Source organism: Pseudomonas sp. OTU750018, from assembly GCF_011636575.1.
GTDB classification, from domain to species: Bacteria; Pseudomonadota; Gammaproteobacteria; order Pseudomonadales; family Pseudomonadaceae; genus Aquipseudomonas; species Aquipseudomonas peli.
In genome coordinates, this window is the sequence record NZ_JAAPAU010000002.1 from 798,891 (window position 1) to 856,561 (window position 57,671).

The 57,671-nt window shown below is 60.5% G+C and carries 42 protein-coding genes, 3 tRNA genes and 5 pseudogenes (2 of these 50 cut by a window edge); 18 read left to right on the forward strand and 32 right to left on the reverse strand.

Going from position 1 to position 57,671, the window contains the following annotated elements:
- Positions 1–174, reverse strand: partial view of a DUF2066 domain-containing protein gene (locus tag HCI85_RS12670; protein WP_167144978.1) — the 5' end (the start) only. The gene continues 876 nt to the left of window position 1, outside the view; the window shows 174 of its 1,050 coding nt (coding positions 1–174); it begins with the start codon at positions 172–174; its stop codon lies off the left edge, out of view.
- 311 nt (positions 175–485) lie between these two features.
- On the opposite strand from HCI85_RS12670, the gene purM reads away from it, so the two are divergent.
- From purM to HCI85_RS12685, 3 genes are read left to right on the forward strand one after another with little or no spacing between them, the layout of a single operon-like run.
- Complete coding sequence (purM, locus tag HCI85_RS12675; RefSeq protein WP_167144979.1) at positions 486–1,544, forward strand: phosphoribosylformylglycinamidine cyclo-ligase; 1,059 nt, start codon at positions 486–488, stop codon at positions 1,542–1,544.
- The gene (gene purN, locus HCI85_RS12680) at positions 1,544–2,194 is read left to right on the forward strand and encodes a phosphoribosylglycinamide formyltransferase (protein ID WP_167144980.1); all 651 of its coding nucleotides are present in this window, start codon (positions 1,544–1,546) and stop codon (positions 2,192–2,194) included. The genes purM and purN overlap by 1 nt, the downstream gene beginning before the upstream one ends.
- A 13-nt stretch (positions 2,195–2,207) precedes the next feature.
- Positions 2,208–2,924, forward strand: a complete 717-nt coding sequence (locus HCI85_RS12685) for a DUF3108 domain-containing protein (RefSeq protein ID WP_167144981.1) — start codon at positions 2,208–2,210, stop codon at positions 2,922–2,924.
- Between the two features lie 77 nt (positions 2,925–3,001).
- Here HCI85_RS12685 and HCI85_RS12690 read toward each other — a convergent pair whose 3' ends face one another.
- The 13 genes from HCI85_RS12690 to HCI85_RS12750 all read right to left on the reverse strand — a co-directional run bounded on the left by HCI85_RS12690 (position 3,002) and on the right by HCI85_RS12750 (position 18,260).
- Positions 3,002–3,541 carry a DUF2058 domain-containing protein gene (locus HCI85_RS12690; RefSeq protein ID WP_160015168.1) on the reverse strand — a complete coding sequence of 180 codons (540 nt, stop codon included), beginning with the start codon at positions 3,539–3,541 and terminating at the stop codon, positions 3,002–3,004.
- Positions 3,542–3,611: 70 nt separating this feature from the next.
- Positions 3,612–4,442, reverse strand: a complete 831-nt coding sequence (gene mazG / locus HCI85_RS12695) for a nucleoside triphosphate pyrophosphohydrolase (protein WP_167144982.1) — start codon at positions 4,440–4,442, stop codon at positions 3,612–3,614.
- 27 nt (positions 4,443–4,469) lie between these two features.
- The gene (relA, locus tag HCI85_RS12700) at positions 4,470–6,713 is read right to left on the reverse strand and encodes a GTP diphosphokinase (RefSeq protein ID WP_160087591.1); all 2,244 of its coding nucleotides are present in this window, start codon (positions 6,711–6,713) and stop codon (positions 4,470–4,472) included.
- 129 nt (positions 6,714–6,842) lie between these two features.
- The gene (rlmD, locus tag HCI85_RS12705; RefSeq protein WP_167144983.1) at positions 6,843–8,195 is read right to left on the reverse strand and encodes a 23S rRNA (uracil(1939)-C(5))-methyltransferase RlmD; all 1,353 of its coding nucleotides are present in this window, start codon (positions 8,193–8,195) and stop codon (positions 6,843–6,845) included.
- Positions 8,195–9,106 carry a cysteine synthase CysM gene (cysM, locus tag HCI85_RS12710; RefSeq protein ID WP_167144984.1) on the reverse strand — a complete coding sequence of 304 codons (912 nt, stop codon included), beginning with the start codon at positions 9,104–9,106 and terminating at the stop codon, positions 8,195–8,197. The genes rlmD and cysM overlap by 1 nt, the downstream gene beginning before the upstream one ends.
- A 94-nt stretch (positions 9,107–9,200) precedes the next feature.
- Positions 9,201–9,539, reverse strand: coding sequence for a DUF3325 domain-containing protein (locus HCI85_RS12715; protein WP_167144985.1), 339 nt, complete (start codon positions 9,537–9,539; stop codon positions 9,201–9,203).
- Position 9,540: 1 nt separating this feature from the next.
- Positions 9,541–11,070, reverse strand: coding sequence for a PepSY-associated TM helix domain-containing protein (locus tag HCI85_RS12720; protein ID WP_167144986.1), 1,530 nt, complete (start codon positions 11,068–11,070; stop codon positions 9,541–9,543).
- Positions 11,067–11,363 carry an iron transporter gene (locus HCI85_RS12725; RefSeq protein ID WP_167144987.1) on the reverse strand — a complete coding sequence of 99 codons (297 nt, stop codon included), beginning with the start codon at positions 11,361–11,363 and terminating at the stop codon, positions 11,067–11,069. Before HCI85_RS12725 ends, HCI85_RS12720 begins: the two co-directional genes overlap by 4 nt.
- Complete coding sequence (locus tag HCI85_RS12730; RefSeq protein ID WP_167144988.1) at positions 11,356–12,252, reverse strand: alpha/beta hydrolase; 897 nt, start codon at positions 12,250–12,252, stop codon at positions 11,356–11,358. Before HCI85_RS12730 ends, HCI85_RS12725 begins: the two co-directional genes overlap by 8 nt.
- A complete protein-coding gene (locus HCI85_RS12735) occupies positions 12,249–13,739 on the reverse strand; it encodes a class I SAM-dependent methyltransferase (protein WP_167144989.1) in 1,491 nt (496 codons plus the stop codon). The genes HCI85_RS12730 and HCI85_RS12735 overlap by 4 nt, the downstream gene beginning before the upstream one ends.
- Positions 13,740–13,828: 89 nt before the next feature.
- The gene (locus HCI85_RS12740) at positions 13,829–16,069 is read right to left on the reverse strand and encodes a TonB-dependent siderophore receptor (RefSeq protein WP_167144990.1); all 2,241 of its coding nucleotides are present in this window, start codon (positions 16,067–16,069) and stop codon (positions 13,829–13,831) included.
- A 136-nt stretch (positions 16,070–16,205) separates the two neighbouring features.
- Entirely contained in the window at positions 16,206–17,546 is a 1,341-nt protein-coding gene (locus HCI85_RS12745) for a sensor histidine kinase (protein WP_167144991.1), read from the reverse strand.
- 3 nt (positions 17,547–17,549) lie between these two features.
- On the reverse strand, positions 17,550–18,260 hold the full coding sequence (locus HCI85_RS12750; RefSeq protein WP_167144992.1) for a response regulator transcription factor: 711 nt from the start codon (positions 18,258–18,260) through the stop codon (positions 17,550–17,552).
- A 117-nt stretch (positions 18,261–18,377) separates the two neighbouring features.
- On the opposite strand from HCI85_RS12750, the gene HCI85_RS12755 reads away from it, so the two are divergent.
- The 3 genes from HCI85_RS12755 to HCI85_RS12765 all read left to right on the forward strand — a co-directional run bounded on the left by HCI85_RS12755 (position 18,378) and on the right by HCI85_RS12765 (position 22,033).
- Positions 18,378–21,128: an ATP-binding protein gene (locus HCI85_RS12755; RefSeq protein ID WP_167144993.1), complete on the forward strand. Its 2,751-nt coding sequence runs from the start codon at positions 18,378–18,380 to the stop codon at positions 21,126–21,128.
- Positions 21,129–21,191: 63 nt separating this feature from the next.
- Positions 21,192–21,632, forward strand: a complete 441-nt coding sequence (locus HCI85_RS12760) for a hypothetical protein (RefSeq protein WP_167144994.1) — start codon at positions 21,192–21,194, stop codon at positions 21,630–21,632.
- Positions 21,629–22,033, forward strand: a complete 405-nt coding sequence (locus HCI85_RS12765) for an META domain-containing protein (RefSeq protein ID WP_167144995.1) — start codon at positions 21,629–21,631, stop codon at positions 22,031–22,033. Before HCI85_RS12760 ends, HCI85_RS12765 begins: the two co-directional genes overlap by 4 nt.
- A gap of 186 nt (positions 22,034–22,219) precedes the next feature.
- Here HCI85_RS12765 and HCI85_RS12770 read toward each other — a convergent pair whose 3' ends face one another.
- The 4 genes from HCI85_RS12770 to HCI85_RS12785 form a co-directional block, all read right to left on the reverse strand.
- A complete protein-coding gene (locus HCI85_RS12770) occupies positions 22,220–22,981 on the reverse strand; it encodes an amino acid ABC transporter ATP-binding protein (RefSeq protein ID WP_160087619.1) in 762 nt (253 codons plus the stop codon).
- Between the two features lie 9 nt (positions 22,982–22,990).
- Positions 22,991–24,088: an amino acid ABC transporter permease gene (locus HCI85_RS12775; RefSeq protein ID WP_090252492.1), complete on the reverse strand. Its 1,098-nt coding sequence runs from the start codon at positions 24,086–24,088 to the stop codon at positions 22,991–22,993.
- A gap of 9 nt (positions 24,089–24,097) precedes the next feature.
- Complete coding sequence (locus HCI85_RS12780; RefSeq protein ID WP_160087623.1) at positions 24,098–25,282, reverse strand: amino acid ABC transporter permease; 1,185 nt, start codon at positions 25,280–25,282, stop codon at positions 24,098–24,100.
- 101 nt (positions 25,283–25,383) lie between these two features.
- Positions 25,384–26,412, reverse strand: a complete 1,029-nt coding sequence (locus HCI85_RS12785) for an amino acid ABC transporter substrate-binding protein (RefSeq protein ID WP_090252487.1) — start codon at positions 26,410–26,412, stop codon at positions 25,384–25,386.
- A gap of 478 nt (positions 26,413–26,890) precedes the next feature.
- Here HCI85_RS12785 and HCI85_RS12790 point away from each other — a divergent pair, with 478 nt between their 5' ends.
- From HCI85_RS12790 to rhlB, 5 genes are all read left to right on the forward strand, one after another.
- A complete protein-coding gene (locus HCI85_RS12790; protein WP_167144996.1) occupies positions 26,891–27,550 on the forward strand; it encodes an alpha/beta hydrolase in 660 nt (219 codons plus the stop codon).
- Positions 27,551–27,572: 22 nt separating this feature from the next.
- On the forward strand, positions 27,573–29,474 hold the full coding sequence (locus HCI85_RS12795) for an acyl-CoA synthetase (protein WP_167144997.1): 1,902 nt from the start codon (positions 27,573–27,575) through the stop codon (positions 29,472–29,474).
- A gap of 194 nt (positions 29,475–29,668) precedes the next feature.
- Positions 29,669–30,607 (forward strand): GGDEF domain-containing protein, encoded by a 939-nt coding sequence (locus HCI85_RS12800; protein WP_167144998.1) that lies wholly within the window; start codon positions 29,669–29,671, stop codon positions 30,605–30,607.
- A gap of 120 nt (positions 30,608–30,727) precedes the next feature.
- On the forward strand, positions 30,728–31,891 hold the full coding sequence (locus tag HCI85_RS12805; RefSeq protein WP_167144999.1) for a dipeptidase: 1,164 nt from the start codon (positions 30,728–30,730) through the stop codon (positions 31,889–31,891).
- Positions 31,892–31,995: 104 nt separating this feature from the next.
- The gene (gene rhlB, locus HCI85_RS12810) at positions 31,996–33,438 is read left to right on the forward strand and encodes an ATP-dependent RNA helicase RhlB (protein ID WP_206677990.1); all 1,443 of its coding nucleotides are present in this window, start codon (positions 31,996–31,998) and stop codon (positions 33,436–33,438) included.
- A gap of 72 nt (positions 33,439–33,510) precedes the next feature.
- Here the strand turns inward: rhlB and dinB are convergent, their stop codons facing one another.
- Positions 33,511–34,572 (reverse strand): DNA polymerase IV, encoded by a 1,062-nt coding sequence (gene dinB, locus HCI85_RS12815; RefSeq protein ID WP_167145001.1) that lies wholly within the window; start codon positions 34,570–34,572, stop codon positions 33,511–33,513.
- 22 nt (positions 34,573–34,594) lie between these two features.
- Positions 34,595–34,810, reverse strand: coding sequence for a zinc-ribbon domain-containing protein (locus HCI85_RS12820; protein ID WP_167145002.1), 216 nt, complete (start codon positions 34,808–34,810; stop codon positions 34,595–34,597).
- A 206-nt stretch (positions 34,811–35,016) separates the two neighbouring features.
- Here HCI85_RS12820 and HCI85_RS12825 point away from each other — a divergent pair.
- The 5 genes and pseudogenes from HCI85_RS12825 to HCI85_RS12845 all read left to right on the forward strand — a co-directional run bounded on the left by HCI85_RS12825 (position 35,017) and on the right by HCI85_RS12845 (position 37,957).
- Positions 35,017–35,093: transfer RNA gene (locus HCI85_RS12825), tRNA-Met, on the forward strand.
- A 120-nt stretch (positions 35,094–35,213) separates the two neighbouring features.
- Positions 35,214–35,290: transfer RNA gene (locus HCI85_RS12830), tRNA-Met, on the forward strand.
- Positions 35,291–35,412: 122 nt separating this feature from the next.
- Positions 35,413–35,489, forward strand: a tRNA-Met gene (locus HCI85_RS12835).
- Positions 35,490–35,624: 135 nt separating this feature from the next.
- Positions 35,625–36,176, forward strand: coding sequence for a cytochrome b (locus tag HCI85_RS12840; RefSeq protein WP_167145003.1), 552 nt, complete (start codon positions 35,625–35,627; stop codon positions 36,174–36,176).
- Between the two features lie 629 nt (positions 36,177–36,805).
- Positions 36,806–37,957 (forward strand): annotated as a pseudogene (locus HCI85_RS12845) (IS3 family transposase).
- 93 nt (positions 37,958–38,050) lie between these two features.
- Here the strand turns inward: HCI85_RS12845 and HCI85_RS21350 are convergent.
- Entirely contained in the window at positions 38,051–39,181 is a 1,131-nt protein-coding gene (locus HCI85_RS21350) for a methyl-accepting chemotaxis protein (protein ID WP_446730791.1), read from the reverse strand.
- Positions 39,170–40,057, reverse strand: a pseudogene (locus HCI85_RS21355) (cache domain-containing protein); the annotation flags it as partial. The gene HCI85_RS21350 and the pseudogene HCI85_RS21355, both read right to left, overlap by 12 nt.
- Positions 40,058–40,516: 459 nt before the next feature.
- Here HCI85_RS21355 and HCI85_RS12855 point away from each other — a divergent pair.
- A complete protein-coding gene (locus tag HCI85_RS12855) occupies positions 40,517–41,293 on the forward strand; it encodes a substrate-binding periplasmic protein (RefSeq protein ID WP_241693788.1) in 777 nt (258 codons plus the stop codon).
- Between the two features lie 357 nt (positions 41,294–41,650).
- Here the strand turns inward: HCI85_RS12855 and HCI85_RS12860 are convergent, their stop codons facing one another.
- The 7 genes and pseudogenes from HCI85_RS12860 to HCI85_RS12885 all read right to left on the reverse strand — a co-directional run bounded on the left by HCI85_RS12860 (position 41,651) and on the right by HCI85_RS12885 (position 55,778).
- Positions 41,651–43,141 (reverse strand): TolC family protein, encoded by a 1,491-nt coding sequence (locus tag HCI85_RS12860; protein WP_167145755.1) that lies wholly within the window; start codon positions 43,139–43,141, stop codon positions 41,651–41,653.
- A gap of 1,174 nt (positions 43,142–44,315) precedes the next feature.
- Positions 44,316–48,830: pseudogene (locus tag HCI85_RS21360) on the reverse strand (beta strand repeat-containing protein); the annotation flags it as partial.
- A gap of 690 nt (positions 48,831–49,520) precedes the next feature.
- A pseudogene (locus tag HCI85_RS21365) lies at positions 49,521–50,306 on the reverse strand (DUF4347 domain-containing protein); the annotation flags it as partial.
- Between the two features lie 44 nt (positions 50,307–50,350).
- A complete protein-coding gene (locus HCI85_RS12870; protein WP_167145007.1) occupies positions 50,351–51,214 on the reverse strand; it encodes a sulfotransferase in 864 nt (287 codons plus the stop codon).
- 375 nt (positions 51,215–51,589) lie between these two features.
- Positions 51,590–53,686, reverse strand: coding sequence for an efflux RND transporter periplasmic adaptor subunit (locus tag HCI85_RS12875; RefSeq protein ID WP_176600635.1), 2,097 nt, complete (start codon positions 53,684–53,686; stop codon positions 51,590–51,592).
- Complete coding sequence (locus HCI85_RS12880; RefSeq protein WP_167145011.1) at positions 53,683–55,002, reverse strand: efflux RND transporter periplasmic adaptor subunit; 1,320 nt, start codon at positions 55,000–55,002, stop codon at positions 53,683–53,685. The genes HCI85_RS12875 and HCI85_RS12880 overlap by 4 nt, the downstream gene beginning before the upstream one ends.
- Entirely contained in the window at positions 54,999–55,778 is a 780-nt protein-coding gene (locus HCI85_RS12885; protein ID WP_167145013.1) for an efflux RND transporter periplasmic adaptor subunit, read from the reverse strand. Before HCI85_RS12885 ends, HCI85_RS12880 begins: the two co-directional genes overlap by 4 nt.
- A 203-nt stretch (positions 55,779–55,981) precedes the next feature.
- On the opposite strand from HCI85_RS12885, the pseudogene cysC reads away from it, so the two are divergent.
- Positions 55,982–56,596: pseudogene (gene cysC / locus HCI85_RS12890) on the forward strand (adenylyl-sulfate kinase); the annotation flags it as partial.
- A 186-nt stretch (positions 56,597–56,782) separates the two neighbouring features.
- Here cysC and HCI85_RS12895 read toward each other — a convergent pair.
- The 3 genes in view from HCI85_RS12895 to HCI85_RS12905 are tightly spaced (at most 48 nt apart) and all read right to left on the reverse strand, a layout consistent with a single transcriptional unit that may run on beyond the window.
- The gene (locus HCI85_RS12895) at positions 56,783–57,001 is read right to left on the reverse strand and encodes a helix-turn-helix transcriptional regulator (RefSeq protein WP_167145015.1); all 219 of its coding nucleotides are present in this window, start codon (positions 56,999–57,001) and stop codon (positions 56,783–56,785) included.
- A gap of 39 nt (positions 57,002–57,040) precedes the next feature.
- A complete protein-coding gene (locus tag HCI85_RS12900; RefSeq protein WP_167145017.1) occupies positions 57,041–57,382 on the reverse strand; it encodes an FKBP-type peptidyl-prolyl cis-trans isomerase in 342 nt (113 codons plus the stop codon).
- A gap of 48 nt (positions 57,383–57,430) precedes the next feature.
- On the reverse strand, positions 57,431–57,671 hold the final stretch of the coding sequence (locus tag HCI85_RS12905; RefSeq protein WP_160088768.1) for a MarR family winged helix-turn-helix transcriptional regulator. Its footprint extends 272 nt past the window's final position; only the last 241 of its 513 coding nucleotides appear in the window; its start codon lies beyond the right edge, outside the window; it ends in the stop codon at positions 57,431–57,433.

The window sequence follows — 57,671 nt, forward strand, 5'->3', positions numbered from 1 at the left end:
GGTCAGGCGCAACACCAGGGTATCCAGCGCGCGGCTCAGGGCGGCAGCACGTTCTTCCGGTTGCTGACTGCTGACCGCTTCGCGGACTTGGTACAGATCACTTACCGGCGCGGCAAACGCCGGCAGGCCGGACAGCGACAAACAAACTAGAAGCAGGCGAGCGGTCAAACGCATGGATGAATTCTCGACAGACGGAAAGTGGCGCGCAGGCCAGGTTTAACAACAGTTGTGACCAACCCACGCCACATAAGGAAGGCCGCGGTGGCTCAAGAGTGCGAGTTTAGGTGCTGTTAAGGCGCATTCCAAAGCCCTTTTCAGCCGCAGATAGCCAACAACAGCCAGATTTCGAGCTTAAACAGCCGCCCCAACAGCCGCAACCTTAGCGGGTGGCCGCTGCCGGGTAAGCCTGATAAAATCGCGCGCCTTCGCAGACCGCCGCCATAAGCGGTGGTGCCAATCCGAATTTCCCCTAAAGGCCTGGATCTATGAGCAAGCAACCCTCCATCAGCTACAAGGACGCAGGTGTAGATATCGACGCAGGCGAAGCCCTGGTCGAACGCATCAAAGGCGTTGCCAAGCGCACCGCGCGTCCGGAAGTCATGGGTGGGCTGGGTGGCTTCGGCGCCCTGTGCGAGATCCCGGCGGGCTACAAGCAACCGGTGCTGGTTTCCGGTACTGACGGGGTCGGCACCAAGCTGCGCCTGGCGCTGAACCTGAACAAACATGACAGCATCGGCCAGGACCTGGTCGCCATGTGCGTCAACGACCTGGTGGTATGTGGCGCCGAGCCGCTGTTCTTCCTCGATTACTACGCCACCGGCAAGCTCAATGTCGATGTCGCCGCCACCGTGGTCACGGGCATTGGCGCCGGCTGCGAACTGGCGGGCTGCTCTCTGGTTGGCGGTGAAACTGCCGAAATGCCCGGCATGTACGAAGGCGAAGACTACGATCTGGCCGGCTTCTGCGTCGGTGTGGTGGAAAAAGCCGAAATCATCGACGGTTCGAAAGTCGCCACCGGTGACGCGCTGATCGCCCTGCCGTCCTCCGGCCCGCACTCCAACGGCTACTCGCTGATCCGCAAGATCATCGAAGTGTCGGGCACTGAAATCGAAACCACCCAAGTCGACGGCAAGCCGCTGACCGACCTGCTTATGGCGCCGACCCGCATCTACGTCAAACCGCTGCTCAAACTGATCAAGGACACTGGCGCAGTCAAAGCCATGGCCCACATCACCGGTGGCGGCCTGCTCGACAACATCCCGCGCGTGCTGCCAAAAGGCGCACAAGCAGTGGTCGACGTCGCCAGCTGGACTCGCCCGGCGGTATTCGACTGGCTGCAGGAAAAAGGCAACGTTGATGAGCACGAGATGCACCGCGTCCTCAACTGCGGCGTCGGCATGGTGATCTGCGTAGCTCAGGATCAAGTTGAAGTCACCCTGCAGACCCTGACTGCCGCTGGCGAGCAGCCATGGGTAATCGGCCAGATCGGTGAAGCTGCCGAAGGTGCTGCTCAGGTCGTGCTGAACAACCTGAAACAGCACTAATGTCGGCACAGTGTAATGTGGTGGTGCTGATCTCCGGCTCCGGCAGCAACCTGCAGGCGCTGATCGACAGCATCGCCCATGACGGCAATCCGGCGCGTATCGCCGCGGTGATTTCCAACCGCGCCGATGCCTACGGCCTGGAGCGCGCCAAACAGGCTGGCATCAGCACCGCCGTGCTCGACCACAAGCAGTTCGACGGCCGTGAAGCCTTCGATGCCGCGCTAGTCGAGGCCATTGATGCGTTTAATCCGCAGCTGGTGGTACTGGCAGGGTTTATGCGCATTCTCACCCCCGGTTTCGTTCGTCACTACGCCGGACGCCTGCTGAATATCCACCCGTCCTTGCTGCCGAAATACAAAGGTCTGCACACCCATCAGCGGGCGCTGGAAGCGGGTGACAGCGAACACGGCTGCAGCGTGCACTTCGTCAGCGAGGAACTCGATGGCGGACCACTGGTCGTACAGGCAGTGGTACCGGTACAGTCGGATGACTCGTCCACCAGCCTGGCGCAGCGTGTGCACGAGCAGGAACATGTGATTTACCCGCTGGCCGTGCGCTGGTTTGCCGAAGGCCGTTTGCAGCTGGCCGCGCAGGGGGCGATGTTGGACGAGCAACTGTTACCGAGCACTGGACAGCTAATTCGAACGTAATCAAGGAGACACCATGGGTCGCGCCTTACTGTTCGCACTGACACTTTTGAGCCTGCCGGCACTGGCCGTCGAGCTGAAACCCTTCTCCGCAAGCTACACCGCCGACTGGAAGCAACTGCCCGTCAGCGGCAGCGCCGAACGCAGCCTTGAAGCGCTGGACAACGGCCTGTGGCAGCTCAATTTTGAAGCCTCCATGCTGGTCGCCAGCCTGACCGAGCAAAGTACCCTGCGCGTGGATAAAGAAGTCTTCCTGCCGCAGACCTACCTGTACGAGCGCAACGGCCTGGGCAAAGGCAAGAAAATCGAGCACGACTTCGACTGGAGCGCCAAACAGGTCATCGGCAGTGATCGCGACACCCCAGTGCGCCTGCCGCTGAACCGTGGCCTGCTGGACAAGTCGACCTACCAGTTGGCCCTGCAATATGACGTGGCCGCCGGCACCAAGAGCATGAGCTACCAAGTGGTCGATGGCGACGAAGTGGAAACCTACGATTTCCGCGTGCTGGGTGAAGAAACCGTGCGTACCAAAGCTGGCCTGATCGACGCCATCAAGGTAGAACGCGTACGTGACCCAACACAAAGCAGCCGCAAGACCATCCTCTGGTTTGCCAAGGACTGGGAATTCCTGCTGGTGCGCCTGCATCAGGTCGAGAAAGACGGCAAGGAATACCAGATCATGCTCAAGGAAGGCACAGTCGACGGCAAAGCCGTTGAAGGTCGCCAGGACTGAGTTATAGCGAATAAAAAAGCCGAGCTAAATGCTCGGCTTTTTTGTGGGCGGGTGTCTGTAGCTGAGGTTCGGCGCAATCACCACATCAGATCATCCGGTACCTGATAGGCCGCATACGGATCATCGGCATCCGGCGCTTCGGTTGGGGTGTTGAGCAGCACCACACGCTGGGCGTCGCGCTCCTGAATCTTCAGCGCGGCTTCACGCGGGATCACTTCATAGCCACCACCGTGGCGGACGATGGCCAGCGAGCCGCTGCTGAGCTTGTTGCGCATCAGGCTGTTGACCGACAGGCGCTTGACCTTCTTGTCGTCGACGAAGTTGTAGTAATCCTCAGTGGTCAGCTTGGGCAAACGCGAGACTTCAATCAGTTGTTTAATCTGCGCGGCACGGGCCTTCTGCTCGATCTTTTCCTGCTGCTGGCGATTGAGTTCCTGATCACGCGCGGCCTTTTCGGCCATGGCCTGCTGGGCGGCAAGCTTTTGCGATTCGTCCTTCTCGGCCTGACCTTTATGCACCAGGCGCTGTTGTTTCTGCTGCTGCTTGCCGGCCTGCTTGGCCTGCTTTTCATTGACCAGCCCGGCTTTGAGCAGCTGATCGCGTAGTGAGAGAGCCATAACCTACCTTTCCAACCATCAATTTAAAGCGGGCGTGCCCACCATCAGCGGGCAGACTGCACCCGCACAATCAGCAATTCGGGGTCAGCTTTTCCAGTTTTTTGGCTTCGCCCCAGAGCGCGTCCAATTCATCCAGGGCGCAATCTTCCATGGTGCGCCCCGCTTCGCGCAATGCCTGCTCGATAAAACGAAAACGCCGCTCGAATTTGGCGTTGGCTGCACGCAGGGCGGTTTCCGGATCGACTTTCAGGTGCCGCGCCAAGTTGCTGACCACAAACAGCAGATCGCCGATCTCCTCGTTGATCGCCTCAGGGTCGTTCTCGCTCATGGCTTCGAGCACTTCATCCAACTCTTCGCGCACCTTGTCGACCACCGGCAAGGCCTCGGGCCAGTCGAAACCGACCTGGGCAGCGCGCTTCTGCAGCTTGATTGCCCGGCTTAACGACGGCAGCGCCGAGGGCACGTCGTCAAGCAGCGAGAGTTGCTCGGGAGCGGCGGCTTTTTCGGCGCGTTCCTCGGCCTTGATCTCTTCCCAACGCTGCTTGACCGCGGCCTCTTCCAGCTTGGCCACGTCCACAGCGCCATACAGATCGCCATCGGGGAACACATGGGGATGACGGCGAATCAGCTTGGTGGTGATGGCATCAACCACCTGGGCAAACTCGAAGCGCCCTTCTTCGCGCGCCAGCTGGCTGTAATACACCACCTGAAACAGCAGGTCGCCCAGCTCACCCGGCAGATGATCGAAGTCACCGCGTTCGATGGCATCGGCCACCTCGTAAGCCTCTTCGATCGTATGCGGCACAATCGTCGCGTAGTTCTGCTTGAGATCCCACGGGCAACCATGCTGCGGGTCACGCAGCCGGGCCATCAGGTGCAGCAGATCGTCGAGTTGGTACATGGCAAATCCAGTTAGATCGTAATCGCCTCAGGAAACCCGATGGCGACGGGCTTCGATGATATTCGGCAGCTGCGAAATACGCCCCAACAAGCGCCCAAGCGCATCCAGCCCAGGAATCTCCACGGTGATCGACATGGACGCGGTGTTGTCGTCTTTGTTCGAACGAGTGTTCACCGCCAGCACATTGAGCTTCTCGTTGAGCAGCACCTGGGTCACGTCACGCAGCAGGCCGGAACGGTCGTAGGCCTTGATGATGATTTCCACCGGGTAGGTCTGCACTGGCACCGGGCCCCAGTTAACCTGAATAATCCGCTCCGGCTCGCGACCGGCCAGTTGCAACACCGAGGCGCAGTCCTGACGGTGGATGCTCACGCCACGACCCTGAGTGATGTAACCGACAATCGGATCGCCCGGCAGCGGCTGGCAGCAACCAGCCATCTGCGTCAGCAGGTTGCCGACGCCCTGAATCTGGATATCGCCGCGCTTGCCTGGTTTGAAGCCCAACGCCTTGCGCGGGATCAGCTCCAGCTGCTCGTTGACTCGATCCGGCTCGACCAGTTGCTGCGCCAGGTTGACGAGTTGCGCCAGGCGCAGGTCGCCGGCACCGAGGGAGGCGAACAAGTCCTCGCTGGTCTTCATATTGGCCTTCTCGGCCAGTTTTTCGAAGTCCACATGCGGCAGTGCCAGACGCTGCAGCTCGCGCTCCAGCTGGACCTTACCGGCGGCCACGTTCTGGTCGCGGTCCTGCAGTTTGAACCAGTGGACGATCTTCGCCCGCGCCCGGCTGGTGGTGACGTAACCGAGGTTGGAGTTCAGCCAGTCTCGGCTTGGCGTGCCGTGCTTGCTGGTGATGATTTCCACCTGCTCGCCGGTCTGCAGGCTGTAGTTTAGCGGCACGATCCGGCCGTTGATCTTCGCACCACGGCAGTTGTGGCCGATCTCGGTGTGCACGCGGTAGGCAAAATCCAGCGGCGTCGCGCCCTTCGGGAGGTCGATGGCGTGACCGTCCGGGGTGAACACATAGACCCGGTCCGGCTCAATATCCACGCGCAGCTGTTCGGCCAGACCGCCGATATCGCCCAGCTCTTCGTGCCATTCGAGCACCTGACGCAGCCAGGAAATCTTCTCTTCGTAATGATTGGAGCTGGCTTTAACGTCGGTGCCTTTGTAACGCCAGTGCGCACAAACGCCCAGTTCGGCCTCCTCATGCATGGCCTGGGTGCGGATCTGCACTTCCAGCACCTTGCCTTCCGGGCCGAGCACGGCGGTGTGCAGCGAGCGGTAGCCGTTTTCCTTGGGGTTGGCGATGTAGTCGTCAAACTCCTTGGGAATGTGCCGCCACAGGGTGTGCACAATACCGAGGGCGGTGTAGCAATCGCGCACTTCCGGCACCAGCACGCGCACCGCGCGCACGTCGTAAATCTGGCTGAACTGCAGACCCTTGCGCTGCATTTTGCGCCAGATCGAATAGATGTGTTTGGCCCGCCCGCTGATGTCGGCTTTGACCCCGGTGGCCTCCAGCTCAACGCGCAACTGACCCATCACTTCATTGATGTAATGCTCACGGTCCAGCCGGCGCTCGTGTAGCAGTTTGGCGATCTGCTTGTACTGCTCAGGCTCCAGATAGCGGAACGACAGGTCTTCCAGTTCCCACTTGATGTGGCCGATGCCCAGGCGGTGAGCCAACGGGGCGTAGATGTCGAACACCTCGCGGGCCACGCGCTGACGTTTCTCATCATCGGCTTCTTTAACCGCGCGGATCGCGCAGGTGCGCTCAGCCAGCTTGATCAGCGCCACGCGCACGTCATCGACCATCGCCACGAGCATCTTGCGCAGGTTTTCCACCTGCGCCTGGGAGCCGAGCACCAGGGAATCACGCGGATTCAAGGATGCGCTGATTGCCGCCATGCGCAGCACGCCCTCGACCAGTTTGGCCACCACCGGGCCGAAACGCTGATGCACCAGCGCCAAGGGCACCTTGCCTTCGCGCACGCAGCGGTAGATTACGGCTGCGACCAGGGAGTCCTGATCGAGCTTGAGGTCGGCGAGAATTTCGGCGATTTCCAGACCGGAGCGAAAACTCGACGCGCCCTCAGTCCACAGATTCTTCGCGGCATTGGCCTGCTGCTCAGCCTCACGGGCGAACTCGCAGGCCTCGCGCAGGGCTTCGCGATCCAGTGCCGGATCGACGCTCAGCACATGCCCGAGCCAGGCTTCAAGGTTGATGCTGCCGTCATCGTTGATCGGCTGATGCGCTCTGACCTGAACCATCTTGCTTACCTTCCCTACGGTGCGCGGCATGCACACCGAACAGTCGCCGCCTTCTATGAGCCGGTCGGTTTAACCACTTAAGGCGCACTCCCTGCGCGCCCCTGCAGCGCCGGGATACGGCGCTTCTATCTACTGCCTGACAAACAGCGCCATCGCTTCGACGTGCGCGGTTTGCGGAAACATATCGAGGATACCGGCACGTTCCAGCCGATAGCCTTGCGCCAGTAACTCAGCGCTGTCACGGGCCAGGGTCGTCGGGTTGCACGACACATACAGCACCCGTTTGACGCCCAACGCCGTCATTTGCTTGACCGCCTGCAACGCGCCATCCCGCGGCGGGTCCAATAGCACAGCGGCGAAACCGCCCTGAGCCCAGCTCGCATCGACCAGCGGGTTGGACAGGTCGGCCTGGAAAAAGTGCGCATTGCCCAGACCATTGCTCACGGCATTCTCAGCGGCGCGCTCGACCATCGCTTGCACGCCCTCCACCGCCACCAGCTCCCGCACCCGCTGGGCCAGCGGCAAGGCGAAATTGCCCAAGCCGCAGAACAGATCCAGCACCCGCTCATCGGCCTGCGGCGCCAGCCAGTCCAGCGCCTGCGAGACCATGGCGTCATTCACCGGCTGGTTGACCTGCACAAAGTCACCGGGCCGATACGCCAGGTCGAGAGCAAACGCATCCAAGCGATAACTCAGCTGCTGCGCTGGATCAAACGGCTGCGGCTCGTCCGTACCGTGCAACCAGAGCTGCGCATTCTGCGCCATGCAGAACGCCTGCAAACGGGCCAAGTCCGCTTCGCTCAATACAGCGGTATGCCTTATCAGCACAGCACTGGAGCTGCCGCTGAACAACTCGACATGACCAATGGCCTGAGGTTTATCCAACTCACGCAGCACCTGGGGTAACGCGCGCAGGATCGGCTGCAAAGGTTGTACCAGCACCGGGCAATCGCTGATGGCGATAATGTCCTGGCTCGCCGCTGCGCGAAAACCCACATCCAGGCGTTTGGCCTTGTTGTCCCAGCGCACGGCAATCCGTGCGCGGCGGCGATAGCCCAGCTCAGGGCCGACCAATGGCGCCGCCCACTCTTGCGGCTCAAGATTGGCCAAGCGGCTGAGTTGCTCGGCGAGCATGCGCTGTTTCAGGGCAAGCTGATCGGCATGGGGCATATGCTGCAAGCTGCAGCCGCCACAGACTTTAGCATGCACGCAAGCCTCGCTACGCCGCTCAGCACTGGCGGTGAGAATGCGCTCAACCCGCGCCTCGACTACCTTGCCGTGGGCACCCTGCACCCGCGCTTCGATCTGCTCGCCGGCCAATCCACCGCTGACAAACCAGGTACGCCCTTCGCTGAAAGCGATGCCCCGGCCATCGTTGGCCAGGCGCTCGATGGAGAGCTTCTGCTTCTTGCCCACCGGCACCTGGGGCGCCCGGGAACCTCCGCTGGGTTGAAAGCGCAGACCGCCGTCTTTCTTGGCCATCAGTTGCTCTTGCCATCAGTGTTCGGGGCGTCGTAAATGCCACTGGACAGGTAACGGTCGCCACGGTCGCAGATGATCGCCACCATCACAGCGTTCTCGACTTCCTGGGACAGACGCAACATCGCCGCCACCGAACCACCGGAGGACACCCCGCAGAAGATGCCTTCTTCACGCGCCAGACGACGCATCACGTCTTCGGCTTCTTGCTGGCCCATGTCGATAATGCGATCAACCCGCTCGGCCTGATAGATCTTCGGCAGGTACTCCTGCGGCCAACGACGAATGCCGGGAATCGCCGCGCCTTCCATCGGCTGCAGACCGACGATCTGCACGTCCGGCTTCTGCTCTTTCAGGAAACGCGAAACGCCCATGATGGTCCCGGTGGTGCCCATCGAGCTGACGAAATGGGTGATCTGCCCGCCCGTCTGCTGCCAGATTTCCGGGCCGGTGCTGGTGTAGTGGGCAATCGGGTTGTCACCGTTGGCGAACTGATCGAGCACTTTGCCCTTGCCATCCGCCTGCATCTGCAGGGCCAGGTCGCGGGCTTCTTCCATACCGCCGACCAGAATCAGCTGCGCGCCGTAGGCAGTCATCGCCGCCTTGCGTTCGGCGGTGGAATTGTCCGGCATGATCAGCACCATGCGGTAACCCTTGATCGCCGCGGCCATGGCCAGGGCGATGCCGGTATTGCCGCTGGTGGCCTCGATCAACACATCACCGGGCTGGATGTCGCCGCGCTGCTCGGCGCGAGTGATCATCGACAACGCCGGACGATCTTTTACCGAACCGGCCGGATTGTTACCTTCCAGCTTCAACAGCAAGGTGTTGCTGGTGTTGCCCGGCAGGCGCTGCAGGCGCACCAGTGGGGTATTGCCGACGCAATCGGCGATGGTTGGGTAATGCGGGCTCATGGCGAACGAGAGGATCCAGAAGCAAAGAAGACAGCCATGATAACGGCAAACTGCGCTCGGCCATATCAGCGAACACCACTACACAGCAGCAAAATTACCCCGCCAGGGCGAACAGCAACAGCCAGCACGGCAGCCCCAGCAACGGTCCGTACACCGCCAGGCGCGGTGCATAGGGCAATAGCAGCGCCAGGGCAAAGCCGCTCAGCGACAACATGCCGAACCAGCCCACCGGGCCCATTGCCCAGCCCCAGGCTTGCGCGCAACCCCACAGGCTGGCCACCAGCAGCAACCAACCAGTGCCGCGCAGAACGCGGCGTTGCAGCAACGTCGACGCCCTGCCCCAGACCTGTTTGTAGTGCCGTTCAAGGCCCTGACACAGCGCCAGCATGCTGCTGTAGGCCAGCAACAGACTGCCCAAGAATGCCGTCATCATCTCAATTCACCTGCGCCTGTGCGGGCCGCACCCGCCGCTCGCTGTGTTGCACCTGCGGCTGACGCAAGCGCCAGACACTCCAAGCCAGCAGCAGCCCCAGTGCCACCACCGTTACCTCCAGCCACAGGCGCATGCTGTCGGCCCAGGCCTGGCCATCGCTGAGTGCACTGAGCAGCGGCAACCCCAGGCACAGCAGCGCCGCCAGGCTCAGCTGCTCACGCCAGGCCTGCAGGCGCGGGCGCAGCCAGGCGTGCAGCAGGCTCAGCAGCCAGATTGTGAAGAAACCGCGCACCTCCCAACCGCCACGCTGGGCCAGCTCAACCGGCAGCAGGCGGTTGAGCCACAACAGGCCGATACAGGCCACGGACAGGCCGGCAATTGTCGCCACGTTAAGGCTTTCCACCAGGCGATAGAGCTGTTGCCCCCGGGGGCTTTCACTGGCGTATTTACGCCGCCGCTTGACGGTAAACAGCACCAGCCCGGTGGCGATCATGGCACTGCTGAGCACGCCGCAAACGAAGTACAGCCAGCGCATCGGGTAGCCGCCGAACTGCGCAAAGTGCAGGCCAAACATCACCCGTTGTACCAGCACACTGGGGCGCAGTTCTGGCGGTCCGGCCAGCAGCTCACCGGTCACCCCGTCAAACACCATGTTGTGGCCTTTGGTCAGGGCAATACGGTTACCCAGCACCCGGCGCATTTCGATATGCGCATCACTGCGACCGGGGTGCTCGATCACCACACCGCTCAGCGGCCCCATGCGTGCTTCGGCCTCGGCCAATAGTGGAGCCAGCGCCGTCAGCGGCGCCGGGTGAGTCGGCGCCTGACGCGGTTCCTCCATGACGTCGATGTGTTCGCGGTAGAACGCTGCAAAATCGCCTTTGTAGAGGCTGTCCAGCGCCGCCGGCATGTAGATCAGGGCAAAGATCAACAAGCCGGTGTAGGTGATCATCAGGTGAAATGGCAACAGCAACACTGCACTGGCGTTGTGTGCATCGAGCCAGGAGCGCTGGCCCTTGTTCGGGCGGAAAGTGAAGAACTCCTTGAAGAACTTCTTGTGAATGATGATGCCGCTGATCAGCGCCACCAGCATCGCCATCGCCGCTAACCCGACAATCCAGATACCCGGGTTGCGCGGCATGCTGAGGCTGTAGTGAAAACGAAAGAAAAATGTACCGCCGGCCGTGTCGCGCACCACCAAGGGCTCACCGGTGAGTGGGTCCAAGTACGTGCTGATGCCTGAGCGTCGGTCGCCCACCGTCACCCGCAAGGCAGGCATGCGTTCGCTGGGCAGGCTGATGTTCCAGGCGCTGGCATCGGCATGCTGGCGTTGCAGATAAGCCACGGCGTGCTCGACAGCCTGAGCATTGCTGACCGACGTCTGCTTGATCTCCGGCTGCATCCAGTGATCGATCTCCTGGTCGAACACCGCCAGGCTGCCGGTAAGAAAAATGGCGAACAACAGCCAGCCGAACAGCAGGCCACCCCAGGTGTGCAGCCAGGCCATGGATTGGGTCAGGGTCTGTTTCATGCCAGACGCTCCAGCAGGTGTGGCCAGAAGCCGATCAGCGCCAGCGGCGCAGCGGCCGGCACCACCACCCAAGCGCACCAGGCGCTGCGTGCGGCAAACGCCCAGAGAATCGCCAGGGTGTAGACGATGAATGACAGCAAGCTGGCGATCAGCAGGGCATCCACCCGATCCAGCGGCAACAGCTGCGCCAGGGCGGCGGTCAATGCGTAGGTGAACACATAGCCGCCCAGCAGCCCGGCCAACACCCGTGAACAGATCGGCCATGCCTGGGTTGTTTCACTGGCCTTACTCATCACTTCCCTCCTGCGCCAAACCAGCCGCCATGCGCAGTGCCGGCCGCAGGGATGCGGCCAGCATCGGCCCATGGCCCAAACCGGCAAATTCCTGATACGTCACCTGCAGCCCCGGCCAGCGCGTCAGGCGCTCGGCCATCTGCCGCGCGGCATCAGCCGGAACCGCAGCCATGGCCTTGCGCCGCTGCTCCAGCAGTGCGGGGTCGACACCGGGTCGGGCATGACCGGGCAAACCTTCGTCACTGCCGCGCAGGATCAACAGCTGGGCAGCGGCCCCGGCAAAGCCGCGTTCGGTCTCTAGCACCAGCCCGGATTGCCACCACAGCGACGGGCTGGCGGCGATATAGCGGCTAAAGCTGGACGGCTGAGTGAGCAGGGTGTTGAGCACGAACAGCCCGCCGAACGAATGCCCCCAGAGCGCCTGTTGCGCCGGATCAATCGGTTGCTGCGCGGCCACCTGCGGCATGATGCGCTGCTCTAGCAACGCCAGAAAGGCCGCGGCACCGCCACCCTGCACGCCATTGAAGGCCTGCATCGGCTGACCATCGCGACGTGCCGGGGTGTAATCGAGGGTGCGCGCCGGCACATTGAAGGGCCGCTCACCGGCATGCCCGATAAACACCAGCAGCGGCGGCGTCCCCGCCTCCAGTTCGGCCAGCCATTGCGCCTTCAGCGCCGCCAGCGCGGCATGGCCATCAAGCAGATAAAGCACTGGGAAACCGCTAGCCGGCGCCGCACGCGCCGGTACCAGCAGCTGCACTTGATAGCTGCGCTGGGCATCTGCCGACTGCACCTGAAACGGCTCAAGCCGTTGGTAACCGGGATAATCCGCAGCGTTCACCACGCTCTGCCAGAACAGACAGGACAACCACAACCAGCAGCGCTTCATGGCACTACCCCCAGCACTTGCCAGCCGGGCAAGGTGCGCTGCTCGAACTGCTGCACGCGCTCGGCGGCCTGCTCCACCGTTACACCGTGGCGGCGTAGCAGGGCCTGAATGGTTTCGCTCAGTAAGACGCCACGTAACTGTGGGTGCTCCAGCAACACACGAGCGGCAGCCATTTCCAGCTTGTCTGCCGGCACGCTCGCGCCCAGGCTCGGTGCGGCCAGGTGTGCGTAACCGACGCCCTGCAACGCTCCCTCAGCCAGCAGACGGTTGAGCGCTTGGCAGCGGCTGACATCCACCGGCGAGTGCAGCAACGGATGGGCATAACCCGCCCACATCAGCAGCTGCAGGGCGCCACTGAGCTGGCCAACCTGCGCCGCCAGGGCGGGCCGCCGCGCCAGCTCGGCAAAACTTTGCGGCCCCTCGCCAAGGGCCTGCAGCAGCGGCTGATACAACTCGGCAGCGCCCTGCAACGGACCGATGCGCGTTGAAAATTCCACCGCCCCCGGTGCCGGCGCTGCGGGTAATAGTGCCCAGCAGCTGTCCAGCAAAGCGTGCCGATGCGCCGCTGGCGTCAGCGTCTGATCGCCGCGTTGGTACAGGTCACTGCGCTGGGCCTGGTTACGCGCCAGGTCCTTGGCGGTTTCCCGCAGCGCCGGGTCACTCAGGCCCTGAATCGCGGCCAGGCAGTTAGCGGGCAACGACAGTGCATCGATGTTTTCAAGTGGAATAGCGCTGCCGATCAGTTGACAGCCAAGGCTGGCAAACTCTGCCATGACGTCTGCCACCGGCAACGGCTGCCAGTGCTCGCACAGCAGCTCATGAGCCAGATAATCCAGCCCCTGCTCGGCACTGCGCGCCAGCAGCCGGGCCATCTCAGGCTGCTCGACAAAATAGCCGGCGCCGCCTTGTTGCAAGGCCTGCAATGCGTCCAGAGCTGCCCGCACACGCTGCGGCGGTGAACCTTTGCTGTATTGCGCGTGCTGCCAGATAAACCGCTGAGCCGCCGCCAGCGGCGCCATGCCGGGCTGGCACATATAACCCAGGCACAGTAGCCCATTGGCGTTGAGGCGCTGCTCGACAAAGCCACGGATGACCGCACGCTGCGCGGGTGCCACCCAGCTGTACACGCCATGGGCCACGATAAAGTCGTAGCCCTCGCCCGAATGCGCGAGCAGCTCGGTGAAATCGGCTTGCACAAACTCGATGTTGCTCAACTGCGCAGCGGCGGCCAGTCGACGGCCATGGGCGATATGTTGGGGGTTAAAATCCACCGCCACGAACTGCCCTTCGGGATTGCTGGCGGCCAGCAACAGGCTGTTCAGGCCTTGCCCACAACCCAGTTCGCAATAGCGAAACCCCGACAACAGGCTGCTTGCGCGTTGCCCGAGGGCCGTCTGCAGCGCCACCAGCCAGCTGGGTGCTAACTGCGGCTGCACATGATGGGGATAGGGCAACTCGGCCAGATACCCCTGATTCCACACTTGCATTAAGCGTTCTCCTACACTGAAAAGGCTCCGCCAGGACACGCCTGACGGAGCCGAAACCCGCCGTAGCAACGGGTAAGGAGCACGATGACCTAGAAGGATGCGGTGACCGAGGCGAAGTAGGCACGTCCGGCTTCGTTGTAGGTGTTGGCCCCGGCTTCGGTGGCGTTGCCTTCGCGGTAGATGCGTTTGTCGAACAGGTTGTTGATCCCCATACGCACGCTGTACTGCTCATTGAAGGCATAGCCGGCGCTGACGCCCATCAGGCCGTAAGGATCGATGTCCTTCTGTGCCTGGCTGTCGATCGCCACGTTGCGCCGAGCGTTGTAGCTCGGGGACTCCTGGGTGCCGTAGTAGGTGCCGCTGACCTGCAGCGACAGCTTCTCGGTGGCAGCCCAGTCCAGACTGGTGTTGACGGTGTACTCGGGGATGATGCTCAGCGGCTCGCCGCTATCCTTGTCCTTGGACTCGATCATGTAGGTGAAGTTGGTGTTCCACTCCAGCGTAGGGCTGAGGGTGACGAACAGGTTGCCTTCAACCCCTTCGACCACCGCCTTGCCGGAGTTTTCCCAGTTCTGCACGCGACGACCGTTCGCCAAGCGGAACTCCGCGGTGTTGCTGGACACGATCTTGTTCTTGTAGTCGTTGCGGAAGTAGGTCGCACTGGTGCGCCAGGTACCCTTATCCAGGGCCAGACCGATTTCCTTGTTGATGCTGGTTTCCGGCTTCAGGTCCGGGTTACCGATCAGGTAGCAGCCGCCAGCGTTGGCTTCTGCCGCGTTACAGCCAAAACCCATGCTATAGAGCAGGTAGTTGGGGTTGGACTGATACAGGTTGGGGGTCTTGTAGGCCCGGGCGATACCGCCTTTGAGGGTCAGCTCATCGGTCAGTTCATGGGAGGCATTGAGGCTCGGACTCCAGTTGCCGCCAAACTCTTCATGGTCGTCATAGCGCAGCCCTGGGGTAACGATGGTGCGATCACCCACCTCGATATTGTCCTCGGCAAACAGGGCAAAGCTGTGCGCGGTGGTCTTGGTCTGACTGCGGTCAAAGCCAGGAACCGCCGGCACACCGCCGACACCCGGGTCCCAGGTTTGCGCGCGCATGGAGCCTGGGTCATTCAGGCTTTCATAGAGGTATTCACCGCCCAAGGTCAGCACCTGCGGCGCACCGACTTCCAGTGGCAAATTGACTTCGGCATTGGCGCGGGTGTTGCGCAGGCGCGACATGAACACTCCGGCACCTTCCGCCGGCGCGCCCTCACCGCCCCCGGCCAGGCCTTCATTGAGGCGCTCGTTACGGGTGTAGTCATAAGCCAGCGAGGCGGTGGAGCTGCCCCAGTCGTAACTGCCGTTATGGGTCAGCGCGTAGCTGCTGCGCTGGATGATGTTGGTTTCTTTGCCATACAGCTGGTTCACGAACGCGCCACCACCGTTAAGCATGGTGTCGCCGGCGTAGATGTTGCCCTGACGGCTGTAGGTGGCTTCCAGATCCAGGCTGTGATCGGGGTTCAGCTGCCAGCTCAGCAGGCCACTGATGTCCTTGTTGCGCACGCCTTCACGACCCGCCACCAGAGTATCGGCCCCCACCTGGTGTTCACCGTTGATGTCGGCATCATCGGCATTGGTCTTATTGGCACCGCCGTAGAGACGGAAGGCCAGACTGTCGTTCAGCGCACCGCTGAGGTTGAAGTTGGCACGCTGGCCGGTCCCTTCGGCATCGTCTTCCGGCTGGATCGCGTACAGGGTGACCGAACCACGCAACTCTTCAGTCGGCCGCTTAGTGATGATATTCACCACCCCGCCCATGGCCCCAGAGCCATAGCGTGCGGCGGCCGGGCCGCGGAGGATTTCGATGCGCTCGACTTCTTCAGCCGGCACCCAGTTAGTTTCGCCACGGGTGTCACGGTCACCGGTCCAACCGTAACGTACGGCGTTACGCGAGCTGGAGGGGCGGCCATCGATAAGAATCAGGGTGTTTTCCGGGCCCATGCCGCGCAGGTCGATCTGGCGATTGTTGCCACGGCTGCCACTGGTGCTGTTACCAGTCAGATTGACCCCCGGCTCGCGGCGGATCACATCGGAGAGGTCATTGGCCGGCGGACGCTTCTTGATGTCTTCAGCGGTAATGATCGACACACCCGGCGCCTGCTTGAGCTCCTGCTTGGCGGTGACCACAGCATCCTTGAGCTTGATCGCATCGGTGGGTTCGGCGGCTGCACTCAGGGCATCGACCTCGGCATCCACCACGTCGGCGGCAAACAGCGTGCAGGGGGAAAGACTGGCCGCAACGATGGCCAATGACAGATGACTGAGCTTGAATCGCGACTGCATGAACACCCTCTCCTGTGGCGAATGGTCCGCGTCCAGGCTCAAGGGCAGGCAGTCACACGCTACGCCAGCCCGACCGGTACGCGGGAACGGCGCAGATGCTACTAATTCTTATTTGTGAGTAAAGTTCATTTACAATCTATACACTTTTCAGCCGGAAATTCAGGCGCAAACCTTCACCCGTGTTTTCGGCCCACATCGCCCCGCCCTGCATCTGCATGGCGCTGCGGGCAATCGCCAGGCCCAGGCCAAAACCATCACCGCCGGGGCGAGCCGCTGACAAACGAATAAACGGCAGGAACATCTGCTCCAGCTGCGTAGCCGCCACGCCACCACCCTGATCCTCCAGCCAGAACAGCCAATCGCCCTGCTCCAAGCGCCCATCCAGGCTGATCATTGCGCCAGGGGGGGAATGCCGAATGGCATTGCGCAAACCGTTTTCCAGCGCCTGCGCCAGGCCATTGAGGTGCCCGCGCACGCAGCAGTGCTCAGGTAACAGGCAACGCAGCTGGGCCTGCGGCCAGCCACTTTCAAAACAGGCATCATCGGCCAGCAATGCCCACAGCGAAGGCAGGCTGATCGGCTCCAACTCAGGCTGCGGACGCTCTGTACCCAGCCAGATCAACTCCAGGGTGTCATCCACCAGGCACTGCATGCCGTTGACCTCTCGCTCCAGGCGCTGACGCAGCTGTGCGGCATCCAGGCCACTCTCACAGGCCACCCGCAAACGGCTCAAGGGTGTACGTAGCTCATGGGAAAGATCGCGCAGCAGCTGACGCTGCAGGCTGAGCATGCCCTGCAGACGCTCGGCCATATGGTCGAATGCGCGGCCCAGCTCACCCAGTTCATCCTGACGGGTACTGATCTGACTAGCCGTGCGCACACTCAGTTGCTCATCACGCAGGGCGTTGGCCTGCTCACGCAGGTGCTGCAACGGGGTAATCAGCAAGCGATACAGCAAGGCACAGAGCAGCAGCGCCAGCCCGCAGGGCAGCAGGCCGTGCACCAGCAACTGGGCGTGCCAGGTAAAACCCTGTGGCAGAAAACGCTCCGGCAACTCGATCACCAGTTGGCCATCCTGTGGTTGCTGCGGAAACGGCAAGGCAATGACTGGCAGGCCACTGGCGCGCTTACTCATCGGCCAGTCGATATGCCGCATGGCCGTAAGCCGCTCGGTTTCTGCCAGGCTCAAGGTCCGCGTGCCGAGGGCGCGCAAATCGCGACCAAGCACCGCCAGCCAGACTGACTCGCGCTGCTGCATCTGCGTCTGCCAGCGCTCGACGCCTTCAGCACCGGCACTGCGCCAGACCTGCTCTGCCTCAGCGGCATAGCCAAGCAGTTGCTGCTGCGCCGCTTCACTGAGCAGATAGCCGCGAAACTCGATACGCCCGCCCCAGGACCAGCTAACCCAGATGATCAGCAGGCAGAAAGCCATGACCAGCAAAGCCAGCCGCCAGAACAACGAGTGACGTCCCGGCATAGCTCAAACGCCCTCGCGGGTAAACAGATAACCTTTGCCCCACACGGTTTCCAGGCGCCCGGCGCTGTAGCCAAGAGCCAGCAACTTGCGCCGGATATGACTGATATGCATGTCCAGGCTGCGGTCGTGCCGTGAATAGGCGCGGCGCAGCACCTGCTGGTAGAGAAAGGCCTTGGTCATCAAGCCTTCCGGATGGCGCACAAACAGCTCAAGCAGGCGAAACTCAGTCTGGGTTAGATCCGCCCATTGCCCGCGCAGGCACACATCCGTGCGGGAATCATCAAACTGCAACTGCGGATCCAACCCCGGTGTAGTGAATTCACGCCGTTCATACGCCACCCGACGCAGTACTGCCTCGATGCGCACTTTCAGTTCATCCATGCTGAAGGGCTTGGGTAGGTAGTCATCCGCGCCCTGACTGAAACCGGCAATCCGGTCCTGTTCGCCACCCAATGCAGACATCAGAATAACCGGCACGCCGCGCTGCTCACGCAGGCTCTGCAATACCTGCAAGCCGCTGATGCCAGGCAGCAGGATGTCCATCAGGACCAAATCGAAGTCACCCTCGGCTGCCAGTCGCAGCCCTTCACTGCCGTCGCGACTGAGGGTGACGCCGTAACCGCTGTCCTGCAGATGCTGCTGCAGATGGCTGGCCAGCAGCGGATCATCTTCAACCGCAAGAATCCGCGCGGTTGGAAGGTTATAAGTGAGCACGAGCAATTCACCGATTCAAATGAGAATAATTCTACCTACTAAACACGCCGCACTCACCTACAGATTCTCGCCGGCTGAATCGCTACACTGCCAAAACATCACCCAAGGAGGCAGCGCGTGTTAAAGGATTTAGGCATTAAAGGTCGTGTGCTCATGCTCACCCTGCTGCCCACCAGCCTGTTGGCGCTGGTGTTGGGCGGCTATTTCACCTGGGTGCAATTGTCCGGCCTGCAGGGACAACTGCTGCAGCGCGGGCAGATGATCATCGAGCAGCTCGCGCCATTGGCCGCACCAGCGCTGCATGCCGGCGACAGCGACGTGCTGCAGCGCATTGCCAACCAAGCACTCGATCAACCGGATGTGCGCGCTGTGAGTTTTCTCGCCGCCGAACGCAACACCCTGGCCCATGCTGGGCCGAGCATGCTTAATCCCTCACCAGCAGCTGGCGAGCCGCAACCTGCGCAGAACAGCAACCAGAACGCCACGCGCTTTCTGTTGCCGGTGTATCTGCAGCACCTGAGCATCACCGGCAAAACCACAGGGGAGCCTGACACCCGGCTACTGGGCTGGGTCGAGCTGGAGCTGTCCCACCACAGCACCCTGCTCAGCGGTTACCGCAGCTTGCTGGCCAGCCTGCTGCTGATCGCCACCGGGCTGATGGTCACCGCCCTGCTCGCCGTGCGCATGAGCCGCACGATCAACGACCCGCTGCGACAGATCAAACAGAGCGTCGCCCAGCTCAAGGACGGCCACCTGGAAACCCGTCTGCCGCCACTTGGCAGCCATGAGCTGGACGAACTGGCTTCGGGCATCAATCGCATGGCCGAGTCTCTGCAGAACGCCCAGGAAGAACTGCAACACAGCGTCGACCAGGCCACCGAAGACGTGCGGCAGAACCTGGAAACCATCGAAATCCAGAACATCGAACTCGACCTGGCGCGCAAAGAAGCCCTGGAGGCCAGCCGGATCAAATCCGAATTCCTCGCCAATATGAGCCACGAGATCCGTACTCCGCTCAACGGCATCCTCGGTTTCACCAACCTGCTGCAGAAAAGCGAACTGACGCCGCGCCAGCAGGATTACCTGGGCACCATCGAAAAATCCGCCGACAGTCTGCTGGCGATCATCAACGAGATTCTCGATTTCTCGAAGATCGAAGCCGGCAAGCTGGTGTTGGAAAATATACCGTTCAACCTGCGCGATCTGTTGCAGGACACCTTGACCATCCTCGCCCCGGCCGCCCACGCCAAGCAGCTCGAACTGCTCAGCCTGGTCTACCGCGACACGCCGCTATCGCTGATCGGCGACCCACTGCGACTGAAGCAGGTGTTGACCAACCTGGTGAGCAACGCGATCAAGTTCACCCGCGCCGGCACCATCGTGATTCGCGCCATGCTTGAAGATGAAAGCGCCGACCGCGCGCAGCTGCGCATCAGCGTGCAGGACACAGGCATTGGCCTGTCCGATGAAGACCTGCGCGAACTGTTCCAGGCCTTTAGCCAGGCCGACAATTCGCTCAGCCGCCAGGCCGGCGGCACCGGCCTGGGCCTGGTGATTTCCAAGCGTCTGATCGAACAGATGGGCGGCGAAATCGGCGTCGACAGCACGCCCGAAGAAGGCTCGGAATTCTGGATCACCCTGAGCCTGCCCAAGGCCCGTGACGATGCCGAAGACCTGCCGCGGCCACCGCTGCTCGGCCGCCGCGCGGCCGCCCTGGAACACCACGACCTGGCACGCCAGGCCCTGCAACATCAACTGGAAGACTGCGGTCTGCAGGTCAGCGGCTTCGACAACCTCGACAGCCTGCTCAGCGCCGTGGCCGAGGCGCGACATAGCGCCCAGCCAATTGAACTGGCGGTACTCGGCGTGAGTACCCAGACCTTGCCACCGGAGCGCCTCGATCAACGCATCTGGGAGCTCGAACGCCTGGCCTGCAAAACCCTGCTGCTGTGCCCCACCACCGAACAATCGCTGTATCACAGCCTGTTGCCGGATGCGTACAGCCAGTTGCAGGCCAAGCCGGCCTGTACGCGCAAGCTGCAGCGCGGCCTGGCTGAGCTGGTGAGCCCACGGCAGAACCGTACAGAAAACAAGCAGAACGCCCCGAGTCGTCCGCCGCTGATTCTCTGTGTTGACGACAACCCAGCCAACCTGCTGCTGGTGCAAACCCTGCTGGACGACATGGGCGCGCAAGTCAGCATCGCCAACAGCGGCTATGAGGCCGTGGAGAAAGCTGCCGAACAGCCATTCGACCTGATCTTTATGGATGTGCAGATGCCCGGCATGGACGGCCGCCAGGCCACCGAAGCCATTCGCCAACAGGAAAGCCAACGCGGCCGGAGTCCGGTGCCGATTGTTGCGCTGACCGCCCACGCCCTCGCCAACGAGAAACGCGCCCTGCTGCAAAGCGGCCTGGACGACTACCTGACCAAGCCGATCAGCGAGCGTCAACTGGCCCAGGTGGTACTCAAATGGACAGGCCTGGCCCTGCGCAACCAGAGCAATGAGCACACCGGCATCAGCACCACGCATAACAACCTCAGCGTGCTGGATGCCGACGAAGGTCTGCGCCTGGCTGCCGGCAAGGCGGACCTGGCCGCCGATATGCTGAGCATGCTGCTCGCCGGCCTGCCCGGCGACCGCCAGGCCATTCGTCAGGCGCGCGACAGTGGCGAGCGCAACAGCCTGATCGAACGCGTACACCGCCTGCACGGCGCTACCCGCTACTGCGGCGTACCGCAGCTACGTGCTGCCTGCCAGCGCAGCGAAACCCTGCTGAAACAAAATGATCCGGCCGCCCAGCACGCCCTGGATGAGCTGGATGCCGCAATCGACCGGCTGGCCAGCGAAGCTGAAGTAAACGCCTGAAGCAGCAGGCCAACGCAGCCAATAGCGGCTGCGTGGTAGCATTTGCGCCTATTTGGAGGCTCCATGGCTGAACACGATTTTCGCTACAACCTGCTCAACCCCGAACATACCCTGATTGAATGCCGTGCTTTGGCACCGGGCCGTTACCAGGTCACCGGTAATGGCGGCTCGATCCAGAGCGGCGACATCTTGCTGGTGACCCTCAAAGGTAGCCGCGAATTGTCGATGCGCCTGCAGGCCGACAAGGTTCGTCATCTGATCAACCCGCGTGGCCAGTGGGTCGCCGTGGCCACCGGCCCGGCCTTCAAGGAGTTGGCGATCTTCAATTGGCAGGCCAACTGCGACAGCTGCAATGCTCAGCTGGACTTCGAGTTCGCCGTCGACGCCGCCCTCGGCAAAAAAGCCCAGGCACCTGCCGCCGAAGCGCGCATCAAGGAACTGGGCTGGCAGTCGAAAAATGCCAAGCACCTGTGCCCGAAATGCATCAACAATGAGGCTATATGAAACGCGTACTGACTATAAGCCTGCTGGCTGCCGGCCTCGTGGGCTGCGCCACATCCGCACCACAGCTGGAAACCGAGCACAGCTACCAGGTGGAATGGATCGGCGAGCGTCCACTGATCGACCGCAGCCACCTGACCATCACCCTCGGTGACGACGGCCGCGCCTATGGCAACGCCGGCTGCAACCACTGGTTTGCCAGCTACACCCTGGAGGGCGATAAGCTGAGCTTCAGCGCCCCCGGCAGCACCCGCAAGATGTGCGCCCCAGCCTTGATGGAGCAGGAAGCGCGCTTTCTCGCTAGCCTGAGCACGGTAGAGCGCTGGGATTTCTCCGCCATCGAGCAGCTGCGACTGTGGCCCGCCGAAGGCAAGCCATTGCGCCTATGGCCTGAGAGCAAATAAGAGCTCGTCTCGGATCAGCTGCGCGTCGGCCTAACTGGGTTGCAACGCAGTAACAGCTACAGGCTGTTACTAACCTAGCGGCTTGTTTTGCTCTAGCTCGCGAGATCCGAGACAGACTCTACGCGTACAAACCATGCGCAACAAAAAAGGGAGCCCGAAGGCTCCCTTTTTTGTTGCGGCTGAAACTCAGTGAATGATCTGGCTGAGGAACAGTTTGGTGCGTTCGTTCTGCGGATTAGTGAAGAAGGCGTTGGGCTCGTTCTGTTCCACGATCTCGCCCTTGTCCATAAAGATCACCCGGTTCGCCACGGTGCGGGCAAAGCCCATTTCGTGGGTTACGCAGAGCATGGTCATACCGTCTTCGGCCAGGCCGATCATGGTATCCAACACTTCCTTGACCATTTCCGGATCGAGGGCCGAGGTCGGCTCGTCGAACAGCATGATCTTCGGCTTCATGCACAGCGCACGGGCAATCGCCACACGCTGTTGCTGGCCACCAGAAAGTTGCCCTGGGTACTTGTGGGCCTGCTCCGGAATGCGCACGCGCTCAAGAAAGTGCATGGCAATCTCTTCCGCCTGACGCTTGGGCATCTTGCGTACCCACATCGGCGCCAAGGTGCAGTTCTGCAGCACGGTCAGGTGCGGGAACAGGTTGAAGTGCTGGAACACCATGCCGACTTCGCGGCGCACCGCTTCGATGTGCTTGAGGTCGTGGGTCAGCTCGGTGCCATCAACCACGATGCGACCTTGCTGGTGTTCTTCCAGCCGATTGATGCAGCGGATGGTGGTCGATTTGCCCGAGCCCGAAGGCCCGCACAACACGATACGCTCGCCCGGCTGCACGCTCAGGTTGATGTCCTTGAGCACATGGAACTGGCCGTACCACTTGTTCACACCCTGCAGCAGGATCATCGGCTCGGCGCTGGGTTGCTTGTTGGCTTCACTCATAACTCACTCCTAACGCTTGTGGCCGGTGTCCAGCTTGCGCTCCAGATGCTGGGAGTAGCGGGACATACCAAAACAGAAAATCCAGAAAATCAGCGCGGCGAACACATAGCCTTCAGTGGCCATGCCCAGCCAAGCCGGATCGGTGGTGGCTTGCTTGATGCTGTTTAGCAGGTCGAACAGGCCGATGATGATCACCAGGCTGGTGTCCTTGAACAGCGCAATAAAGGTGTTGACGATGCCGGGAATAACCAGCTTCAGGGCTTGCGGCAGAATCACCAGACCCATCATCCGCCAATAGCCCAGGCCCATGGCCGCAGCGGCCTCGTACTGACCTTTGGGAATCGCCTGCAGACCACCGCGCACCACTTCGGCGATATAGGCCGACTGGAACAGGATCACCCCGATCAACGCACGCATCAGTTTGTCGAAGCTCAGGCCCTCAGGCAGGAACAGCGGCAACATGACCGAGGACATAAACAGCACGGTGATCAACGGCACACCGCGCCAGAACTCGATAAAGGTCACGCAGATCACGCGGATCGCCGGCATATCCGAACGCCGTCCCAGCGCCAGCAGAATGCCCAGCGGCAAAGCGCCGGCAATACCCACAGCGGCAATCACCAACGTGAGCATCAGACCGCCCCACTGGCTGGTGGACACAGTCGACAGACCGAAGAAACCACCGTGCAGCAACCAGAAGGCCAGCAGCGGATAAACCACCAGGAAAGCCAGGCCATACATGGCCTTGCGCGGCATTTGCGGCACGAACAGCGGTGCAGCACCGATGACCGCTAACCACAGGGTCAGGTCAACACGCCAGCGCAGCTCACTTGGGTAGAAACCGTACATAAACTGGCCGAAACGCTGCTGCACAAACACCCAGCACGCGCCGCCACTGGTGCAGTCGGCACGGGTGGTACCGGTCCAGTCCGCATCAATAAACGCCCACTGAATCAGCGGTGGCAGCATCAGCCAGACCAAATAGGCTGCAAACAATGTCAGCAGGGTGTTGAACCAGCTGGAGAACAGGTTGGCGCGCAGCCAACCCACCACACCAACGCTCAGCGCGGGTGGCGGTAGATCAGGTTTGAACGTATGCGTTTGCATGGCTGCTCCTTACCGCTCGATCAGCGCAATGCGCTTGTTGTACCAGTTCATCAGCATGGAAATGCTGATACTGATTGCCAGGTACACACTCATGGTGATGGCGATCACCTCGATCGCTTGTCCGGTCTGATTAAGTACCGTGCCGGCGAACAGCGAGACCATGTCCGGATAACCGATACCGGCCGCCAGTGAGGAGTTTTTCGCCAAATTGAGGTATTGGCTGGTCAACGGCGGAATGATCACCCGCAGCGCCTGCGGAATAATCACCAAGCGCAGCGTCTTGCCCGCTGGCAGGCCCAGAGAGCGAGCCGCTTCGGTCTGCCCGTGGTTGACCGCCATGATCCCTGAACGCACGTTCTCGGCGATAAAGGCTGCGGTGTAGATGGTCAACGCCAAGGTCAACGCCATCAGCTCAGGAATCAGCACCCAGCCGCCACGAAAGTTGAAGCCCGTCAGCTCCGGCACACTCCACTGCAACGGGTTGCCGCCCAGCAAAATCGCCAGACCCGGCAGGCCGATCAGCAGCGGTATTGCCCCCAGCGACACCGGAAACAGCTGGCCAGTGGCCTCAAAGCGCGCCTTCGACCAGCGCGCCAGCAGCACCACACCAATGATCGCCACAATCACCGCACCGGCAAACAAGCCAAAGCTGTCGGTCGGGCTTGGGGCTGGCATATACAGGCCGCGGCTGTTGAGGAAGAACGCTTCACCAACGCCCATGCTCTGCCGCGGTCCTGGCAGGGAGAGCATGACAGCGAAGTACCAGAAGAAGATTTGCAGCAACGGCGGGATATTACGGAACGTCTCGATGTATACCGTGGCCAGCTTGCTGATCAACCAGTTCGGCGACAGACGTGCCACACCCAGCAAAAAACCCAACAGCGTTGCCAGAACAATACCAATCACCGACACCAACAAGGTGTTGAGCAGGCCCACCACGAAAACACGCCCATAGGAGTTGCTTTCGTCGTAGTCGATCAGGTGCTGGGCAATACCGAAACCGGCGCTGTTATTGAGAAAGGAAAACCCGGACGTAATCCCGCGTTTTTCCAGGTTGGTCTGGGTGTTGTCAAACAGAAACCAGCCGAGCGCCACAACGGCGATAACGGCAAGAATTTGAAATAGCCAAGCACGCGCCTTGGGGTCGGTCCAAACCGATCCACCGGGGCGCGGGACATTTGCAGTGGTTTGCATAGGAGCCCTCTTGGAACCCTCATGCCCGCATTAGCGGGCATGAGGTTCACATCAATCAGAACAATGCCAGCCACTCAGGACGAGTGACTGGCAGCGGACGGTCAGCGCACCGGCGGTGCGTACTGCAGACCACCTTTGTTCCACAGGGCGTTGAGGCCACGTTCGATCTTCAGCTCGCTGCCGGTACCGACGTTGCGCTCGAAGCTTTCGCCGTAGTTGCCCACTTGCTTGACGATCTGTACAGCCCAGTCTTTCGGCAGCTTCAGATCTTTACCGAACTCACCTTCAGCGCCGAGCAGACGTGCTACGTCGGGGTTCTTGGTGGATTTGGCTTGCTCTTCAACGTTAGCCGAAGTCACACCCAGCTCTTCAGCGTTGACCATCGCGTAGAGCGACCAGCGCACGATGTCGAACCACTCTTCGTCACCCTGGCGTACGACCGGGCCCAGTGGCTCTTTCGAGATCACTTCCGGCAGTACCACGTAGGAATCCGGGTCAGCCAGCTTGATGCGCTGTGCGTACAGCTGCGACTGGTCGGAGGTCAGTACGTCACAACGGCCAGCTTCAACCGATTTGGCGCTCTCGTCGGAGGTGTCGTAAGTGATCGGGGTGTACTTCAGGCCATTGGCACGGAAGTAGTCGGAGAGGTTCAGCTCGGTGGTGGTACCTGCCTGGATGCAGACCGTTGCACCATCGAGTTCTTTAGCGCTGGAAACGCCAAGTTTCTTGTTAACCAGGAAGCCTTGACCGTCGTAGTAGTTAACGCCGGCAAAGTTCAGACCCAGGCCCGAATCACGCGAGCTGGTCCAGGTGGTGTTACGCGAGAGGATGTCGACTTCGCCGGACTGCAGCGCGGTGAAGCGCTCTTTGGCGGTAAGCGGGCTGTACTTGACCTTAGTCGCGTCACCAAATACCGCAGCAGCAACTGCGCGGCATACGTCAACGTCGAGACCCAGGTAGTTACCCTTCTCATCGGCGTAGGAGAAGCCAGGCAGACCATCGCTGATACCGCACTGTACGAAACCTTTCTTCTGGATCGCGTCCAGAGTAGCGCCTGCTTGAGCAAAACTGCTGACACCGAGAACAGCGGCGGTGGTCAGTACTGCCAATGTGGATTTCACCATCTTCATTAAAACCTCCAGTTGCTTTTGTTGTGTTTGGAGTCTCGGTTCTACCACCGTACCCTTATGGGGCTCGTTGACTGTGTCGGCAGCAACACACTCAACCGGGGATCAAACCTTAGCGCGAGTTTAGTTGCCGATTGCTCCAGCGGCCATAAACTCTCACCCGCCCATTATTTGAATGGGCTAGAGACAGATAGCAAGTGACTTGTCGCACAGCATGCAGCACCTGGCGAACCTGTGAAGCGCCATTAACGGCATTTCAGTCTGCTCCGTGCCCGGTTTGGTGGCAGTGTTACCACGGCCCGGCCACGTCATCAGTCCCTAAGGTGTATAGCAAGGCCCGTACCAGCGCCGCGCTTTGAGCACCATACGGACAGGTCAAGAGCAAAACTTGCACCCTGGCGACAACTTCTTTCTAGAATCGCCACCCCCTAAATTTTCCCGCGCACTAAATCAGCGCGCATGCACCACAGCGGAGCCTCAAATGAGTGAACCCTTGATTCTTCAGCCCACACTTGCCGCCGATGCGTGCGTCATTTGGTTGCACGGCCTCGGGGCCGACCGCTACGACTTTATGCCGGTTGCTGAGATGCTGCAGAAGCGTTTGCACAGCACCCGCTTCGTGTTGCCGCAAGCGCCGACTCAGGCGGTAACCATCAACGGCGGCTACGCCATGCCCAGCTGGTACGACATCCTGGCCATGAGCCCGGCCCGCGCGATCAACCGCGAACAGCTGGAAGCCTCAGCGCAACAGGTGATCGCACTAATCGAAGCGCAGCGTGACAGCGGCATCGACCCGGCCCGCATCGTCCTCGCTGGCTTCTCTCAGGGCGGCGCGGTGGTGCTGCACACTGCCTTCCTACGCTGGCAGTTTGCGCTCGGTGGCGTAATTGCACTGTCAACCTACGCCCCTACATTCAGCGACGAGGTCGTCCTGGCAGATACAAAAAGACAACTGCCGGTCCTGTGTTTGCATGGCACATTCGACGACATCGTACTGCCGGCCATGGGCCGTGCAGCCCATGACTACCTGATTGCATCCGGCGTCAGCGTGCAATGGCGTGATTACCCGATGGGCCACGAAGTGGTGAATGAGGAAATCCGCGACATCGCCGACTGGCTGGAGCAACGGTTTACCAGTTGACTGCCTGCGAGCGAGACCACCTATGCCTGCCATACCTGCGATCAAGACCCTGCGTGATATCCAGCTGATCGAGCAAACACCGCTGGCCGAACGCGACCTGCCGGCCAGCACGTATGAGCTGATCTGCCGCAGTGCAGCGCAGCAAGCAGATGCACCGGCGCTCTCGTTCATCCTCCAGGGCACGGCAAACGAGGCGGCTTACCGCCTCAGTTACAGGCAGCTGCTGGGCAAGATCACCCAGACCGCCAACGCCTTCCACCGCCTAGGCTTGCGTCCGGGCAAGGCGGTGTCGTTTCTGTTGCCCAACCTGCCGCACACCCACTTCACCATCTGGGGCGGCGAAGCGGCAGGGATCGTCAATGCGATCAACCCGCTGCTCGACCCGGAACATATCGCCGAGCTGATCCAGGCCTCGGACTCCGAGCTGCTGGTCACTCTGGCACCCTTCCCCGGCACCGATCTGTGGGCCAAGGTCGAAGGTCTGCGCGAGCAACTGCCTGCGCTCAAGGCAATTATCTGCGTGGACATGGCCAATCTGCTGCCGGAGCCGCAGCGCAGTGCGATCAAAGCGCAGCGCGGGCCGCTGCCAGACGGCGTACTGGACTTTGATGAGCTGATCGCGGCCTGCCCAGACGACCACCTGGAAAGCGGCCGCGTAATCGCGCCAGACGACATTGCCAGCTACTTCCACACCGGCGGCACCACTGGTACGCCGAAGCTCGCACCGCATAGCCACGGCAACGAAGTGGCCATGGCGTTCAGCATGAACTTGGTTACCCGCTTCGAGCCGGGCGATGTCACCCTTTGCGGCCTGCCGCTGTTTCACGTCAACGGGGTGATTGTTACTGGTCTGACTGCTTTCATCGGCGGCGCCGAAGTGCTGCTGGCTACGCCGCAGGGGTACCGCAACGCCAACCTGATCAGCAATTTCTGGACGATCATCGAACGCCATAACGTCAGCTTCTTTAGCGGCGTACCAACCATCTACGCCGGCCTGCTGCAGGTGCCGAGCGAAGGCCATGACCTCAGCTCGCTGAAATACGCCCTGTGCGGCGCAGCACCGATGCCCGTTGAGCTGATTCGCCAGTTCGAAAGCAAAACTGGGCTAACCCTGATCGAAGGCTATGGTCTCACCGAAGGCACCTGCGGTAGCTGCGCCAACCCACCTGCTGGCGAGCGTCGCCCCGGCTCCATCGGCCTGCCAATGCCTTACTGCGAAGTGAGCATCAAGGTGCTCGACGAACAGGGCAACTATTTAAGGGAGGCCAACCGCAATGAAATTGGCAACCTGTGCATCCGTGGCGCCACAGTATTCAAGGGTTACCTGCAAAGCAGTAAGAACGCCGGCATCTGGGTCGACGGCGACTGGTTCAACACCGGCGACCTCGGCCGAGTGGATGCTGATGGCTACATCTGGCTGACCGGACGCAGCAAGGATCTGATCATCCGTGGCGGCCACAATATCGACCCACAGATGATTGAAGAAGCGCTGCACAAACACCCCGCCGTGGCCATGGCTGCAGCGGTCGGTAAGCCTGACGAAAAGGCCGGCGAACTGCCGGTGGTCTACGTGCAACTCAAACCCGGCGCTGAGGTCAGCGAAGCCGAACTGTTGGCCCATGCAGCCGAACACATTCACGAACGCGCGGCGATCCCCAAGGATGCCTGGATCATTGACACCATACCGCTGACCGCGGTGGGTAAAACCTTCAAACCGGCGCTGCGCTTCGATGCGATTGCCCGCGTTTATCAGTCGGCACTGGCAGAAATAGATGCCCGTCTGCGCGTGGAGGTCTTGAGTGACGACAAACGCGGCCAGATTGCCCACATCTATATACCCGCCAACCAGGCCGCACTGGCCGATGCAGTGAGCCAACGACTGGCGGGCTTTGCCGTTGCGATAGAACTGCACCTCACCGAGTAAACAATCACTGGCGCAAGGAACACGCCAGAATTGTGATAAACCATTCAACTTCAATACCGCTGGTCGCCCGTGCGTCTGACAAGGATTGTCAGGCCACAGGCAGCGGAATATGTTCAGGCATGGTGTTCGCCCTTAATGCAGGGAGCGTTAGCGATGCCCACTATTCATAGCCTACAGCCACACCTGCCGCCCAAATGAAAAACGCCAAATGGCAGGCTGATCTGCAGCAAATCCGCCACTTGCGACTGTTCAATAACGTCGCCGCCAGCGGCATTAATCAGCTGCTTAAAGAATTCCGCGCCTGCGACCTGGATGCAGGGGAAGTGTTGTTATCCCCCTTCAACCGCAACCAGTACCTGTACCTGCTGCTCAAGGGCCAACTCAAGGTCTACCTTGGCTCGCTTGATAGCCAGGCCGTGAGCACCCTCAAAGCCGGCGACTGTGCAGGCGAAATCAGCTTTATCGATAACGAACACCCCTCCGCCTATGTGGTGGCGACGGAGCACTGCTGCGTGCTGCGCCTGCACCGCGAATCCTTGTACAACCTGTTCCAACAATCACCAGCACTGATGCAGAACTTGCTCGAACTGCTCTGCGACCGTGTGCGCAAAGGCAACCGGCTCATCCTCGACAGCGAACAGACCGCCAATGTTGATGCCCTGACCGGCGCCTATAACCGTCGCTGGCTGGAACATATCTTCGAACGAGAAAGCACCCGTAGCGCCTTCAATGGCAAACCACTGTGCATGCTGATGCTCGATGTCGATCACTTCAAAGCCTACAACGACCAGCATGGCCACCTCGCGGGCGACTACGCCCTGTGCCTGGTTGCGCACACCCTGCGCAACCAGCTGCGCCCTAAGGACAGCCTGACCCGCTACGGCGGTGAGGAATTCGTCATCCTGCTGCCGGAAATCGGTGCCGATGAAGCCCGTAGCATCGGTGAACGCTTGCGCCAGGCGCTGCGAGCCGTCAGCTCATTTCACTCCCCGATTGGCGTACTGCCGGGGGTGACCGTATCCATTGGCCTGGCGCAGATGCAACCCAAGGACAGCCTGCAAGGCGTGATCGCCCGCGCAGACAGCGCGCTGTATCAAGCCAAGCAGCAAGGCCGCGACTGCCTCTGCGGTTAGCTCTTTGCGATCTGCTGCGCGTTTACGCTCCCCAAACGGCCCACTAGCCACGCATCACATTTCTGACCCACTCTTGTTAGAGTGCTGCGCATAACAACAACGCCCGGATGGCACCTTACTATGCGCAAAATTCTGATCACCCTGCTGATAATCCTGTTGATCGCTGCGGGCAGTGTGTTTGCCCTGCCCTCCTTGCTTGACCGCAAGATGAACAGCGTCGAATCCCCCGCGCCTTACCCCGCCAGTGAATCGGCCAATCAGCTGCATCAACAGCTGTTTATCGCCGACCTGCATGACGACGTGCTGCTGTGGGAGCGCGACCTGCTCAAGCGCTACGACTTTGGCCACTCCGACCTGCCGCGCATGCTCGAAGGCCGCGTTGGCCTGCAGGTGTTTTCCACCATGACCAAGACGCCGCGCGGCATCAACTATGAGCGTAACAGCGGTGACACTGACAACATCACCCTGCTGGCCATGGCTCAGCGCTGGCCCAAGGCAACCTGGAGCAGCCTGCTGCAACGTGCGCTTTACCAGGCACACAAGCTCGATGAAGCCAGCGCCAACAGCGACGGCCGCCTGGTACTGATCAAAACCCGCAGCGACCTCGCCAGTTTTGTCAGCGCCTGGCAAAAAGACCCGCAGCGTGTCGCTGGTATTCTCGCCACCGAAGGCCTGCAGCCAATTGAAGGCAAGCTGGAAAACGTCGACACACTCTATGACGCCGGCTTTCGTATTACCGGCCTGACCCACTTCTTCGACAATGAAGTAGGCGGCTCGGCCCACGGCCTGGAAAAAGGCGGCCTAACCCCGCTGGGCCGGCAGGTGATCAAGCGCCTGGAAGAAAAAGCCATGCTCATCGACCTGGCTCACGCCTCGCGTCCGCTGATCGATGACGTACTGGCCATCGCCACCCGCCCGGTACTTGTCTCCCACACAGGCGTGGAAGGCACCTGCAAAGGCCCGCGCAACCTCAGCGACAAACACCTGAAAGCCATCGCTGCTACCGGCGGAGTAATCGGTATCGGCTACTGGGATGCTGCCGTTTGCGCCACCTCGGTCGAGGCCATCGTCAAGGCAATCCGCTATACCGCTGACCTGATTGGCGTGCAGCACGTGGCGCTGGGCTCAGATTTCAACGGCACCATCCATGCGCCGTTTGACGTCACTGGCTTGCCGCAACTGACCGAAGGCCTGCTCAAGGCGGGTTTCAGCCACGCGGACATTACCGCGATCATGGGCGGTAACGTGCAGCGCGTGATGCTTGCCAGCCTTCCCGAAAATTGAGTAAAAAACAGCCAATAGCCGCCATCCGGCGCGGCACTTCGCCGCGCCGGCTTCTTGCTTTACACTGGCGGCCGTTCACTCCTTAACCAATTGATGAGATGACCGTGCTCAAAGCACTCAAGAAAATATTCGGCAAAGCCGAGGGCGAGCAGCCCAGCCCAGCAACTCCGTCACCTGTAACGCCCAGCGCACCGCGCGTCCAGCCTGACGCCAACGCTGACAAATCCAGCCGCAGCGCTTCACCGCGCTCACCTGAAGCTGCTGAAAAGCCGTTACAGAGCAAGGAAAAACCGGCGAAACCGCGCCGCGAGCGCCCGGCAAAACCCGTCGACACCTGGAAACTGGAAGACTTCACCGTCGCACCGGCTGAGGGCAAAACCCGTTTTCATGACTTCAAGCTCTCCCCCGAGCTGATGCATGCGATTCATGATCTGGGCTTCCCCTACTGCACTCCGATCCAAGCGCAGGTGCTGGGTTACACCCTCAGTGGTCGCGACGCCATCGGCCGCGCCCAGACCGGCACGGGTAAAACCGCCGCCTTCCTGATCTCGATCATCACCCAGCTGCTGCAAACCCCGCCGCCTAAAGAGCGTTATATGGGCGAGCCACGCGCGCTGATCATTGCGCCAACCCGCGAGCTGGTGGTGCAAATCGCCAAAGATGCTGCCGACCTGACCAAATACACCGGCCTCAACGTGATGAGCTTTGTCGGCGGCATGGACTTCGACAAACAGCTCAAACTACTCGAGTCGCGCTTCTGCGACATCCTGGTAGCCACTCCGGGCCGTTTGCTTGACTTCAACCAGCGTGGCGAAGTGCACCTGGATATGGTCGAGGTAATGGTGCTCGACGAAGCCGACCGTATGCTCGACATGGGCTTTATCCCGCAGGTTCGCCAGATCATCCGCCAGACCCCGATGAAGGGCGAACGCCAGACCCTGCTGTTCTCCGCGACCTTCACCGAAGATGTGATGAACCTGGCCAAGCAGTGGACCACTGATCCGGCGATCGTCGAGATCGAACCGGAAAACGTCGCCAGCGACACCGTTGAACAGCACGTTTATGCAGTGGCTGGCAGCGACAAGTACAAGCTGCTGTACAACCTAATTACCCAGAACGACTGGATTCGCGTAATGGTCTTCGCCAACCGCAAGGATGAAGTGCGGCGTATCGAAGAACGCCTGACCCGCGACGGCATCAGCGCCGTACAGATGTCCGGCGATGTGCCGCAACACAAGCGCATCCGCGCACTGGAAGGCTTCCGCGAAGGCAAGATCCGCGTGATGGTCGCCACCGACGTGGCCGGTCGCGGCATCCACGTTGACGCGATCAGCCACGTGATCAACTTCACCCTGCCGGAAACCCCGGACGACTACGTGCACCGCATCGGTCGTACTGGCCGCGCCGGCAGCAGCGGCACCTCGATCAGCTTTGCCGGCGAAGACGACGCCTACGCCCTGCCTGCCATCGAGGCACTGCTGGGCCGCAAGATCGCCTGCGAAATGCCGCCTGACGAGCTGCTCAAGCCGGTACCGCGCAAGCACTGATCCCTGCTCGACTAAAAAAGGCGAAGCCCTGCGGCTTCGCCTTTTCTATTTAAGCGCCCTGCACACCCGCTGTTAGAGTGCAAACAACTCCAACTGCTCGTGCTTGCCGCGCAAATCATGCAAGCGCACACCGACCCCAAGCAAGCGCACAGCCTTGTTGCCACGCGCAAAGGCGGCGCTCATCAGGCGCATATAGCTCTCCAGATCACGTCGCGCTCCGCCCTGCTCCAAGGTGGTTTGGCTGAAATCGTGAAACTTGATTTTGACGAAGGGTTTATCCGGCCGGTAACTCGCATCCAACCGCGCCATCCGCGTGGCCAACTGCTCCAGCAGCGCCGGCAACTGCTCAAGACAGGCGGCTAAATCTGGCAAATCCTTATCAAAGGTATTTTCCACGCTAACCGACTGACGCCGGCTGTCGTTATGCACAACTCGCTCATCAATCCCGCGCGCCAGGCCCCACAAGCGCTCGCCGAAGCTGCCGAACTCCTTGACCAACGCCAGCTTGCTCCACTCGCGCAGGTCGCTGCAGGTACGAATGCCCAAGCGCCCAAGCTTGTCAGCCGTGACCTTGCCCACGCCATGCAGCTTGCTCACCGGTAAGGCGGCGACAAAGTCCTCAATCTGATCTGGGGTAATCACAAACAGGCCGTTAGGTTTCTTCCAGTCGCTGGCGATCTTGGCCAGAAACTTGTTCGGCGCCACACCCGCCGAAACGGTGATATGCAGCTCTTGCGAGACCCGCCGGCGAATATCCTGAGCGATGCGTGTGGCGCTGCCGGCGAAGTGTGGGCTGTCGGTCACATCCAGGTAGGCCTCATCCAACGACAAGGGCTCGATCAACTCGGTGTAATCACGAAAGATCGCCTGAATCTCCCGCGACACGGCCTTGTAGGCGTCCATTCGCGGTTTAACGATGACCAGATCCGGACACAACTTGAGCGCTTGCCCAGACGCCATCGCTGAGCGCACGCCATAACTGCGCGCCTCATAGTTGCAGGTGGCAATCACCCCGCGCCGATTTGCCGAGCCACCGACCGCCAAGGGCTTGCTCGCCAGGCTGGGGTCATCCCGCATCTCGATTGCGGCGTAAAAGCAATCACAGTCCACGTGGATGATCTTGCGGCTGTTCATCGCCAAGCCACCAGTCCTGCTGCTACTGCTCGGCTGAGTTAACAGGCGCTGCCGGTTTCGCCTCGCTCGCCGCATCCTCAGACTTACTCATATAAGACTGGATAATCAGGATGACGATCAGCATAAACGCAGCCAATGGCACCAGCTTGGTCTTCGCCACCACGGCAGCGCCGCAACCCGGACAGGTCTTGGCATCGGCTGGCACCTGAGCACCACAGGCTTTGCATTCAACGCTCATAACATTTCTCCAATTTATATGGGCAGGGACTCTAGCCCAACAGCCCGGTTGCGGGCTATGCCGAAAGCAAAGCTGTCCGCTCAATCAGGCTCTAGCACAGGGTTCTGCAGCGCAAGATCAATCAACGCACGGCTAAGCATCTGAATAAAAACAACTTCTGGCCACCTTTAGGTTGACAAGCAGCATTTAAACGCTAGAATTGGCGCCGCGGGATGGAGCAGTCTGGTAGCTCGTCGGGCTCATAACCCGAAGGTCGTCGGTTCAAATCCGGCTCCCGCAACCAGATACTCAAAAAGGCCACTCAATCGAGTGGCCTTTTTGCATTTACGCCCAACCGATTTAAGTTATTGATTAAAAACCACTAATCAATTGACAAAGCATCGTTCCTGTATAGAATGGCCGGCGCGGGATGGAGCAGTCTGGTAGCTCGTCGGGCTCATAACCCGAAGGTCGTCGGTTCAAATCCGGCTCCCGCAACCAGATACTCAAAAAAGGCCACTCAATCGAGTGGCCTTTTTTGTTTCTCTCGCACACACATTCTAAGCATTTGATTAAAAACACTATTTTGTTGACATACGACGATTTCTATATAGAATTGCCGGCGCGGGATGGAGCAGTCTGGTAGCTCGTCGGGCTCATAACCCGAAGGTCGTCGGTTCAAATCCGGCTCCCGCAACCAGATACTCAAAAAGGCCACTCAATCGAGTGGCCTTTTTGTTTGTGCGCGATTTAGCTGATCACGCTCAATGAGAGCTGGAAGTTGCCTGCCTACACTGAAGCCGATGATCACTGACAGCCTAGGAGGCAAAACACCATGCCCTGGAAAAATACGGAAGCGCGCTATGGCAGCCTGAATATAGCGCTGCACTGGCTGATGCTGATTCTTATTGCCGGCGTCTACGCCTGCATCGAGCTCAAAGGGAACTTTCCCAAAGGCAGCGACACTCGTGAACTGCTCAAGCAATGGCACTTTATGCTGGGCCTCGCCGTCTTCACGCTTGTGTGGCTGCGCTTGCTGGCACGCTTGATTGCACCCACGCCGGTCATCCAACCTACCCTGCCTACCTGGCAAGCCATCCCGGCAAAACTGATGCACCTAGCACTCTACGGCCTGATGATCGGCGCCCCACTGGCCGGCTGGTTGATCCTCAGCGCCGCCGGTAAACCCATCCTATTTTTTGGCCTGGAGTTGCCACCCTTGGTCAGCAAAAACCCGGATTTGGCTGGCACGATAAAGGAATGGCATGAACTGGCCGGTAGCGCCGGATACTGGTTGATTGGCCTGCATGCTGCGGCCGGGCTGTTCCACCACTTTGTTGTGCGCGACAACACCCTGACCCGCATCTTGCCAAGTAAGCAGCCCTGACGCCGCCAAGCATTCAGTCCCAATACTCAGGTGACGCTCAGTGCTGGTCAATTGCCAGCGTCGCCGCTAGAATTGCGCACTTTTTGATCAGAGGCGCGACCAGCGCCCAGCATCCATCCGTACACGCCTGAGGTTAACGCCATGTCCACCCCCGCCACGCCGAAAGTCGGCTTTGTATCACTCGGTTGTCCTAGCGTCAGTTGGTCTATACAAATTCTGCAGCCACTAAAAGGCCCTTACCGCAACTAACAGCTGCGGTAAGGGCCTTTTAGTGACATGGCATCTGGCCGGGAGCAACTAGCTTAAGTGGCAGCAATCGGGCAAAAGCGGCCGACTAGTGCCTCAGAAATCTGCGCCTGTAAAGCGCGCATCCAAGCGAGACAGCCGACTACCGGCCGGCCGAGTTTTCATCGCGAATCTACGCGTTCTTATGTGCAAACAGACTCACTTAAACCTGCTGTCGCGATGTTGGATCAGAGACTTCTAGACAAACAGGAACGATTCAGATCGTCGATATTTTGAGCGCCATATGTCTCGAAATGGCAGCACTGACAGTTAATGCCAAATTGAATCGCCCCTAGTTTCGTAGACACCTCCAAGGCAAATAATACGGCCCATTAGGAGGTGCCATGAGTAACTCGCGTTATCCCGAAGAATTTAAAATCGAAGCCGTCAAGCAGGCCACTGAACGAGGCCTGCCTATAGCTGAGGTCGCTGCTCGCTTGGGCATGTCGACACATAGCCTGTATGCGTGGGTGAAGCGCTACAGCAAGCCCCAGGAACAGCGAGCGCAAGAAGACGATCAGCAAGCTGAGCTACGTCGCCTGCGCGCCGAACTCAAACGTGTGACGGAAGAGCGAGACATCCTAAAAAAGGCCGCCGCGTACTTTGCCAAGGAGTGCGGATGAAGTACGCCTTTATCAATCAGCTATCCGTGGGTTGCCCGGTTCGCCGTCTGTGCCTGACATTGAAAGTCCATGCCAGCGGTTACTACGCCTGGCTTGCTGAACCGAAGTCAGCGCGCGCCTTGGATGATCCGCGACTGCTGGGTTTGATCAAACACTCTTGGCTGGAAAGCGGTTGTGTCTACGGCTACCGAAAAGTCTATGACGACCTGCGTGAGCTAGGAGAGCCGTGCGGCAGGAATCGCATTGCGCGGTTGATGCGCCAGCAAGGGCTACGTTCGCAAACGGGCTATCGGCGGCGACCGGGCCGTTATGGTGGTAAGCCTCCAATCGCCTCACCAAATCATCTGGAGCGCAGATTCAATGTCACCGAACCCAACAAAGTTTGGGTCACGGACATAACCTACATCCGCACCTACGAGGGCTGGTTGTTTTTGGCGGTGGTGCTTGATCTGTTTTCGCGGCAGGCAATTGGCTGGTCGATGAAACCGCAGATGACGAGTGATCTAGCCATTGATGCATTGCTGATGGCGGTTTGGCGGCGCAAGCCAAAAACAGGAAGTGATGATTCACTCAGATCAGGGCAGTCAGTTCAGCAGCGGCGACAGGCAAAGCTTCCTGAAAGCCAACAACATGCTTGGCAGCATGATTCGACGCGGTAACTGCCATGACAACGCGGTGGCAGAGAGCTTTTTTCAGTTGCTGAAGCGTGAACGAATCAAGCGAAAGATCTACAGCACCAGGCAGGGTGCCCGGGCCGATGTGTTCGATTACATCGAGATGTTCTACAACCCAAAACGCCGGCACGGTTTCAACAATCAGCTGTCACCGGTAGAGTTTGAAAAACGCTATTTCCAGAGCTTGGAGAGTGTCTAGAAAACTAGGGGCGATTCAATCCAGCGCCACACAACCTTCAGTTCGTAGATTCACCAGCCCTATAAGCCAGCGCCGAAACCCCGCGTTTAACAGCTAGCCTCTGCTCAACCCAGTCAACCGCGATGACAACGCTTGCATGGCGCTGCTGACCTGGTCGAGCGCCTGAGCGTCACGGGCGTTCTCTTCACTGATGCTGTGGATACGCACCGCCAGTTCGTTAATCTCCTGAGTGACATGGCTCTGCTGCTGCGCCGCCACAGCGATCTGCTGAGCACGCTGGGAAATATCATCGAAACTCTGCACAGTGCTGGACAACGCCGACGCAGCACCTTCGGCCTCAACCACCGCATGTTCGGTACGTGCCTCACCGGCTTGCATGGCCTGCACCGCTTGGCGTGAAGCCTGCTGCAATGCGCTGATCATGGTACCGATCTCATTAGCAGAGGACTGGGTTTTACCTGCTAGGGTACGCACTTCATCGGCTACCACAGCGAACCCCCTACCCTGTTCACCTGCACGCGCAGCCTCAATTGCGGCGTTCAGTGCGAGTAGGTTGGTCTGTTCGGAAATGGCCTTGATCACATCAAGCACTGCGCCGACCTGCTGACTGTCTTTCTCCAACCGACTGATCACCGAGGCCGCATCAGCCATTTCCGCCGACAGCGCCTTAATGGCTGAGCTATTGGACGCTACCTTTTGCTGCCCCTGTTGAACGACCACTAGTGAGCTTTGAGCGGTATTGGCACAGTCGTTGGTATTCTGTGCAACTTCTTGAGCACTCGACGACATCTCGGTAATCGCCGCTGCTAATTGGGTGTTTTCCTGCCGCTGCTGTTCAGCACGACCTGCCAGGGTACTGCTCAAGCCGCCCAGCTGCGCGGCTGCGGCTTGCAGATGATCGGCCTCCTCGGCGATGCGCTGGAGCATGGTGCGCAACTGCCCGGCATAGCGATTGACAGCATGACGCAGCGCGCCGATTTCATCCTCACGCTCTACACTCAATTCCACATCACGGTTAGCCGAGCCACGGCCCAGGGAGTCGATCTGCGCGGTGGTTTCTTCCAGCTGGCCGATCAACTTGCGTCCGGCCAACCAAGCCAGCGCCAGCAACACTGCTAGTAACGGCAGCAGAAACAACAGAATCTCCCAGGTCAGCGCACGTGCCAAACCAGTCACTCGCTCCTGCGGGGTTGCCAGGCCAATGACCCAACCGGTGTCAGGCATCACGAAGAGACTTACGCGGCTGGCCTGCTTAAGCTGCTCGTCGTTCTCCAGATCCAGGTTGCGAATCGCCCCCGAACTGCTGCTGTTCAACGCCTCCTGCACAGGCTTGAGCCAGCTGTGCTGCTGCGCCAGATCGGTAAACTTGACCATCGCGCCGCCCTTAGCACCGGTCATATTCGGGAAATGCAGCACGTTGCCCGATTGATCAAGGGCAAAGGCATAGCCATCAGTCACCTTGCCTTGCTCGGTCAGAAAGCGCGCCAGATCGTCCAGCAGCAGATCCAGAGTCGCGACGCCGGCAAAGCGTCCTTCAAGCTGGTAAGGCACACTGCAGGTGACCATCGGTACACCGGTGACTGCATCCTGATAGGCCTCCGACCAGAGGCACTGGCCGGGCTTACTGCTGCGCGCACCGGTATACCAGGCGTCGTTGTGGTACCCAGGACCATCTGCGGCGTTGTAATCGTCGGAATAGCTCAAACGGCCATCCGCGCCACGCGCCCAGAAGAAGCTGCGGCGCACCGTACCCTCGCTGAAGGCATTTGGCTCTGGCCACACACCGCCGCCGGCAATCGCTTTATCGCCTTGGCTATCGATCATATTGGGCAGGCTATTTAGGTACAGCGGCTCTTCACGCGGCAGCACCTCAGCCAGGTGTGCCAGGCTGGCTGTTACACCTTCAATACGCGCCAACTGCAGCGCCAGTTGACGCACGATGGCGCTGCCGGTCTGCTCGATCAGCTCGCCACTGGCAGCCACCACGCGTGGCTGCCCGCGCAGGGCCATCACGGCAAAAACCGCCAGTGCGGTAAGAATCAGAAGGACGATGCCACCCAGGGTTAAACGCTGCGAAAGCCTATTGGGAACGAAAGCCATGCCATTACTCCTGCGTGGAAAAGATTCTTAAGAGGGACTACCAGAACTGCTCACGAACCGCTCCTAGTTCCACCAGCAAGATCAGGTACTGCGATACATCATTACATCTGCCATTTGTGTACGCGCTATCGCGCTTAGAGGCCAGCGCTAGATACCTTGCAGTAGTTATAGATGAACATGCGTTGGGCAATGTCTTTTAATCGGCGGGAGACGAGCTGGCTTGAGAGGAACCACACAAGCGCCGCTGAGCGTCAGCGCATGCCATCAAAAATATTCGCCGCTGCAAAACCCGCAACATAAGTACGAATATCATCGCGGACCGCGGCATCTTCGCGCGCCTCGTCGTCAGAGTCATTTTGTGGCCCACTGCCGGCCAGTTACTGGATCTGCGGCGGAAAGGCTTGAGGCTGAGCAATATAAGGTTTGACCTGATGATGTATTGGGAGACGGAAGTTGAAAGTGTGGGCCTGCAGGATTTTGCTGACATTTTTGTTACAACCAATCGTGGTGTACGCCGATACCGTCCGATATGCCGTGACCAATGAAAGTTGGGAACCTTATTGGATTGTCCGCGACGGTCATGTAAGCGGTATTTTCAGTGACGTCATGCTGGCACTTGATCAGCAAATGGACGTGGCGCTTGAGGCAGAAACACCTCAGCCCCCCTTGCGGGCGCAAAAGCATTTCAGAGAAGCAATGGTTCAGCTTGAGTGCTGTGTGAGTAAGGCCTGGCGGAGCTCTACAGATCAGGTGGAAGTGTCTCTATGGAGTGAGCCAGTACTCAGCACTGAGGAGGTGCTGATTTTTCCACCGGGGAAAGCTTTTCCGTTTACTAGACTGCAGGATCTGAGAGGCCGAACCATTTCTACTGTGCGTGGCTATGGCTATGCAGGTAGCCAATACTTCACGCGCAGCGACAGCCCTAACAGTATTGCGCAGTTAAAGGTTGTGGCTCGCAGACGTGTAGATGCCGGTATTATTGATCGGCTTGAACTGGCATCTCTCTTTGCGAGCCACCCTGATATTCCAGCGTTGTCTGCTTCAATGGAGCTGGGACCTGTGATTAGTCGGTCAGAGCTGCGGATACGATTGCATCGCTCGCGTGCCGAGTTGTTAGAACCCTTGAATACGGCGATTAGCCGTCTGCGTAAAGATGGGACGTTAGCGATGATCGTTCAGCGTTACGCTGTTCCCCTCAGAGATGAGGCTGGCATGTTGCACACTAAACAGTTGTAAGGAAATACGGGCCCAGTAACAGTAATCTGCCCGTCGTCCCTCGAACCCTAAATTTGAATCCTCCCTAATTTCGCAGACACGTCTAGTGACCGCTTTTGGCCGGAAGTGGTCGATCCAAGGCTGGACCTGGGTTCATCTTGATTGAGACGAACCTCGCTCTTTCCTGGCCTATTTTTACGTGACTACACGTAACTTCATGTATAGCCGCAACCTTAAGAAAAAGAGCCGCTGACTGGCTTGCAGCGGCCTGACAATGTGTTCGTACAGGCGGCGTTGCCTGGCATCTGCATAGCGTTGGCAACAAGAGCCAGAAGATCACCGGCGCTAACGCTCCACCCTGCAGCGCCCTCTCAACGGTTAGGGATTTAGCTGCCCCATCGATAGTCTCGACTCCCCTTCATGCAACGCTTGTGCCATGGCGGACAGCCGGGCGTCTGGAATACTGGGTGACAGCAGATCAACACCCGCACTGACAAATACCTGGTTGTAGGCATTACGGAGATCGGCATAGGCCAGGTCACGCCTGAGCTGGGCCTGCAGAGTGTTCAGCTCGCCCTGGATCAGCTCCAGCTCGCCGATACTCTGGGTGCTGTAGCGGTTACGCAGTTGCTCGGCGATCTGACCGTCCAGATCGGCCAACTGCTGGCTGGTCTGGAACTGACGGAGGGCTTCAGCGTAGTTGGCGTTAGCCACGTAAAGCTGTGCGAGGATGGCCATGGACATGGCCTGGCGACGGGCATTGGCGACCTCCTGGCCTGTTTTGGCAACATCGATAGCCATCGGTGCAGAGAGCACGTTGAACAGGTTCCAGGTGACCTTAACGCCGTAGTCCGCCCAACTCTGGTTTACCAGGAAGCTGTTGCTGTCGTAGTGGCCGCCGGCAGAGAACTCCAGGCCGGGCAGCAGGCGCAGCATGGCCTTGCGGGTCTCGGCGGCGCTGATGCGCGCCTGATAGTCCTGCTCGCGCAGTTCCGGGCGGCTGGCCAGGGCCTGCTGCTCCAGCTGGGCGAAGTTCACCTTCAGCTCTGGCACGACATAGTCGTTGCTGGCGGCCAGCTGGAAGTCGGTGTTCAGCGGCAGGTTGATCAGCGCGGCCAGCTCGGTCTTGGCCAGGGACAGCGCGCGGCGTTGCTCTTCCAACTGACGGGTGGCCTCGATCAGCGCGCGCTGGTAGCTCAGCGCCTGCACCGGGTCACCGATGCGCTGGGTGCTGAGGTTGCGGCTGTCGGTGCGGGCCTTGTCGACGCGGGCCATGAGGCTGTCGATCTGCTTGAGCAGGCGCTCGGCGGCCACGGCGCGCCAGTAGGCGGAGCGCACGTCCTGGGTGATGGTGTGGATGACCTTGCGACGGCGCTCCTCGACGATCAGGCGCTGGTCGGCCTGCTGCTTGGCGCTCATGTAGCTGACGCCGAAGTCGAGCACGTTCCACACCATGGTCAGGTCCGCCACGCCACGGTCGCGGTCCTGGGAGGTGGACGGTTCCAGGGACTGGGAACCGGTCTCGATGCTGCGGCTGCTGGAGGCGCTGACGTTGTTGCGCCCTGCGTAGCCAGCGGATAGCGCCATGCGCGGCAGCATGTCGAAAGTGGCCAGGTCCAGCTGGCGCTCGGCCAGGGCATGTTCCATCACCTTGAGGCGCGCTTCGAGGTTGTACTTGATGGCCCGGGCCATGGCCTCGTTCAGGGTCAGGGGCCCGCTCAGGGGCTCCTGATCCTTGAACATGCTAGAGAGGTCCGCCCGCGCGCGATTCTCGCTCTCGCTGCGGTCGATCGGCTGGGTGGTAACGGCGCATCCACTGATGGCAAATGCCAGCAGGCTGGCGGTGAAGAGCTTGTGTGTCTGATTCATGCTGGCGGCCGCCCCCTGGTACGGCACGATGATTGCCTTTTTAGTCATATCAGCCACGGGTAGCGGCCCCTGCCACTTGCTCGAGGGCCTGCGCTAACTCGCGTGTGGGGCGCAAGTCAGCCTCTTTCATGGCCTGCAGTTGCTGGGCAAGCGTGGGTGCGCCGGTCAGGCCAAACCCGTTCTTAGCGGTGTCGCCACCGCGCCACAGCTTGCCGTCAAATACTTTAAGTTGGACATCCTGCTGCGGAACCTCCTTACCGAACATGCTGGAGAAGCTGCTGGTTCCGAACACGCCACCGTCGCCCCCGCCAAAGCCGAGAAAGCCATTCGCGCCACCTTCACTGACAAAGCTGTCGCTGCTGGCGAAAACCTGGGCGATGTAGCTGGGCGCCAGGGCGTTCAGGTTGATGAAGATGTTGCCCACGGTGGGCACCCCGCTCCCCAGGGTCGGCTGCTCGAACAGCGGCGGCGGCAGCAACGGCGAGGTGGTGCTGGATGGCGGCAGGCCTGGCACGTTGGGCTGGGTCGGCGTGGTCGGTGTGGTCGGCACGCTGGGCGTCGGGTTGGTACGGAACTCGGGGTCGCCCTCGACCCCGCCGAGCACGTAGCCCACGGTGGCGAAGTTGTTCGCCATGGCATTGCCGACGGTATCGGTGATGCCACTGCCGGCGGCCGCCAGGGACAGCCCCAGGGTGCCCTGGCCGTTGACACCGCTGACGGTGACGCGGTAGGTGCGCGCATCCACCTGCACCAGCGACAGCAAGGTACCGCTGGCGCTGCCGCTGGTGGCCAGGGCGAAGTCGGCCAGGTCGACGCCGCTGACATTCTCGCTGAAGGTCACGGTGAAGCTGAGGGTGGTGTCGCGGGTCGGCGAGGTGCCATCGATGGCGATGTTGGTGACCTGCGGAGCGGCGGCATCCACCAGCACACCGGCGGTGGAACCGACGTTGTTGAGCACGGTCTGGGCGTTGTTGCCGGCGGCATCGCGCAGGGTCGCGCCGTTGGCATCGAGGCTGGCGCCGACGGCGATGCCGTTGCTGTCCTGCTGGCCGCTGGCGACGGTGAGGCGGAACACCAGGGCAGTGCCGCCCGAGCCGCTGAGGTAGTTGGCGTAGACGGTGCCGCCGGTATCCAGGGTGATGGCCAGGCGCGGCGTGCCGCCGGTGGTGTCCACGGTCACGGCTTCGTCGAAGTTCACCGTGAAGTCGAGGGTGTTGCCGGTCAGGTAGGTGCCGTTGGCCGGCACACCGACGGAGGTGACGGCCGGGGCACGGCTGTCGATGGCGTAGTTGTTGGAGTCGGTGGTGCCGATGCCGGTGTTGCCGGCGGCGTCGGTGTAGCCAGTGTTGTCCAGGGTAATCAGGTTGGTGGTGTCGGTTACGTTGTTGCTTGGGGTCAGGGTCGCCGTCCAGGTGATGCCGCCGTCGTTGGAGCTGAGGCCGCTCAGGCTGCCGTTGGCCACGCTGAAGTCCGCCGTGGTCAGCCCGCTCACCGCCTCGCTGAAAGTGATGGTGACGGTGGTGCCCTGCCCGGCCTTCAGCGCGGTGTCGGTGACCACGATGGTGGCCGTCGGGCGCTGGGTATCGATGGCGTAGTTGTTGGAGTCGGTGGTGCCGATGCCGGCGTTGCCGGCAATGTCGGTGTAGCCGGTGTTGTCCAGGGTGATTAGGTTGGTCGGGTCGTTGGCGCTGGCACTGGGCGTCAGGGTAGCCGTCCAGGTGATGCCACCGTCGTTGGAGCTGAGACCGCTCAGGGTGCCATTGGCCACGCTGAAATCCGCCGTGGTCAGCCCGGTCACGGCCTCGTTGAAGGTGATGGTGACCGAGGTGGTCTGCCCGGCTTTCAGCACGGTGTCGCTGACCACGATGGTGCCCATCGGGCGCTGGGTGTCGACGGCGTAGTTGACCGAGTCGGTGGTGCCGCTGCCGATGTTGCCCGCCTGGTCCATCACGCCGGTGTTGTCGAGGGTGATCAGGTTGGTGGCATCGCTGACGTTGGCGCTGGGGGTGAAGGTCGCCGTCCAGGTCAGGCCGCCATCGCTGGTGCTGAGCCCACTCAGGCTACCGTTGGCCACGCTGAAGTCGGCAATGTCCAGGCCGCTGACCTGCTCATTAAAGGTCACGGTGACGGTGGCGGTTTCGCCGATGCGCAAGGCCGTGTCGCTGAGGGTGATGCTGGTGGCGGCCGGTCGCACGCCGTCTACCACCAGAGCATTGTTGGCGCCTAGGGAACCCGCCGCACCGGGGGTGGCCAGGGTGAGAATGGCGTTTTGGTTGGCGCCGTCCTGGATGGAGCCGCCATTGAGGCTCAGGGCTGTGGTGGAGGCATAGTCGAGGTCGGCAGAGCTGTCGCCGGCCTGCACGGTGTAGCTGAAGCTCAGGGTGTCGGTGCCTGAGCCAGACACGTAGTTGAGCACCCGGTCGGTAGCGCCGGTCTCCAGGGTCAGGGTCGGGGTGCCGGTGACGTTCACCGCGCTGTTGAAACGCACGGTGACCGTGATGACGTCACCGATCTTGTAGGTGCTGTTGGCGGTGTCGGACGACACGCTGGTAACGGTCGGGGCGATGGGCGCGGTGAGAGATAGATCGTTACCGCTGCCGCCGATGTAGGTGGTGGTCAACTGGGTGCCGTTGCCGGCGGCATTGAACGTGCCGCCCTCGCTGATACTGCTGAAGGTGCCAGTGACGGTGTCGGCGGCGTCGTTGACGAGCACGGCATAGCTGTCGCCGCTGCCGGCCGCGTAGCCGTGGGTGACCGCCAGGGTGGCACCGGAGACGTCAACGGTGCCGTTGACCATCAACCGGTCGTAGCCGGTGCCGGCGGTGGCGCCGTTGATGTCCAGAGCCAGGGTGCTACCCGAGGCCAGGGTCAGGTTGCCGTTGACGGTCAGAGTGGCGACGCCGCCGTTGCCTGGGGAGAGAGTGCCGCCGCTCTGCACGGTGACGTTGCCATTTAACATGCCACTGCCCGCCAAGGTGGCACCATTAAAGACTGTCAAAGGGGCATCGATGCGGCCATCGGCCACCAGACAACCACTAGCCACATAAAATGTACGGCCATAAGTATTCACAGAGCCCAAAACAGTTAACGTCCCTGCACCAGACTTGTAAATATCTCCCAACCCCGAAACCGTTCCAGAGAAGGTTGTATCCGCATCAATGGTTAACGTGGCTGTATTGCTCACACCGATGGCATTACTGATTGTCGTACTTGCCGTGACCCGCAGCCCCCCTCGTTCCACTACGACTTGGCCACGCCCCAGATTAGTGTCGCTGCTGATAACGACCCGACCATCCATGATCCGAGTATCCGCATACGTATTATTACCCGCCAGAATAAGCTCGCCCGCATCAGTCTTGATTAAAGTACCACCACTGATCGTGCCACTTAGCGTAGTAGAACCTGATGTCTCTATGGTTGCCGAGCGCCCCAAAACGATCGCATTATCGACAACCGAATGATCAAATATACTGAACGTACCCGATTCATTTATCGTCACCGCACCGCTGCCGAGGCTGGCATCGGAACCGATAGTTAATTTACCGGCAGTAATAAAAGTTTCCGCATAACTGTTTCGACCCAAAAGCGTCAGATTTTTATCACCAGTTTTAGTAAGGCTGTAAGCGCCACTGATATCACCGAATATATCGATTGCGCCAGCCGCATTAATTGTGCTATTGCCGCGCAATAATATTGCGTTAGATACTAACATCCTCATTGATAAACTACTAAACGTTGTCCCTCCATCTAAAATTAACTGCCCCTGACCCAAACGCCCATTACCGTCAATTGCGAGTGCGCCTTGGTTAACCGTGGTGCTTCCCGTAAAAGTATTTAGACCTGTTAATGTGAGAGTCCCAGTGCCCTGCTTGACCAGAGCCCCCTCGCCTGAGATAACACCACCATAATGTCCTGAGGTGTTTGAACTTCCAACACTCAGAACATATGAACCTAATTGGATATTGCTATAACTGTTTGAACCCAGAACACTTTTTACAGTTTGATCAGACAACAACGTCAGCACACCAACGCCATTAAAGCTAATGCCCCCTGTGTCTGCGAGCACATTAGCGCCACCAAGCTTCAGCCAACCAGCGTTTTCAATTAAAGTATCCCCGGTGTATGTATTGCGCCCGGTAAGTGTCAGCGCGTGGTTGGCTGCACCATACTGAGTTACAACAACCCCACCATACCCCGCTATTACGCCAGAAAATACGCTATCCGCCGTAACATTAACCGTTAAAGTACTGGAAATTGAACTATCCGGCCATAGGTATACCGAGCCAGCACCAGAGAGATTACTCACTGCAGCATCATTGAACACTTCCAAAGCAGCATCCGACAAAACACTCACACTACTATTAAAAAATGTATAACCATTACCAACCCGCAAAACACCCTCAGCCACTACAGTATTACCGGTGAATTCACCGGCATAACTGCTGCCCTGATAAACGCTCAAAACCCCTTGTCCAGTCTTGCTCAACGTTCCGGTGCCGGCAAACATATTTTGCAAGTTAACATTATAATTACGGGTATCTAAGGTAAGCGTTATACCGTTATCGAGGGTCAATGCGCCGCCAGAAATACGAGCAAGTTTACTCATATCAAAGACCAAACTTTCGCTAAGGCTAACGTTGTTGATGGTTAGCTGAGAGATAGCGAATGCAATCGTCTGACTGCCGGTGCTATCGGCCTCAGCAATCGCAATGGCTTCACGGAAACTGACGCCGTCGCTGAGGTCAATGGTGCCCGTATTATCGTTGGGGTTAGTCACATAGATAATGTCACTGGTAACAGTAACGCTTGCACTGACACTTACATCATTGCCATAGCTGAGGGTGTAACGGATCACCGCATCGCCAGCAGGCGTATCGTTGCGGTAAGTGATGCGCTGCGTCACGTCATTGACCAACGCGGTGGTGGCCGGCGTAGCACTGCTGGTAAAGGTGATGGTCAACACACCACCTGTATGGGTAAAGGTGGCAAAGGTCTGTCCGCCCGCCTGCAAGGTATTACCACTGACGGTAAACAGTGCTCCAGCAGTGTCGAACCCCAACACATCACGGTTTAAAGCAGCACCATGGCGCTGCACAACCATACTGACGCCGGCCCAATTGCCATTGCCATTGTTCAGTCCCCCTAACTCCACATCTGCCACGCTGGCTTGACTGCCGGCATCGAGCCGTACGGTATTGCCTACCCCCCCCCAGGCCACACTGTCACCATTGAGGTTGCCGAGGGTCGGTGCGACGTTGGGGTTGTAGTTGGTATCGGTGGTGCCGCCATTAGTGGTGTAGATGGTCGAGGTGGACGCACCGTCAGCACCGTTGACGTTCGTGCCACCGTCCGCCTTGCCACCCAGGCCACCCGCGCCGAGGTTGCCGATTGAGAGGCTCGTGAAGCTGGTGTTGTCCATGCGCACGGTACCGCCGGCGTTCCAGATGGCACCGACCCCGGCACCGCCCGCCCCACCATTGCCAATCCTGTTGCCAGGCCCCCAGGCCGCGTCGCTGGAAACACCGCCACCACCGCCGCCGCCAGCTCCCAGGTTGTTGGTCACACTGCTGTTGACGATGGTCAGGATGCCGCTGCTGGTGTTGTAGATCCCCCCCGCAGCGGCGCCACCCTTGCCGCCGACGGCAGAAACACCGCCGCCGCCGCCGCCACCACCAATGCTGGTGCTGCCGTTGTTGGCCGACCCACCCCCACCCCCTGCGGTGTAACCGAGGGTGCTGTTGCCGTCACCGCTGTAACTGCCCCCCGCGCCGCCGGCCGCGCCGCCGCCACGCCCACCGAAGGAGCTGGTACCGCCCGCGCCATTGCCGCCGTTGATGCCGGAAGCGGGCGTGGGTGGGATGCCGGCGCCAGCACTGGTACCGCCGAAGCCGCCGGGAGTCGTCCCGAAACCACCGCCGCCACCGCCGCCACCGCCGTAGTAGCCACCGGAGTCGCCACCCCCGCCGCCGCCGCCAGACGCCTTGTTACCGGTAATGGTGCTGTTGGTGATGGTCAGTACACCCGCGTTGTAGATACCGGCACCCACGCGGTCGGGTGCGGCCGTGCTCTCGTTGCCACCGTTGCCGACGACCAGGCCATTGCGGATGGTGATGCTATCCAGCGCGACCTTGGAGTTGGCGCCGCTGGTGTTCACGTCAAGAATCCGAGCCTTGTTGGCCCCGTCGATGGCGAAGCCACCGCCGACGATCTGCAGGGTGTGGCCGTCGGTGACATGGATGGAGATGGTGTCGTTGAAGCCGGTGAAGGTGATGTTGCCGGTGAGGGTGATCACATCATCGACGTTGTCGGCAACGCCCGTGGTAATTGCACTCTTCAACTCGGCCAGGGTGCTCACCGAGGTGGTCACCAGCAAATGGTCGTAACCGCCCAGGCGTGACAGGTTCAGGGCATTGCTGGCGGCGACCTGACCGGTGGCGATCTCCAGGTCCCAGTCACCGCCCTTGGTCGTGCCGCCGGTATTGTCGTCGGAGGCGGCGATGTCGGCCCCGGTCATGTTCGCCAGCTTGGAGACGAAGGCCTGGCCCTCGCTGCCCGCCCCCACTTCGCAGCCATAGATGAGGATGTCGCCCTCGGCGGTCAGTGCCTTGCCGATGGTGGAGAGCTGGGTGGCGTACTGCGCGAGGTTGCCTTCGAACAACGGGCCGTTGCCCAGCAGCAGCACCCCGGAATCGCCGTGGGAAATGATGTGGATGGCATCGATGCCGGTGCGCCCGGCCAGGGCTTCGGCGATCTGCTGCACGCCGTCCTTGTTGGTGGACAGCAACACCACCTCGGCGTTGGGCGAGACGGCCTTGAGCAGCTCCTGGTAGTTCGGCGCGCGGGTATCGACGAAGACGATTTCCTTGCGCACGCCGCTCTGTGCATCGCTCACCGGGCTGGCCTGCAGGTCCTGAGTACCTTGGCTATTATCGGCAGAGCCCGCCTGGTTGCTGTCGCGGGCGCCGGTGTCATGGGACGCGTCGGCCGTGGAGGCCGCAGTCGGCGCCGAAGCCGCGGTATCGGCCACCGTCGCGGCCACCGCGCCGTCGAACATCATGCGCGGCTCTAGTGCGCTGATCAGCGGCAGCGAGCACGCCAGTGGCGTAGCCTCGCTACCCTTAGCCTTACCGTTGCGACCAGCCTTCTTCGAAAGACCCCAGCCCATGACTTCTACCTCTTCTTTTCTCCGGCGCCAGCCTCAGCGGGTGCTCAGGTGCGTTCTTGTTCCAGAGCCCGGGCATCCCGGTTGGTTCTGATCACATGGGCCTCGCTGTTGCGCGAGTCCTTCCAGAAATCCAGCTGTGCGTACTGCTCGAACAGGTCCGGCGGCAGCAGAGTACGCCGCGCCGCCACCTCCACCTTAGGCCGCACCTTGTGCAGCCCGCGCAGGCCCAGAGCCTGGTCGAACTCAGGGGCGTCGTACTCGACGCGCTCAAAATCGTGCTCAAACCAGGGCTCGCCGAGGAACTCGTAGACCAGCCGTAGCACCCGCTCGGGCGTGGCCACCAGCAGGTCGTAGTCCACCAACAGCAGGGACCGAGCGTGTTCTCCGTAATAGGCATCTTTAAGAGCCGACCATGGTAAGCCCACCAGGCGGTTGCGCTGGGCCAGGGTCTCGACCCGGCTGTAGACGGTGTTGCGTTCGCTGTCATCGTTGAACAGCTTGGTAATCTCGTACGGGTTGGCGCGGTAGAGCCGCTCGATGCTGTCCATCACCCAGGCGACGTTGCGCACGCAGGCGATGACCTTGGCCTGGGGAAAGAGGTCCATCAAAGCTGGCAGCCGGGCGCACCACAGGCGGTTGGTATCGAAGATCACCTCATGCCCGGCCTGGTCCGCGTAATAGTTGCTGAACAGGCCGGCCAGCAGGCGCTTGCGCTGCTCCTGGGTCACCACTGGACCGAATTCGCTGTCGGCGCCGAACTGCTTGAGCAGAGCGGAAAAAAAACTCCCCACCGGGCTGGTCATTCCTGCGCTAAAGCGCGGATTCTGGCGCAACAGCGCCGCGAGCAAGGTTGAGCCCGAGCGCGGCAAGCCCGAGATAAAGTGGTAGGTCGGGGGTTTGCTCGCCATGGTCGGTAAATGCATCAGTCACCCCCACATAGGCATGCGCGCTCATGGCTGATGAGCAACAGACTGGAGGGGAAATCCACGTGAGGTGAGCGGGCTGTTGTGGAAAAACACGGCCCCCTGCCTGCAGCTGGAACACAGACAAGAAATGAATCCTTGGAGGTCATCAATTGGGCTTCCTTGCCCGCCGTGGAAAGGGCGAGACAACCGTTATTGCGCGAGTGGTCAGGTAATGCTATCGGAGAACTTCAGAGGCCAGCCAGCGGAAAATGGCGCTGGAGATGAATGTGATCAGCCATTCACAACACACCCTTGAATTGCCTGGGGTAGTGCATAACGGCGCAGAACGCAGCTTTATTCTGGCGACGGCGTATTTGCTCAGAAACCGCTTTCCCGCACACCCAGCGCCATCATCCGCCGCCACACAGCGCCTAATATCGACTGCCGTTTGCCCTGCAAAACCACCACCCCGCGTAATGGTTGAGCCGGTGGTGATAGCGACTCAAGAAGACTGAGGCGCGCGCCGTATTGCGCCTGTACAGGTTCGGCACGCTGCTGAGCGTTGCGTCGCACCGCAATCTGACCTTCATGGTCAGAGGCCAACGCGTCCAGTTCAAGAAAAGAAACGCCGGCGGTGTCTACCTCATCAAGGCGAACAGACAAGGCCGGACGCGCCGGATCGTCGGCAATAAAACGACCCTCGCTGCCCGGCTCAACGCGCCATAGGCTTTCCTCGGCCACATAGCCACGTAAACGCAAGCCTGGGGCAACAACCCGGGCCAACGTCTCGCCAGTGTAGAGCCAGCGCCCAACCGCCAGATCCGCTTGCAGATCACGCACCTGACCCGCAAAGGGCGCACGCAGCAGCAAGCGCTCTCGCTGGGCCAGCAGGCCACGGTATTGAGCCACCGCTTCCGCCAACTGTTCTTCAAGTATTCCCGCTTCAGCGACCGTTTCACTGCGTACTGCTTGACGCCGCAGTTGCAACTGTAGGCTGTCGATCTCACGACGAACAATGCTTTGCTGCGCGTCCAGATCAGGCGACTCCAACTGCACCAGCAGCGCGCCTTGCTCTACCGTATCGCCGTCCCTCACCTGAACCGCCTTGACCCGTGCCGCGATAGGCACATGCAGCGTGCCAATACGCGAAGCTTCCAGCATCGCCGGCACGTCCACCGCATTGCGCCAGGGCACAATCAACGCCAGCAGCACCAGCGCCAGCGCCGAGCCGGCGAGCAGCACCTTGTGCGGACTAGCCTGGTCACGCCGCAGCCACCACTCGCCGAACTCCTTCCAGATCGGCAGGCCAATGAACCAAACCAACTCCACCAGCATCAGGAAGATACCCAGCACCTTGAAGAACAGGTGGTACACCGCCAGCGCGATGCCGAAGAACAGCACCGCGCGCCAGATCCAGGCGCCGTAGCCCCAGACTAACAGGCGCCGGCGCATGGCCTCGGGCCAAGGCTCGGGCGCCGGCTCGCCATAGCCAAACAGTGCTTCGCGCAGGCGCCAGCGGCACAGGGCGAAGGCACGGCTTTGCAGGTTCTCCACTTCCCAAAGGTCGCTGAGTAGGAAATAGCCGTCGAAACGCATGAAAGGATTGAGATTGATAGCAAGGGTGGTAATCCAGGTAGCGCTGGAAAGCATGAAGGCCGCCGTACGCGCCGGCCCGTCCGGCAGCAGCGACCAAGCCAGCAGCGCCAGCACCGCCAGCACCAATTCAGCGAACACCCCACCGGCACCGATCAGCAGGCGCGAGCGGCGGTCCTGCACCCGCCAGGCGTCGCTGACGTCGGTGTAGAACATCGGCAGCAGCACCATGAAAGCCAGCCCCATGCTCTGCACCCGGCAGCCAGCACGCTTGGCCATGAAGGCGTGGCCGAACTCGTGGCAAAGCTTGGCGAAGGTCAGTGCGATGCCAAAGGCCAGGGCACCACCCAGGCTGAAGATATGCGGAAAGGTGGCCAGGTAGCGTTCCCAATCACGCGCCACCAGGAACAACCCCAGCAGCAGCAACATCGGCAGGGCACGACGCAACAGCCAGGGCCCATTGCGCTCCAGAACCGGCCAGGCGCGGTTAAGAAAGCGGTCCGGCCGCCACAGCGGGATGCGAAAGAACAGGTACTGGTGCAACACCTGCTGCCACAGGCTGTGGCGCGCGCTGGCGCGTTTGAGGTTGTAGCTGGCGCGCTGCTCCGGGTCGACGGCGGCGATCAGGTCGTGCCCTCGCAGAAAGTGCACCATCTGTTCCAGCTCACCCGCCCCCAGGGGCGCGCCCGGCTCGGCGTTGGCCGCTGCCAGTACCTCGTGAGGGTCACCCAGGGACCAGTGACGCAGCAACCGCACGGCAGCAGCGCCGAGCTTGAAGTAGCGGCCGCGCAGCGGGTCGGCCAGAGTCCACTGGAGAGCGCCTTCACGGGTTGGTGCTGCGCTGGACAGCTGCAGGTCGGAGCGCAGGGCCGGCAGCATCACAGCCCCAGCCCCTGGCGCAGCGCCGCCAGGGGCCGGCGCAACAGGTAATAGGCCAGCGGGGCACGGGCGCCGAACAGTTTGGCAGTGCCGCGCAGACCGATGCGCGGCGCGGCCTCGACAAAGGTGGCATCGAGGCGGTAAGCCAACTGCCCGGCGGCGGTGGCCTGGGCCTCATAGGCGGCCCTCTCCAGACGTGCGTCGTAGCGATTAAGCGGGTCGCTGTCGAGAAAAAGCGCCACCTCAGCCCCCGCCCCTAGGGCGATCGCATCACCCACCGGCAATTCGATGCGCAGTTCGGCCTGAGCCGGGTCGGCGATCTGCATCAGCCGCTCACCGGTCTGCACTGGCTTGCCGGTCAGGCGCTCGGCATCAGCGAATACGGCAATGCCGGCACGCTCGGCACGCACGTCGCTACGGGCCAGCAACTGCTTGGCATAGTCACGTTCAGCGCGCTTCTGCTCCGCGCGGGCGGCCAGCAGGTCGATGCGGGCACTGGACTCAGCATCGGCGAAAGCACGCTGGCTGCTGGCCTTCAACTCGGCCTCAGCCACATCCAGGGCACGCTCGGCGACGTCGGCCTGAGCCTTGAGGGTGGTGGCATCGAAGCGCACCAACAGGTCACCGACAGCAACGCTTTGGTTGGGTTTGACGAGAAACTCGGCGATCACCCCGTCCAGCGGTGCGGCCACCACGCGACCGCCCTGGGGGACCACTTCGGCGGGTGCCAGCACCGACTGGCGCACCGGTAGCAGCAGCAACAGAGCGAGCGCCGCCAACACCACGAGAATCTTCCTCCGCGGCCATCGCAGGCGCCACGGCTTGCGTGGTTGCAGAGCCAGCCACGCGTGCTCGTATGTGCCGCCGAGCTGCACCAGCAGAGCCTGCTCGGCCTCGCTCCAAAGCGTGTCACGGGCGATCCACAGGCCGCCGAAAACGGCGCCCTGGCGGTCCTTCAGAGGCAGCCAGAAAACATTGGGCGCGGACAACGCCTGCCACTCCTCGCGGCTGCTCTCGCCCAGACTGGCTGGGTCGACAATACCGGACTGACCCAACAGGCCGGCGGCCAGACGCTGACTTGCCGCCCATTCAACGAAGGCGACGAAGGGAGCGTTGGGCTCCACCACGCTAATACCGGTAAGAGCGCGGACCTTGCCGGCGACCAGAAGCGCTGCGTGCCGGTAGCCGAACAGGCCCTGGCCGTCGTTGGCCATGGCGAAAGCCAGTTGCTCAGTCGTACCAGCCTGTCGGGCCTGGGCCTGGAGACCGAGAAATACCGCAAAGACACGCTCGGCAAAGCCGGGTACAGGTGCGTTCATCGCGCCTCCGGAAAGCGCGCGCTGCCGCTCATGCCCGCCACCAGGCCGGTGGCGTCCTCGGGCAGGCCGCCGATCAGCAGCAGCGTCTGACTGCCTTCATCGATGCGCGCCCCTAGGCGCTTGATCACCGCGTTGAGCGGCTTGCCAGTCTCGTCGGGGATAAATTTGAAGGGCTGGCCCGGCTTGAGGGTACCGATCCAGCGCGATGGCACCAGCAAGTGGATTTCCAGAGTGCGATTATCCACCACCTCCAGCAGCGGGTCGCCGCCAGCTACACTCTCGTGGGGCTGCACACGGCGGTTGACCACCTCACCGTCGAAGGGGGCCTTCACCTGGCAGCGCTGCACGTGTACCTGATAGACCTGCGCCTCCGCCTGGGCCTGGGCCTGACGGGCCTGCGCCAAGGCTACTTCGAAACGCCCCACGGAGTTGAGGGCGGCTAACTGCTGCTTGTTCTTCAGTTCCTCGCGGGCAGCAAGGCTGGCCGCGTTCGAGGCGTTGAGTTGAGCCTGATAAGCGCTGCAATCGAAGCGAACCAATACATCGCCCTTGGCGAAGCGCTGAGCTTCAGCAAACGGCATTTCAATGATGCGTCCAGCTAGTTCGCTGGACAACACAGCCTGGTCACGGGCTTTTAACACCCCTCGAATCTGACGCGCCTCGGAATAGCTTTCCGGCTCACTGAGAGGATCAAGCAAATAGTCCTGAGCAAAAAGACACTGACTGTACAGCGCGGCGATTAAACCAAAGGCATAGCCGGGAACGTGATACCGCATGGTACATCCTTGTTTATTGGGGCCGCAGGGCAAAGCACAGAACTCCCCCAAGCAGAGGAAGTGCTACATCCATATAATGCCAAAAACCGTTCTTCGCGTGCTCAAAAAGGCATGCATGGAGGCCGACCGAGCAAGCGACCTCGAAAGCCGTTAAATTAATTTAGGACTCTAAAGTCAGCCGCTACTGAAAACAGGGAGACGTCGGCATGATCAGCCACAGCTCACGCCGCGCTCAAAACTTACATCGCCAAGCACTCAGCATTACCCGTGAGGACCGCGAACGCCTCAATGGCCATCAATGCAAGGTCATCTGGTTCACCGGACTATCAGGCTCGGGAAAATCTACCATTGCCAACACCTTGGAGAAAGAACTCCACGCACAGGGCAAACGCACCTATATCCTCGATGGCGATAACGTTCGCCAAGGCTTGAACAAGGACCTAGGGTTTACCGATGCCGACCGGGTGGAAAATATTCGACGCGTGGCAGAAGTAGCCAAACTGATGATGGATGCCGGACTGATCGTGATGGCCGCGTTTATCAGTCCCTTTGGAGCAGAGCGCCAGATGGCTCGGGAGTTAATCGGGGAAGATAACTTTATCGAAGTATTTGTCGATACGCCCCTGGCCGTGTGCGAGCAGCGAGACCCCAAAGGACTTTATAAAAAAGCTAGAAGCGGACAATTGCCAAACATGACGGGTATCAGCAGCCCCTATGAGCCCCCGGCGCAGCCTGACTTAGTGATCAACTCAACTATCATCAGCGCAGAAGATGCAGTGGCACAAATCAACCTTTATCTTGCAGGCGGACACACATAACGTATCTGGCCGGAAAACTGTGTGATGACGATGATGCCGTTCCAGTGACCTATCATCCCGGGCACCTATTTGTGGTGAGAGTGCCCGCCATAGTGAGGCGCCTGATGAACACACAACAGTGATTGCTGGCTAAATCGGGAGATGTAACGCAGCACTCCCCCTAGGACTTAAAATCCTACGTTCCACTCAGACAAAAACGCCGGCCAATCGAGTGCCTCTCGGCTTTCTCGCTGCTGCCACGATGGCTATCCAGTCGCCGACCTCGCGCTGAAGCCAGCGGCTGGCTCGATCTATCTTCAATTGTTTCGGGAAGTCACCCTCTCGAATAAAAATGTAGATAGTCTTACGACCCCGTCCGACCTTGCGGCTAACTGCATCGTGAATCGCCCCTGACTCCCTAGACACCTTAGACTGACTGCTTCTGGCCGACAGCAGCCCTACGACCTAATCATCCCGCGTCAGCACTTCCAGTAGCTCAATCTCAAAGATCAGATTGGAGTGCGGTTTGATATGCGCGCCGAACTGGCGTTCGCCGTAGCCCAGGTGCGACGGTACGAAGAGTTTGCGCTTGCCGCCGACTTTCATGCCCATCAGACCCTGGTCCCAGCCCTTGATCACGCGACCGGTACCGATCACGCACTGGAAGGCTTTGCCGCGATCATAGGAGGAGTCGAACTTGCTGCCATCTTCAAGAAAACCGTTGTACTGGGTGGTGATCAGCGCACCTTTGACCACTTCCCTGCCGTCACCCAGTTGAATATCTTCGATCACCAATTCGTTGCTCATCACTCACCTCTTCTAGCCCCCACCGACCTGCGGCAGGGTTGTTGAATATTACTCGCCAGCCGGCTCCAGCACCGCCAGCAACTCGGATAGCCGCGCCTCCAGTTGCGCCAGCTCGGTGGCGGCGATCGGCGCCAGCAGTCGCGCTTCATTCGCCACATGCGCGGTCACCGCGCGGTCGATCAGTTCCAGCCCAGCCGGGGTCAGCTGCACCAGCATGCTGCGCGCGTCGCTGGGGTTGGCTATACGACTGACCCAGCCTGCGGCTTCCAGTTGCTGCAGCTGCCGGGTC

Coding starts and splice junctions, on each gene's coding strand:
- HCI85_RS21350 (WP_446730791.1), bottom strand. CDS start 39,181: ATGCCTGACACCGGTTGGGTCATTGGCCTGGCAACCCCGCAGGAGCGA.
- cysM (WP_167144984.1), bottom strand. CDS start 9,106: ATGAGCCCGCATTACCCAACCATCGCCGATTGCGTCGGCAATACCCCA.
- HCI85_RS12795 (WP_167144997.1), top strand. CDS start 27,573: ATGCCTGCCATACCTGCGATCAAGACCCTGCGTGATATCCAGCTGATC.
- HCI85_RS12840 (WP_167145003.1), top strand. CDS start 35,625: ATGCCCTGGAAAAATACGGAAGCGCGCTATGGCAGCCTGAATATAGCG.
- purN (WP_167144980.1), top strand. CDS start 1,544: ATGTCGGCACAGTGTAATGTGGTGGTGCTGATCTCCGGCTCCGGCAGC.
- HCI85_RS12900 (WP_167145017.1), bottom strand. CDS start 57,382: ATGAGCAACGAATTGGTGATCGAAGATATTCAACTGGGTGACGGCAGG.
- HCI85_RS12860 (WP_167145755.1), bottom strand. CDS start 43,141: ATGAATCAGACACACAAGCTCTTCACCGCCAGCCTGCTGGCATTTGCC.
- HCI85_RS12785 (WP_090252487.1), bottom strand. CDS start 26,412: ATGAAGATGGTGAAATCCACATTGGCAGTACTGACCACCGCCGCTGTT.
- HCI85_RS12870 (WP_167145007.1), bottom strand. CDS start 51,214: ATGGCGAGCAAACCCCCGACCTACCACTTTATCTCGGGCTTGCCGCGC.
- HCI85_RS12720 (WP_167144986.1), bottom strand. CDS start 11,070: ATGAAACAGACCCTGACCCAATCCATGGCCTGGCTGCACACCTGGGGT.
- HCI85_RS12725 (WP_167144987.1), bottom strand. CDS start 11,363: ATGAGTAAGGCCAGTGAAACAACCCAGGCATGGCCGATCTGTTCACGG.
- HCI85_RS12740 (WP_167144990.1), bottom strand. CDS start 16,069: ATGCAGTCGCGATTCAAGCTCAGTCATCTGTCATTGGCCATCGTTGCG.
- HCI85_RS12760 (WP_167144994.1), top strand. CDS start 21,192: ATGGCTGAACACGATTTTCGCTACAACCTGCTCAACCCCGAACATACC.
- HCI85_RS12775 (WP_090252492.1), bottom strand. CDS start 24,088: ATGCAAACGCATACGTTCAAACCTGATCTACCGCCACCCGCGCTGAGC.
- HCI85_RS12820 (WP_167145002.1), bottom strand. CDS start 34,810: ATGAGCGTTGAATGCAAAGCCTGTGGTGCTCAGGTGCCAGCCGATGCC.
- purM (WP_167144979.1), top strand. CDS start 486: ATGAGCAAGCAACCCTCCATCAGCTACAAGGACGCAGGTGTAGATATC.
- HCI85_RS12690 (WP_160015168.1), bottom strand. CDS start 3,541: ATGGCTCTCTCACTACGCGATCAGCTGCTCAAAGCCGGGCTGGTCAAT.
- HCI85_RS12715 (WP_167144985.1), bottom strand. CDS start 9,539: ATGATGACGGCATTCTTGGGCAGTCTGTTGCTGGCCTACAGCAGCATG.
- rlmD (WP_167144983.1), bottom strand. CDS start 8,195: ATGGCCAAGAAAGACGGCGGTCTGCGCTTTCAACCCAGCGGAGGTTCC.
- HCI85_RS12885 (WP_167145013.1), bottom strand. CDS start 55,778: ATGCGGTATCACGTTCCCGGCTATGCCTTTGGTTTAATCGCCGCGCTG.
- HCI85_RS12780 (WP_160087623.1), bottom strand. CDS start 25,282: ATGCAAACCACTGCAAATGTCCCGCGCCCCGGTGGATCGGTTTGGACC.
- HCI85_RS12770 (WP_160087619.1), bottom strand. CDS start 22,981: ATGAGTGAAGCCAACAAGCAACCCAGCGCCGAGCCGATGATCCTGCTG.
- relA (WP_160087591.1), bottom strand. CDS start 6,713: ATGGTTCAGGTCAGAGCGCATCAGCCGATCAACGATGACGGCAGCATC.
- HCI85_RS12730 (WP_167144988.1), bottom strand. CDS start 12,252: ATGAAGCGCTGCTGGTTGTGGTTGTCCTGTCTGTTCTGGCAGAGCGTG.
- HCI85_RS12735 (WP_167144989.1), bottom strand. CDS start 13,739: ATGCAAGTGTGGAATCAGGGGTATCTGGCCGAGTTGCCCTATCCCCAT.
- HCI85_RS12880 (WP_167145011.1), bottom strand. CDS start 55,002: ATGAACGCACCTGTACCCGGCTTTGCCGAGCGTGTCTTTGCGGTATTT.
- dinB (WP_167145001.1), bottom strand. CDS start 34,572: ATGAACAGCCGCAAGATCATCCACGTGGACTGTGATTGCTTTTACGCC.
- HCI85_RS12800 (WP_167144998.1), top strand. CDS start 29,669: ATGAAAAACGCCAAATGGCAGGCTGATCTGCAGCAAATCCGCCACTTG.
- HCI85_RS12790 (WP_167144996.1), top strand. CDS start 26,891: ATGAGTGAACCCTTGATTCTTCAGCCCACACTTGCCGCCGATGCGTGC.
- HCI85_RS12805 (WP_167144999.1), top strand. CDS start 30,728: ATGCGCAAAATTCTGATCACCCTGCTGATAATCCTGTTGATCGCTGCG.
- mazG (WP_167144982.1), bottom strand. CDS start 4,442: ATGTACCAACTCGACGATCTGCTGCACCTGATGGCCCGGCTGCGTGAC.
- HCI85_RS12765 (WP_167144995.1), top strand. CDS start 21,629: ATGAAACGCGTACTGACTATAAGCCTGCTGGCTGCCGGCCTCGTGGGC.
- HCI85_RS12685 (WP_167144981.1), top strand. CDS start 2,208: ATGGGTCGCGCCTTACTGTTCGCACTGACACTTTTGAGCCTGCCGGCA.
- HCI85_RS12745 (WP_167144991.1), bottom strand. CDS start 17,546: ATGCCGGGACGTCACTCGTTGTTCTGGCGGCTGGCTTTGCTGGTCATG.